The organism is Streptomonospora sp. PA3, assembly GCF_009728995.1.
Classification (GTDB): Bacteria; Actinomycetota; Actinomycetes; order Streptosporangiales; family Streptosporangiaceae; genus Streptomonospora.
This window is the reverse complement of the sequence record NZ_VTZW01000022.1, coordinates 1-57,167: the sequence shown is the minus strand read 5'-3', so window position 1 is coordinate 57,167 and position 57,167 is coordinate 1. Positions and strand designations below refer to the sequence as shown.

The 57,167-nt window shown below is 72.0% G+C and carries 49 protein-coding genes, 3 tRNA genes, 2 rRNA genes and 1 riboswitch (1 of these 55 running past the window's edge); of the genes, 27 read left to right on the top strand and 27 right to left on the bottom strand.

Translation table 11 applies throughout. The annotated features are described in order from the left end of the window. On the top strand, positions 1–418 hold the 3' portion of the coding sequence (locus FZ103_RS23515; RefSeq protein WP_156004313.1) for a hypothetical protein. It extends 119 nt beyond the left edge of the window; only the last 418 of its 537 coding nucleotides appear in the window; its start codon lies off the left edge, out of view; the stop codon is at positions 416–418. A gap of 45 nt (positions 419–463) precedes the next feature. Here the strand turns inward: FZ103_RS23515 and FZ103_RS23510 are convergent, their stop codons facing one another. After that, the gene (locus tag FZ103_RS23510) at positions 464–1,750 is read right to left on the bottom strand and encodes a hypothetical protein (RefSeq protein WP_156004311.1); all 1,287 of its coding nucleotides are present in this window, start codon (positions 1,748–1,750) and stop codon (positions 464–466) included. 125 nt (positions 1,751–1,875) lie between these two features. Between FZ103_RS23510 and FZ103_RS23505 the strand changes: the two genes are divergently transcribed. The 4 genes from FZ103_RS23505 (at position 1,876) to FZ103_RS23490 (ending at position 5,171) form a co-directional block, all read left to right on the top strand. Next, positions 1,876–2,754 carry an NUDIX domain-containing protein gene (locus FZ103_RS23505; RefSeq protein WP_156004309.1) on the top strand — a complete coding sequence of 293 codons (879 nt, stop codon included), beginning with the start codon at positions 1,876–1,878 and terminating at the stop codon, positions 2,752–2,754. 237 nt (positions 2,755–2,991) lie between these two features. Continuing rightward, positions 2,992–3,405 (top strand): hypothetical protein, encoded by a 414-nt coding sequence (locus FZ103_RS23500; protein WP_156004307.1) that lies wholly within the window; start codon positions 2,992–2,994, stop codon positions 3,403–3,405. A gap of 81 nt (positions 3,406–3,486) precedes the next feature. After that, on the top strand, positions 3,487–4,299 hold the full coding sequence (locus tag FZ103_RS23495) for a DUF2786 domain-containing protein (protein ID WP_186356779.1): 813 nt from the start codon (positions 3,487–3,489) through the stop codon (positions 4,297–4,299). A gap of 443 nt (positions 4,300–4,742) precedes the next feature. Then, on the top strand, positions 4,743–5,171 hold the full coding sequence (locus FZ103_RS23490) for a PPOX class F420-dependent oxidoreductase (protein ID WP_156004303.1): 429 nt from the start codon (positions 4,743–4,745) through the stop codon (positions 5,169–5,171). A gap of 42 nt (positions 5,172–5,213) precedes the next feature. Here FZ103_RS23490 and dnaN read toward each other — a convergent pair whose 3' ends face one another. Together dnaN and FZ103_RS23480 are read right to left on the bottom strand one after the other, a co-directional pair. Continuing rightward, entirely contained in the window at positions 5,214–6,356 is a 1,143-nt protein-coding gene (gene dnaN, locus FZ103_RS23485; protein ID WP_186356768.1) for a DNA polymerase III subunit beta, read from the bottom strand. Between the two features lie 271 nt (positions 6,357–6,627). Next, entirely contained in the window at positions 6,628–7,104 is a 477-nt protein-coding gene (locus tag FZ103_RS23480) for a DUF4442 domain-containing protein (RefSeq protein ID WP_186356778.1), read from the bottom strand. Positions 7,105–7,275: 171 nt separating this feature from the next. On the opposite strand from FZ103_RS23480, the gene FZ103_RS23475 reads away from it, so the two are divergent. Together FZ103_RS23475 and FZ103_RS23465 are read left to right on the top strand one after the other, a co-directional pair. Next, positions 7,276–9,261, top strand: a complete 1,986-nt coding sequence (locus FZ103_RS23475) for a cation:proton antiporter (protein WP_156004299.1) — start codon at positions 7,276–7,278, stop codon at positions 9,259–9,261. A gap of 708 nt (positions 9,262–9,969) precedes the next feature. After that, positions 9,970–10,058: transfer RNA gene (locus FZ103_RS23465), tRNA-Ser, on the top strand. 93 nt (positions 10,059–10,151) lie between these two features. On the opposite strand, the gene FZ103_RS26245 is transcribed toward FZ103_RS23465, so the two are convergent. After that, positions 10,152–12,803, bottom strand: a complete 2,652-nt coding sequence (locus FZ103_RS26245) for an AAA family ATPase (protein ID WP_394350137.1) — start codon at positions 12,801–12,803, stop codon at positions 10,152–10,154. A 268-nt stretch (positions 12,804–13,071) separates the two neighbouring features. Between FZ103_RS26245 and FZ103_RS23455 the strand changes: the two genes are divergently transcribed. From FZ103_RS23455 to FZ103_RS23445, 3 genes are all read left to right on the top strand, one after another. Continuing rightward, positions 13,072–14,055 carry an NAD(P)H-quinone oxidoreductase gene (locus tag FZ103_RS23455; protein WP_156004297.1) on the top strand — a complete coding sequence of 328 codons (984 nt, stop codon included), beginning with the start codon at positions 13,072–13,074 and terminating at the stop codon, positions 14,053–14,055. Between the two features lie 36 nt (positions 14,056–14,091). Continuing rightward, positions 14,092–14,631: a bacterial proteasome activator family protein gene (locus tag FZ103_RS23450; protein WP_156004295.1), complete on the top strand. Its 540-nt coding sequence runs from the start codon at positions 14,092–14,094 to the stop codon at positions 14,629–14,631. A 632-nt stretch (positions 14,632–15,263) separates the two neighbouring features. Further along, on the top strand, positions 15,264–16,328 hold the full coding sequence (locus FZ103_RS23445) for a hypothetical protein (protein WP_156004293.1): 1,065 nt from the start codon (positions 15,264–15,266) through the stop codon (positions 16,326–16,328). A gap of 25 nt (positions 16,329–16,353) precedes the next feature. Here the strand turns inward: FZ103_RS23445 and serS are convergent, their stop codons facing one another. Further along, positions 16,354–17,622 (bottom strand): serine--tRNA ligase, encoded by a 1,269-nt coding sequence (serS, locus tag FZ103_RS23440; protein WP_186356767.1) that lies wholly within the window; start codon positions 17,620–17,622, stop codon positions 16,354–16,356. Between the two features lie 182 nt (positions 17,623–17,804). Here serS and FZ103_RS23435 point away from each other — a divergent pair, with 182 nt between their 5' ends. Then, entirely contained in the window at positions 17,805–17,987 is a 183-nt protein-coding gene (locus FZ103_RS23435) for a hypothetical protein (protein WP_156004291.1), read from the top strand. A 24-nt stretch (positions 17,988–18,011) separates the two neighbouring features. Here the strand turns inward: FZ103_RS23435 and pheA are convergent, their stop codons facing one another. The 6 genes from pheA to FZ103_RS23405 form a co-directional block, all read right to left on the bottom strand. After that, a complete protein-coding gene (pheA, locus tag FZ103_RS23430; RefSeq protein WP_156004289.1) occupies positions 18,012–18,953 on the bottom strand; it encodes a prephenate dehydratase in 942 nt (313 codons plus the stop codon). A 183-nt stretch (positions 18,954–19,136) separates the two neighbouring features. Further along, positions 19,137–19,814, bottom strand: coding sequence for a DUF4446 family protein (locus FZ103_RS23425; protein ID WP_343233675.1), 678 nt, complete (start codon positions 19,812–19,814; stop codon positions 19,137–19,139). A gap of 440 nt (positions 19,815–20,254) precedes the next feature. Continuing rightward, entirely contained in the window at positions 20,255–20,611 is a 357-nt protein-coding gene (locus FZ103_RS23420; RefSeq protein ID WP_343233674.1) for an STAS domain-containing protein, read from the bottom strand. 228 nt (positions 20,612–20,839) lie between these two features. Continuing rightward, positions 20,840–21,367: an ATP-binding protein gene (locus FZ103_RS23415; RefSeq protein ID WP_394350136.1), complete on the bottom strand. Its 528-nt coding sequence runs from the start codon at positions 21,365–21,367 to the stop codon at positions 20,840–20,842. A 265-nt stretch (positions 21,368–21,632) separates the two neighbouring features. Further along, the gene (locus tag FZ103_RS23410) at positions 21,633–23,516 is read right to left on the bottom strand and encodes a PAS domain S-box protein (RefSeq protein WP_186356766.1); all 1,884 of its coding nucleotides are present in this window, start codon (positions 23,514–23,516) and stop codon (positions 21,633–21,635) included. A gap of 113 nt (positions 23,517–23,629) precedes the next feature. After that, positions 23,630–23,962, bottom strand: coding sequence for a rhodanese-like domain-containing protein (locus tag FZ103_RS23405; protein ID WP_186356765.1), 333 nt, complete (start codon positions 23,960–23,962; stop codon positions 23,630–23,632). A 164-nt stretch (positions 23,963–24,126) separates the two neighbouring features. Here FZ103_RS23405 and FZ103_RS23400 point away from each other — a divergent pair, with 164 nt between their 5' ends. Continuing rightward, a complete protein-coding gene (locus tag FZ103_RS23400; RefSeq protein WP_156004283.1) occupies positions 24,127–24,651 on the top strand; it encodes an SSI family serine proteinase inhibitor in 525 nt (174 codons plus the stop codon). A 17-nt stretch (positions 24,652–24,668) separates the two neighbouring features. Here the strand turns inward: FZ103_RS23400 and FZ103_RS23395 are convergent, their stop codons facing one another. Both FZ103_RS23395 and FZ103_RS23390 read right to left on the bottom strand, forming a co-directional pair. Continuing rightward, the gene (locus FZ103_RS23395) at positions 24,669–25,280 is read right to left on the bottom strand and encodes a TenA family protein (RefSeq protein WP_186356764.1); all 612 of its coding nucleotides are present in this window, start codon (positions 25,278–25,280) and stop codon (positions 24,669–24,671) included. A gap of 179 nt (positions 25,281–25,459) precedes the next feature. Beyond that, positions 25,460–25,542: transfer RNA gene (locus FZ103_RS23390), tRNA-Leu, on the bottom strand. Positions 25,543–25,927: 385 nt separating this feature from the next. On the opposite strand from FZ103_RS23390, the gene FZ103_RS23385 reads away from it, so the two are divergent. The 8 genes from FZ103_RS23385 to FZ103_RS23350 all read left to right on the top strand — a co-directional run bounded on the left by FZ103_RS23385 (position 25,928) and on the right by FZ103_RS23350 (position 35,603). Further along, positions 25,928–26,683, top strand: a complete 756-nt coding sequence (locus FZ103_RS23385) for an FHA domain-containing protein (protein WP_186356775.1) — start codon at positions 25,928–25,930, stop codon at positions 26,681–26,683. Positions 26,684–26,982: 299 nt separating this feature from the next. Then, positions 26,983–27,471 carry an FHA domain-containing protein gene (locus tag FZ103_RS23380; protein ID WP_156004279.1) on the top strand — a complete coding sequence of 163 codons (489 nt, stop codon included), beginning with the start codon at positions 26,983–26,985 and terminating at the stop codon, positions 27,469–27,471. Further along, a complete protein-coding gene (locus FZ103_RS23375; protein ID WP_156004277.1) occupies positions 27,468–28,898 on the top strand; it encodes a Stp1/IreP family PP2C-type Ser/Thr phosphatase in 1,431 nt (476 codons plus the stop codon). Before FZ103_RS23380 ends, FZ103_RS23375 begins: the two co-directional genes overlap by 4 nt. 61 nt (positions 28,899–28,959) lie before the next feature. Beyond that, positions 28,960–30,336 carry an FtsW/RodA/SpoVE family cell cycle protein gene (locus FZ103_RS23370; protein WP_156004365.1) on the top strand — a complete coding sequence of 459 codons (1,377 nt, stop codon included), beginning with the start codon at positions 28,960–28,962 and terminating at the stop codon, positions 30,334–30,336. Further along, on the top strand, positions 30,333–31,772 hold the full coding sequence (locus tag FZ103_RS23365; protein WP_156004275.1) for a penicillin-binding protein 2: 1,440 nt from the start codon (positions 30,333–30,335) through the stop codon (positions 31,770–31,772). Before FZ103_RS23370 ends, FZ103_RS23365 begins: the two co-directional genes overlap by 4 nt. Continuing rightward, positions 31,769–33,277 carry a serine/threonine-protein kinase gene (locus FZ103_RS23360; RefSeq protein ID WP_186356763.1) on the top strand — a complete coding sequence of 503 codons (1,509 nt, stop codon included), beginning with the start codon at positions 31,769–31,771 and terminating at the stop codon, positions 33,275–33,277. The genes FZ103_RS23365 and FZ103_RS23360 overlap by 4 nt, the downstream gene beginning before the upstream one ends. A gap of 83 nt (positions 33,278–33,360) precedes the next feature. Then, positions 33,361–35,133 carry a Stk1 family PASTA domain-containing Ser/Thr kinase gene (gene pknB / locus FZ103_RS23355; protein ID WP_156004273.1) on the top strand — a complete coding sequence of 591 codons (1,773 nt, stop codon included), beginning with the start codon at positions 33,361–33,363 and terminating at the stop codon, positions 35,131–35,133. A 215-nt stretch (positions 35,134–35,348) separates the two neighbouring features. Then, positions 35,349–35,603, top strand: a complete 255-nt coding sequence (locus FZ103_RS23350) for a cell division protein CrgA (RefSeq protein WP_186356762.1) — start codon at positions 35,349–35,351, stop codon at positions 35,601–35,603. Between the two features lie 242 nt (positions 35,604–35,845). Here the strand turns inward: FZ103_RS23350 and FZ103_RS23345 are convergent, their stop codons facing one another. Together FZ103_RS23345 and FZ103_RS23340 are read right to left on the bottom strand one after the other, a co-directional pair. After that, entirely contained in the window at positions 35,846–36,745 is a 900-nt protein-coding gene (locus FZ103_RS23345) for a rhomboid family intramembrane serine protease (RefSeq protein ID WP_156004271.1), read from the bottom strand. A 15-nt stretch (positions 36,746–36,760) separates the two neighbouring features. Continuing rightward, a complete protein-coding gene (locus FZ103_RS23340) occupies positions 36,761–37,288 on the bottom strand; it encodes a peptidylprolyl isomerase (RefSeq protein WP_186356761.1) in 528 nt (175 codons plus the stop codon). Between the two features lie 350 nt (positions 37,289–37,638). Here FZ103_RS23340 and FZ103_RS23335 point away from each other — a divergent pair, with 350 nt between their 5' ends. Next, positions 37,639–38,238, top strand: a complete 600-nt coding sequence (locus FZ103_RS23335; protein WP_186356760.1) for a YtxH domain-containing protein — start codon at positions 37,639–37,641, stop codon at positions 38,236–38,238. A 153-nt stretch (positions 38,239–38,391) separates the two neighbouring features. Here the strand turns inward: FZ103_RS23335 and FZ103_RS23330 are convergent, their stop codons facing one another. Beyond that, positions 38,392–38,982 carry a DUF1707 and DUF4870 domain-containing protein gene (locus FZ103_RS23330; protein ID WP_186356759.1) on the bottom strand — a complete coding sequence of 197 codons (591 nt, stop codon included), beginning with the start codon at positions 38,980–38,982 and terminating at the stop codon, positions 38,392–38,394. Between the two features lie 376 nt (positions 38,983–39,358). Here FZ103_RS23330 and FZ103_RS23325 point away from each other — a divergent pair, with 376 nt between their 5' ends. After that, on the top strand, positions 39,359–40,033 hold the full coding sequence (locus tag FZ103_RS23325; RefSeq protein WP_186356758.1) for an AraC family transcriptional regulator: 675 nt from the start codon (positions 39,359–39,361) through the stop codon (positions 40,031–40,033). A 187-nt stretch (positions 40,034–40,220) separates the two neighbouring features. Here FZ103_RS23325 and FZ103_RS23320 read toward each other — a convergent pair whose 3' ends face one another. Then, entirely contained in the window at positions 40,221–41,246 is a 1,026-nt protein-coding gene (locus FZ103_RS23320; protein WP_156004267.1) for a zinc-binding dehydrogenase, read from the bottom strand. A gap of 164 nt (positions 41,247–41,410) precedes the next feature. Here FZ103_RS23320 and FZ103_RS23315 point away from each other — a divergent pair, with 164 nt between their 5' ends. Beyond that, a complete protein-coding gene (locus FZ103_RS23315) occupies positions 41,411–41,851 on the top strand; it encodes a MarR family winged helix-turn-helix transcriptional regulator (protein ID WP_156004265.1) in 441 nt (146 codons plus the stop codon). 310 nt (positions 41,852–42,161) lie between these two features. Here the strand turns inward: FZ103_RS23315 and FZ103_RS23310 are convergent, their stop codons facing one another. Then, positions 42,162–43,445, bottom strand: a complete 1,284-nt coding sequence (locus tag FZ103_RS23310) for a PHB depolymerase family esterase (protein ID WP_343233673.1) — start codon at positions 43,443–43,445, stop codon at positions 42,162–42,164. A 661-nt stretch (positions 43,446–44,106) separates the two neighbouring features. Between FZ103_RS23310 and FZ103_RS23305 the strand changes: the two genes are divergently transcribed. Next, on the top strand, positions 44,107–45,087 hold the full coding sequence (locus FZ103_RS23305; protein ID WP_156004263.1) for a hypothetical protein: 981 nt from the start codon (positions 44,107–44,109) through the stop codon (positions 45,085–45,087). Next, positions 45,084–46,979, top strand: coding sequence for a hypothetical protein (locus tag FZ103_RS23300; protein ID WP_156004261.1), 1,896 nt, complete (start codon positions 45,084–45,086; stop codon positions 46,977–46,979). The genes FZ103_RS23305 and FZ103_RS23300 overlap by 4 nt, the downstream gene beginning before the upstream one ends. 83 nt (positions 46,980–47,062) lie before the next feature. Here the strand turns inward: FZ103_RS23300 and FZ103_RS26120 are convergent, their stop codons facing one another. The 6 genes from FZ103_RS26120 to FZ103_RS23275 all read right to left on the bottom strand — a co-directional run bounded on the left by FZ103_RS26120 (position 47,063) and on the right by FZ103_RS23275 (position 52,947). Continuing rightward, the gene (locus FZ103_RS26120) at positions 47,063–48,979 is read right to left on the bottom strand and encodes an ATP-binding protein (protein WP_343233672.1); all 1,917 of its coding nucleotides are present in this window, start codon (positions 48,977–48,979) and stop codon (positions 47,063–47,065) included. A 17-nt stretch (positions 48,980–48,996) separates the two neighbouring features. Then, entirely contained in the window at positions 48,997–50,547 is a 1,551-nt protein-coding gene (locus FZ103_RS23290; protein ID WP_156004257.1) for a hypothetical protein, read from the bottom strand. Between the two features lie 260 nt (positions 50,548–50,807). After that, a tRNA-Ala gene (locus FZ103_RS23285) sits at positions 50,808–50,880 on the bottom strand. Positions 50,881–51,088: 208 nt separating this feature from the next. Beyond that, complete coding sequence (locus tag FZ103_RS25220; protein ID WP_222936842.1) at positions 51,089–51,208, bottom strand: DLW-39 family protein; 120 nt, start codon at positions 51,206–51,208, stop codon at positions 51,089–51,091. Positions 51,209–51,393: 185 nt separating this feature from the next. Further along, positions 51,394–52,158, bottom strand: a complete 765-nt coding sequence (locus FZ103_RS23280) for a helix-turn-helix transcriptional regulator (protein ID WP_255430278.1) — start codon at positions 52,156–52,158, stop codon at positions 51,394–51,396. Between the two features lie 474 nt (positions 52,159–52,632). Beyond that, the gene (locus FZ103_RS23275; RefSeq protein WP_156004253.1) at positions 52,633–52,947 is read right to left on the bottom strand and encodes a multidrug efflux SMR transporter; all 315 of its coding nucleotides are present in this window, start codon (positions 52,945–52,947) and stop codon (positions 52,633–52,635) included. Between the two features lie 11 nt (positions 52,948–52,958). Further along, a riboswitch (guanidine-III (ykkC-III) riboswitch) is annotated at positions 52,959–53,025 on the bottom strand. Positions 53,026–53,175: 150 nt separating this feature from the next. Between FZ103_RS23275 and FZ103_RS23270 the strand changes: the two genes are divergently transcribed. After that, entirely contained in the window at positions 53,176–53,484 is a 309-nt protein-coding gene (locus tag FZ103_RS23270; protein WP_156004251.1) for a hypothetical protein, read from the top strand. A 614-nt stretch (positions 53,485–54,098) separates the two neighbouring features. On the opposite strand, the gene FZ103_RS23265 is transcribed toward FZ103_RS23270, so the two are convergent. Continuing rightward, positions 54,099–55,148, bottom strand: a complete 1,050-nt coding sequence (locus FZ103_RS23265; protein ID WP_186356757.1) for a winged helix DNA-binding domain-containing protein — start codon at positions 55,146–55,148, stop codon at positions 54,099–54,101. A 324-nt stretch (positions 55,149–55,472) separates the two neighbouring features. Here FZ103_RS23265 and FZ103_RS23260 point away from each other — a divergent pair, with 324 nt between their 5' ends. Further along, positions 55,473–56,273: an SDR family oxidoreductase gene (locus tag FZ103_RS23260; protein ID WP_156004247.1), complete on the top strand. Its 801-nt coding sequence runs from the start codon at positions 55,473–55,475 to the stop codon at positions 56,271–56,273. A gap of 102 nt (positions 56,274–56,375) precedes the next feature. On the opposite strand, the gene rrf is transcribed toward FZ103_RS23260, so the two are convergent. Both rrf and FZ103_RS23250 read right to left on the bottom strand, forming a co-directional pair. Further along, positions 56,376–56,493 (bottom strand): 5S ribosomal RNA (rrf, locus tag FZ103_RS23255). Between the two features lie 124 nt (positions 56,494–56,617). Continuing rightward, positions 56,618–57,167, bottom strand: a 23S ribosomal RNA gene (locus FZ103_RS23250); the annotation flags it as partial.

The window sequence follows — 57,167 nt, the reverse complement described above, 5'->3', positions numbered from 1 at the left end:
GGTGGGCAGCAGCTGGGAGCTGCGCGGCACACTGGTCGACGAACTGAACGGCTCCGCGCCGCCGCCTGAAGGCACCCACCTGGTCGACGCCGTGTTCAAGCTGACTCCGGGCGAGGGCGCCTCACGCAAGCGCCTCACCGACTGCAAGTTCCGCGCGGTCGACGACCAAGGGCGCTGGTGGCGGCCCACGACGTCCTACTCGATGCGGCCCGACCTGGAGGGCACCGTCTCGGTCGCCTACGGGTGCACCGACGACAACGGCAAGCCGCTGCCCGCGGGCGAGGACGTCGGCGTGGTGCTCAGTTTCGTGGTCCCCGACGACGCCGTCGACTCCCTGGCCTTCGAGATCGCCGTGCCCACCAAGGCGCCCGCCAAGGGCGATCCCGTCCCCCGATCGCTGCGGTTCGAGCAGGAGTAGCGGCGCAAGCCCCGACGGCCCGCCGCCGGCAGCGGGCCGGGCCGCTCAGGCGTGGGCGCGGCCGGGCGTGCGCGCGCGGCGTCCCGTGCTCGCCGCGCTCAGGCTGCGCAGGGTCACCTCGAAGGTCGCCGCCAGCAGGCACACGCGCACCAGCTCGTGCAGGGCCTCCACCAGGAAGTTGACGGGCGTCAGCCACGGCCACCACCAGCCCAGGAAGTCGTGGGGCCCCACGGCGACGAAGACGCCCCGCTCCAGCCAGGCGAAGGCGACGTCCAGCAGCACGTAGTAGAGGCAGAAGCCCAGGTAGAACACCGGGCTGGCGCGCAGGATGAACCGGAAGGCGTTGATGAAGGGCATCCACCGGTCCTGCGCGCTGCGCCGCATGAGCCTGCCCGCGTTGCGCAGGAGGCTGTTGCTGGGGGAGACCAGCGCGCCCTCGATCCTCGCCGCGCGGGTGCCCTTGCGGAAGAACGCGTCGTGGCGGTCCATCTCGGCGCCGAAGATCACCGCGGCGATGGTCAGCCACAGCAGCGGCTCGAAGAGGCCGTCGCGCAGATGCGTCAGCAGCTGCCCGAGCAGGTCCAGCGCCGCGAGGTAGCCCTGTTCGATGGGCAGCGAGGTGGCGCTGCCCAGGTTGCGCATGAACTCCAGAATGCCGTTCTCGAACACGTACCAGGCCTGGCGCTGGCCCAACCAGGTCTTGATGTTGCCGTAGACCTGCATGATCGAGAAGAGGCCGAAGAACATCCAGTTGGCCTCGAACAGGGCGGTGAGGATTCCGAGGATCTTGCTGTCGGTGCGCGTGTAGAACCGCTCGCACAGCACCCGCACCAGGAACGAGACCAGCGCGATGGCCAGCGGAAGACCGAGGGCGTTGATCTCGTTGACCTCCACGAAGCCTTCGAGTCCCCGCTGGTTGATCAGCTCGATGTTGTACTGGCGGAACTCCTCGGCGAAGCGGCCCCAGGCGTTGTAGAAGATGAGGAAGGGCAGGATCGCCATAGCGACGGCGTCGACCCAGCGCCGCTCGCGCTCGGAGACCCCTGAACCCTTGGCGGCGAGTTCGCGGTCCACCGCCGGCAGGCCGGGCCGGAGCATGTGGAACATCACGATGGTGACGGTGAGCTGGGTGAGCACGACCAGGGTCATGCCGATCAGGCCCACGTTCTGGTCGATCGCCGACAGCCGCACGACGCCGCGCATCATCATGTCGTGCAGGAACGTGCCGATCACATACACGCACAGCAGCGGCGCCCAGTACCGCCTCGCCAGGTCGAGGGTGTAGAGGGGGAGCCGTGTCACCGAGGCCGTGGCCCTTGCCGTCCTGCTCATCGCGCGCAAATCCTAGCGGCCGGGCGGAGCCCGGTGTGGGTCTGCACTGGCCGGAGTCGGCCGCAGTGGGCAAGGTGGAAGGGGTTGAGGCCTCCCCGAGATCCGGGGCAGACAACGGAGGTGGGATGAGCGACGGCGACGGCTGGGTCACGCTTCCCGACGGTTCGCGCCGCTGGGGCCGGTTCGGCAGCGCCGGCCTGCTGCTGCGCGCGCCCGGACCGCGCGGCGGCAGCGGCGGCCGGGTGCTGATGCAGCACCGCGCGGTGTGGAGTCATCAGGGCGGCACCTGGGGCGTGCCCGGCGGAGCGCGCAACAGCGACGAGACCCCGGTGCAGGCGGCGCTGCGGGAGTTCAGCGAGGAGGTGGCCGGCGATCCCGGCAAGATCGAGCTGATCGGCCTGCACCGCCAGGAGCACACGGTCTGGCGCTACGACACCGTGCTGGCGCGCACCGCGGTGGGCGGCAGGCTGGAGGCGGCCAACTGGGAGAGCGACGAGGTGCGCTGGGTCGGTGTCGGCGAGGTCCCCAAGCTGCCGCTGCTGCCGGCGTTTGGCCGGACCTGGCCACTGCTGCGCGAGGCCCTCGGCCGCCGCATCGCGGTGCACGTCGACGCCTCCGCGGTGCTGGCCGAAGACGGCGCGGGACCGCTGGAACGGCTGCGCGACGACCTGGCCGGACTCGCGGCCGGGGGCGTGACCGCCGACGCGCTGCCGACCGGGCTGGGCGACGCCGGCCTGCACCTGTGGTTCCCCCGGATCCGGCTGCTGGTCGCGGCCGACGCCCCGGCGCCCGACCCGGTGCCCGGCGTCGAGGTGGTGCGCGCGCACTCCGGCGCGTTCACCGCGGAGCCGGCCGGCGGGGAGTCCGCGGACGGTGTGCGCACCGAGACCGTGCTCGTCACCGACCGGGTCGGCGCGCCCGGCGCCGACGGCATGCGCGCGGTCCCGCCGTCGTGGCTGGCCGCGGCGTCCTCCCTGCCCGCCGAGGGACCGCCGAACGCATAGGCGCGGGCGGGTGCGGGCGGGGACCCCGGGCACTTCCGCCGGGTACCGCTCGTTCATCCGGGCAGAAGCCGTCCCGGCGGCGCGCAACGCCCGCGGCGCCGGGGTGAGAAGTGCCGGAGTGCCCGGTCAGGGGTAAGTCAGGGGTGTGCCCCTGATGCGGTTCCGCCACCGGGCGGGCATCCTTGGCAGAGACAGGCTGGACGCCAGGCTTCGACCAGCCGGAACAAAGGAGCTGACATGACGCTGGAGCGCGGAAACTCTCTCATGCCCGTGCACGCGGCGACACTGATGTGGCCCACCGGTATCGCGACGGGGGCGGGCGTGGTGGCCGGGGGCCTGTCCTTCCTCACGGCGCTGCCCGCTGTCACCATCGCCGGGCCGGTCGGCACCGCGATCTTCTTCTTCGCGCTGGTCGGCGGCGGCGTCGCGCTGCTCGGCGGCAAGGGCGACCGGCGCGCGCGCCGCTGGGCGGGCCAGTACCCGTGGCGCTTCGCCGCCGGCCCGGCCGCGCTGGCCGGACTGGGCATCGCCGTCACCTCCCTCTTCGCCGGGGGCTTCTTCGGCGCGGTGTTCTCCGGATTGGCCGCTGCCGCGGTGATCTGGGTCATTCTCGGCATCATCGGCATGGTCGCGGGGAACAAGTCGGCCTGATCCGCTTGTTGCACCGGTCCATGGCAGAACACACCACGGGGAACGACCAAGCGCTCTATGTCGACTGAAGCTCGTCAGAAGATGATCGAGCGGGTCCGCGGGCTCCTCCGGATGGCTGAGGATCCCGCGGTCACCGATGCCGAGAGCCAGGCGTTCACCGCCAAGGCCGCCGAGCTGATGACCCGGCACGCCATCGCCGAGGCCGAGGCGCGCGCCGAACGCGGCGAGCTGCCCGAATCGGTCACCCGGCTGGACTTCCCGGTCTCGGGTGTCGGCGGGCACGGCAAGGCGCGGGTCAAGGCGCTGGCCGGGATCGCGGCCGCCTACGGCTGCCAGTCGGCGGTGCGCGGCAACACCTCCGCCAACACCGAGCGCACGCTCATCATCGTCGGCACCGCGAGCGCGCTGGATGCGTTGCGCGTGCTGCTGCCGTCGATCACCATGCAGATGGAGGCCTCGGCGCGGTTCACCGCGCGCGAGCACATCGCGAACCTGCGCGAGCTGCGCAACTACGACCGCTCCACGCTGGCCACCGAGCGCAGCCGCTTCTACCGGTCCTTCGTGCGCGCCTACGGCTACGCCGTGGCCGAGCGGATCAAGGAGTTCCGCGCCAGGCTGAGCGAGGAGCCCGAGAACGGCCGGGAGGAGGCGGGCACGGAGTCCGGCGAGCAGGCCGCGTCCTCCCGCGGGGCCGAGGTCGTGCTGCGCACCGACGTCGACCGGGTGCGCGAGGACTTCCAGCGCCGGTTCCCTCAGCTCAAGCCGACGCGTCCCGAACGCACCCACCACCGCGCCGGTTACCGCGCGGGTTATGCGCGGGGGCGCCGCGCCCAACTCGGCATCGGTACTCCGGTCAGCCAGGGCGGCAACTCGGCTCTGTCCGAAAGGGAGTAAGCGGGCACAGCCGTTCCCATCCACATGCTTCCGCCAATGTCGGCGCCTTGTGGATAACTCTGTGGGTAACTCGGGAAAACCCATCGGGTTTTGCCGAGCGGCCCAAATCGCTTGTGGATAAACCTGGTGGCCGCGGCTTTTTTCTTCTGCTCCCGATTGGCCGGCGGTCAGGTTACCGCGGCTTCCCGTTCACTTGCGGGCCGCACGGCAACCGCGAAAACCGCGTCCCATTCACGTCCGGGGTCCCGCCGATCGGGCGGGAACGGGCGCTGATCCGGTCCGGGCGGACAAGTGCGGCGAGAACCGCGGAATGGGGTTCGGCGGCGGCGCCGTTCGCTTCGCTCCGCGCGCGCAAAGCCGCGGAGCCGCAGGGGGTGACATGGGCCACTCTTTTGGGAAGAGTTGGAGTCGCACGCTCCGCTGTCCGACGGGAGTCGCCTCAGATGACCGCAGCCACGCTTCTCCGGCCTTTCCAGCGCTACAAGACCGCCCTGCTTCTCACCTACCGCGACGACGGCGTCAGTCCGCAGGGCACACCGGTCAGCGTGGTGGTCGAGGACGGCCGCGTCCTGTTCCGCACCTGGGAGGAATCGGGTAAGGCCAAGCGGCTGGCCCGCAACGCGGCCGCCGACCTGCGCCCCTGCACCTTCAGCGGGCGGCCGCGGGGCGGCGCCGTCCGCGGCGAGGTGCGCCCGCTCGAAGGCGACGAGGCCAAGCGCGCATCGCTGCTGCTCGCTCGGCGCCACCCCATGCTGCAGGGGTGGGCCGTGCCGATGAGCCACAAACTGCTGAAGTACCGCACCCGGCACTACGAGTTCGTCCCCCTGGACCTCAACCACGACATCGAGAACATGGAGGGCTGCCCCGACTGAGCGGTTCTCCGGGCACGCGCACGGCCCCGCGCCGAGCGGGGCTCAGGACACCCGCAGCGGCATGACCAGGTAGCGGAACTCCGGCGGGCGGTCGTCGTCGCCGGGGACGTCGGAGATGACGACGGGCTTGGTGGCCAGCGTGAAGTCGATGTGTGCGGTCTCGGTGTGCACCGCGGCGAGGCCGTCGAGGAAGTAGTCGGGTGTGAACGCCACCCGGATGGGCTCGCCGCTGAACTCGACGTCGAGCGCCTCGGCGGCCTGGGCGTCGTCGCCCGAGCCGGCCTCCAGCACGACCTCGCGCTCGCTGAACGACAGGCGCAGCGGGGTGTTGCGGTCGGCCACCAGCGCGACGCGCTTGACGGCCTCCATCAGGGGAGCCGTGGCGACCTTCGCACGCGACGCCGACTCCTCGGGGAACCGCGACCGGTACTTGATGAAGTCGCTGTCGATGAGACGCGTGGTGGTGCGCCGCCCGTTGTTCTCGAACCCGATCATCCCCTCGCCCGAGGCCCCGCCGGCCGCGGCCGGCGACAGCGCGACGTCGACGTTGGTGCCGCCCGCCAGGGAGCGGGCGATGTCGTGCAGCGTGCGGGCGGGCACCAGGGCCGCCGCTTCCAGCTCCGCGGCCTGCGGCTTCCACCACAGCTCGCGCACCGCGATGCGGTAGCGGTCGGTGGCGGCCAGGGTCAGCGAGTCGCCGGAGAAGGCGAGGTTGACCCCGGTGAGCATGGGCAGGGTGTCGTCGCGGCTGGCGGCGGGGCTGACCTGGCGCACCGCGCCGGCGAAGGAGTCGGCGCTGAGCGAGCCGCTGACGTCGGGCATGTCGGGCAGCGCCGGATAGTCCTCGATCGGCAGCGTGAGCAGGGTGAAGCGCGCGCTGCCGCAGGTGACCAGCACCCGGGCGCCGTCGGCGTGGACGTCGACGGGGGCGTCGGGGAGGTTGCGCACGATCTCGGCGAGCAGTCGGCCGGAGACCAGCACGGCCCCGGGATCCTCGACGCCGACCTCGACCTCGGCTCGCGCCGAGACCTCGTAGTCGAAGCTGGACAGCCGCAGCGCGGAGGAACCGGGCAGCGCCTCCAGCCGCATGCCGGCGAGCACCGGCAGGGACGGGCGGGCGGGCAGGGCGCGGGCCGTCCAGGTGACGGCGTCGGCGAACGAATCGCGTTCGGCTCGGAATCTCACGGTGCAGCCACCTCCGTGTACGCGGGCCGGCCGGGCCGCCGGACGCGGGGCAGGCCGCGGGCGGGGATCCGCGCCGCGCGTGCGGGCGGCGCGCTGCCCGCACGGGCGGGCACGGCTGAGGGATCGGGTCCGGCCATGGTGCGCCCCCTGACGGCTCGCGGATCCGCCGACTGGATTGCCGGCGTGGTAACCGTACCCACCGGCTACGACATTCCCGGGCCGCCGGGGACCGACACGGCGGTGTGCTCGCCCGCGCGCTGCCGGCGCGGATTCAGCCGTTTTCCGGATCGTCCGCCTTGCTCGGCTTGAGGGTCCAGGTGACGCTCATGGAGCCGGTGACGGTGCCGTCGTCGGTGCGCAGTTCGACGTCCACGTCGAACTCCGGGCGCCCGCCCGCGTCGAGCTCGGCCAGGATCTCCGCGCGGGACCGCGACAGCCGCGCCTCGGCGGTGAGGTCGCCCATCGCGAGCTTGTGGTAGCGGATGTCGGCCTTGACGGCCAGCGGCACGGACCGGTCGAGCCGGTCGCCGAAGGTGCCGATGATGATCGCGCCCGAGGCCGACTCCCCGAGGGTGAACATCGCTCCGGCGTGCGGCCCGCCGACGTGGTTGTGGTGGTCGGCGCTGTCGGGCAGCCGCATGACGGCGCGGCCGTAGTCGATCTCGAGGAACTGCACGCCCAGCGTCCGGGCGAAGGGGACCGCTCCCAGGAATCCGGATTTCACGAATTCGGCGGTCTCTGCGTCCATGGTTGCCATGGCCCAGATATTACTCGCCGGTAACCCCCGCACGCGACAGAGACCGGCCCTCCCGCTCGGCGCCCGCCCCGCGCCCGTCGGCACTCGCCCCGCGCACGGTCGGCGCTTATTCTGGCCACGCCCGATCGGGCCATGTGAGCAGCGCACGAAGGGACCGCCGCCATGCTGTTGGCCGCCGAGGAGACGCCCGCCTTCCTCACCCCCGTCGTGCTGCTGCTGTGCGCGGCCGCCGTGATCGGCTACCTGAGCGCACGCCTGCGCGTGGTGCCCATCGTCGGGTTCCTCCTGGCCGGCGTGCTGATCGGCCCCCACCAGCTGGGCCTGGTCGGCAACACCTCGACCGTCGAGGCCGCCGCCGAGATCGGCGTCATCCTCCTGCTGTTCACCATCGGCATCGAGTTCTCCCTGGAGCGCCTGGCCGCGATCAAGCGGCACATCCTGCTGGGCGGCGGGCTGCAGGTGCTGCTGACGACCGCGGCGACCGCGGCGCTGGTCGTCGCGTTCGGAGCCGACTGGCAGACCGGCGTGTTCACCGGCTTCCTGGTCGCCCTGTCGTCCACCGCCATCGTGCTGAAGGTGCTGGCCGCGGCCGGGCGCACCACCTCCCCGCTCGGGCAGGCCGGCCTCGCCACGCTGATCTTCCAGGACCTGGCCGTGGTGCTGATGGTGCTGCTGATCCCGCTGCTGGGCGGCTCGGGCGACGGGCCCCTGGGGATCGCCGAGGCGCTCGGCACCGCCGCCGCGATGCTGGCCGCGGTCCTGGTCGTCGCCCGCAAGGTCATGCCGCCGCTGCTGGAGCGCGTGGCGCGGACGTGCTCGCCCGAGGTCTTCCTGCTGACCGTGGTCGCCATCGGGCTGGGAACCGCCTACCTGACCTCGCTGGCAGGCGTCAGCGTCGCGCTGGGCGCGTTCCTCGCCGGGCTGGTGGTCAGCGAGTCGCGGCACAGCGCGCACGCCCTGGGCGAGGTGCTGCCGCTGCAGATCCTCTTCAGCGCGACGTTCTTCGTCTCCATCGGCATGCTGCTGGATCTGAGCGCGCTGCTGGAGGTGTGGTGGCTGGTACTGCTGCTGGCGGCGGCGGTCGTCGTCCTCAAGGCGGCCACCGGCGCCGTCGCGCTGTCCGCGCTCGGTACGGGCGCATCGACGGCGCTGGCGGGCGGCCTGCTGCTGGCCCAGATCGGGGAGTTCTCCTTCGTGCTGCAGCGCTCGGGCGCCGATGCCGGACTCACGCCGGCCGGGCTGGGCGCCGAGGGCGAGCAGATCCTCATCGCGGTGACGGTGCTGCTGATGACCCTGACACCGGCGCTGGCCGCCCTCGGCGACCGCCTCGGCCGGTGGGCGGGCCCCCGGCGGCGCCCCGCCGGGGGCGGGGCGGCCCCGGAGCCGGGCGACGGGTCCGAGCCCGATGCGCCGGTGCTGATCTCGGGCTGGGGGCCGGTGGCGGCCGAGGTCGCAGCCGCGGTGCGGGCCCGCGGGGTCCCCGTCACCGTGACCACGCTGGGCCCCGACCTCGCGGCGGCGGCCGAGTCCGAGGGCAACACCGTGGTCCGCGGCGACCCGCTGCACCGCAACGTCCTGGAGGAGGCGGGACTCTTCACCGCCCGCGCCGTGGTCATCCCGGAGAACACCGGCGAGGACAGCGCGCGCATCGCCTCGGTCATCGGCGGGCTCGCACCCGGCGTGCCGATCGTCGTGCGTCCCGTGGACGCCGCCGAACCCGATGTGCTCGCCCCCTCGGGCGCCCGCCGCATCGTCGACACCTCCCGCGCCGCCGCCGCCCACCTCACCCGTGCGCTGCTGGACGAACTGGGCCTTCCCGTGCCGGCGCCCGGCGACTACCCCGACCCGCACACCCCCGTCGAGTTCGCGGCCGATCCCCAGGCGCCCTGCCCGCACACCTCCGGGATCCGCACGGTCCTGCCCGGCACCGCCGGGTGCGCCGACTGCCTGCAACTGGGCGAACGCGACTGGGTCCACCTGCGCATCTGCCTCGACTGCGGCCACGTCGGCTGCTGCGACTCCTCCCCCCGACGCCACGCCTCGGCCCACGCCGCCGACGCCAGGCACCCCCTCGTCACCGCCGCCGAGGCCGACCAGGACTGGGCCTGGTGCTACCTGGACGACACCCTGATCGCCCCCAAGGAGTGAACGCGCAGCGCGGCTTCCCACTGCTCCCACGCCACCCCCGCCAGGAGGTCGCCGGGGGTGTGCGCCAGGTCGGGCCGGACGGCCAGAAGCCTGCCGGACCGCGAAGAGCCTGGCGGAGACCGTCCAGGCCATCGTCACCAGCGCTGGGCTCGGGCCGTCGGCTTGGCATGTGAGGAGCAGGCCGCACATAGCCCCGAACACGAGCAGCCCGGCGAAGGCGGCGGTAACGGTTTCGTCCGCGCCGAGGCGGCGCGAGCGGTTCTCGGTCGCTTCGAGACAAGGATCGTAGGAGCATGTGCACCCCTTGCGGCTGGGCCGGACGGATGGCCCGGCGGGAGTGATTACTGGAGATCAGGTCCGGAGTTCGGTCCATGTCGTGCACTCTCGGGAACGGAGGCGGACGGACCCCATCGCTGAGGAGAAGGCGGAGACGAGTCCGAGCCCATCGGGCGCGTCATCGTCCGCTGAGATCGCATCGACGCCGGGCGGTTGGCGTCCGCGCTGGTCGGTCACGTCGATGCGGATGGTTTCGCCGCAGGTGCTGCGGGTGAGCATCAGCACCGACGACATGCCGATCCACGCCCTGGAGACGATCTGCGCAGCCAGTCGGCATGCGTTCCCGATCGGGCAGGTGACCGGGTCGGATCAGTTCTGAAACCCGCCCGGATGTCTGCGCTATGCTGTGGGCGGCCTGTGTGGCCGCCTTCTGGAGGGTTCGCATAGTGGCCGAGTGCAGTGCTCTTGAAAAGCACAAGATCCTTAGCGGGATCTCGTGGGTTCAAATCCCACACCCTCCGCATTAGTGAAGCCCCTCCCCGATCCGCTGCGCACGGATCCGGGGAGGGGCTTCGTTCGTCCGCACCGTCCGGGCGGCGCCCCGCCCGGACGGGTCACCGGGGCCAGGCGAACGCTTCGCCCACGGTGGCGGCCAGCTGCAGGTAGGCGTCACGGGTGGCCGGTGCCAGGCGGTCGAGGTCGACCTCGGCGCCCTCCTCCAGGTGGGCGTCCCAGGGCACGCGCACCACAGCGCGGCACCGGCTCGCGAAGTGCTGCTCCAGCCGGTCCAGGTCCACGCTGCTCTTGCCGGTGCGCACCATCGACAGCACCACGACCGCGCCGCGCACCAGCGGGCCGTACTGGTGGGCCTCCAGCCAGTCCAGGGTGGCGCTGGCGCTGCGCGCGCCGTCGACCGACGCCGAGCTGACCAGCACCACCTGGTCGGCCAGGCCGAGGACGCCGCGCATGGCCGAGTGCAGCAGCCCGGTGCCGCAGTCGGTCAGGCAGATGGAGTAATAGTGCTCCAGCAGCCAGGACACCTTGCGGTAGTCGTCCTCGCTGAAAGCCTCCGAGACGGCGGGGTCGCGGTCGGAGGCGAGGATCTCCAGCCGGCTGTTGGCCTGGGAGGTGAAGGCGCGGATGTCGGCGTAGCGGGAGATGGACTCCCGCTCGTTGAGCAGGTCGCGGATGGTGGCCGCGGTCTCCAGCCGCACCTTGTCCGACAGGGTTCCGCGGTCGGGGTTGGCGTCGACCGCCAGCACCCGGTCGCCGCGCAGCGAGGCGAGCATCGAGCCGAGCGCGACCGTGGTGGTGGTCTTGCCCACGCCGCCCTTCAGGCTCAGCACCGCGACCCGGTGGTGGCCGCCGCCGACCTGTGTGCGCGCACGCTCGGTCAGTTCCCGGCGGCGCTGCTCGGCCGCCGACTCCCCCACGTCGACCAGGCCGAACGTGGCCGAGTGCAGCATCTTGCGCCAGCCCTTGCTCGGCCCCGGCCGCTTGTCGCTGACCAGGTTCTCCGCACGCAGGTCCTCGGCGGTCTCGGGGTGGCCGGGCTGGCCCGGCTGCCCGGGGTACTGCTGTCCCGGCTGCACGCCCTCGGCGAAGTGGGCGTGGTACTGGAAGCCCGACTGCGGAGCGCCCGGCGGCCCCGGCGCGGCCCCCGGCCCCGGATGGTAGGCGTTGGGCGCGCCGGAGGGGTCCGGGCCGGGCTGCCGATACGGGTCGTAGGGCTGGTCGTAGGGCCGGCCGTAGCCGGGCGGGTGGCCGCCGGCCGGCTGCGGGCCGGTCCCCGGCCACTGCTGGGCCGGTCCGGGAGCGGCAGGCGGTGCGGCGTTCCAGGGCTGCGGGCCCGACGGCGCCGATTCCGGCCGCCACTCCCCGGGCGGAGGCTGCGCCGGACCGCCGGGGTACTGCGGTCCCCACGCATCGGGCGGCGCGGCGCCCTCCTGCTGCGGCGGCCGGTAACCGCCGGAGCCGGGAGCGCCCGGGTGGCCCTGCGGTGCTCCGGGCGCGGGCGGGGCCTCGGCGGGGCCGGGCGCACCGGCGGAGCCGGCGGCGTTGGGCGGCAGCGGCGGCAGCTGCTCGGGATCGGGGATCTCCTCGCCCCGGGGCGCGCCTTCGGGCGCGCCGGGAGGCGGCGGCTCCCCGCCCGGTCCACTCGGCGCGACGGGCTCGGCAGAGGTCCACTGCGGTCCGGCGGCCGGGTCCGCCTGCTGCGGCGCTTCGGACGCCTGACCGCCCGCGGACGGCGGGTCCGGCTCCTGGTAGGGCCGGAAAACCTCCGTCGCCTCGCCCGGGCGCGGGAGCCCGCCGGGACGCCCGTCCGCGGTGGGGCTCGGCGCCCGCTCGGGCGGAGCCCACTGCGCGAACGCGCCGGTGGCGGGCGCGGGGCCGGTCCCGTTGGTCCAGACCGGTGCGGACGGCTCGCGCGCCGGGGGTCCGGCGGCGCCCGCCTCGCCCGGCGCGGGCGCCTGGGGTGCCGGGCCCTCGCCGGGCTCGGGGGCGCTGTCGGCGTATCCGGCGCCGGGGTGCCCGCCCTCGTAGGGCTCGCCGACGGGGCCGGGGTCTCCGGGGGCTTCCTGCGCGTAGCCGGGGTCGGGTGGGGCCGGCGGGTTCCAGCCGGGCGGAGGCGGGGAATCGGCGCCGGGGCCGTCGGCGGGATAGGCGGGCGCCGGCCCGAGCGGCTGCCCGTTGTAGGCCGCCGGCGGCGCCTGCGGATCGGCGGCGGGCGGCGGCTGGCCGTATCCCTGCGCCGGGTATCCGGGCGGCGAAGGCTGCTGCCCCGCGCCGCCGGGCGCCGGGTACGGCCCGGACGGGTACCCCTGCGGATCCTGCTGGTACGGCGGCTGGGGCGCATGCCCCGCCTGGCCGGGGTAGGGCCCGGACGGGTGGTGCTCGGGAGCGGGCTGCTGGTAGGGGCCGCCCTCCTGCCCGGGCTGCTGCCACCCGGGGGCGCCGGGCGCCGGGCGGTGGGGATCCGGCGCAGGCGGGTGCTGGGGTCCGGGAGGCGGCCCCTGGGGAGCACCGGCTCCTCCTGGCTCGCCGGGAGGCTGCCCGGTGTGCTGCTGAGGCCCTGGGCGGTCGCCCTCGAACGGGCCCGCGCCTCCTATGGCATAGGGCGGCGGCGGGACCGCGCCCTCGTCGATGGCGTAGGGGGGAGGGGGCGGGGAGGGCTCGCCGAACCACTGCTCGTCCGGGCCGCGATCGGCGGGCGCCTCGCCCGGTCCGTCGGCGCCCTGGCCGTGGTCGCCGTCCCACGCACGCATTCCGGCATGGTCGGAACCGTCGTGCTCTCGGTGTGCCAACGCGGTTCTCCTCAAGACGCTTGCTCGGGTGCGCGATGTCCGATCGCTGCCGCCTGGCCGCACCATGGGGATCGGCGGCCCGGACCCGGACTCACGACCATTCTCTCCTCCGCCAACAAAGATACGAACCGCAGCCAAAACCGGACACCCCGCACCCACTCGGCCCGCGGTGTCCACAGCCGGCCGATGCGGGAAGCGCGGACGGCCGCCGCCTGGGTAGCGTTGCGTCATGCACGCGATCCTGATCACCGAACCCGGCCCGGCCGACGTCCTGGCCTGGACAGAGGTCCCCGACCCCACGCCCGCCGAGGGCGAGGTCATCGTCGACGTCGCCGCGACCGCCGTCAACCGCGCCGACGTCAGCCAGCGCCAGGGCAACTACCCCCCGCCCGCCGGCGCCCCGGAATATCCCGGCCTGGAGTGCTCCGGGCGGATCCTGGAGCTGGGCCCGGGCACGCAGGACTCCGGCTGGTCGGTGGGCGACCCCGTCTGCGCCCTGCTCAGCGGCGGCGGCTACGCCGAGCGCGTGGCCGTGCCCGTCAGCCAGCTGCTGCCCGTGCCCGAGGGCCTGGACCTCACCGCGGCGGCCGCCCTGCCCGAGGCGGCGTGCACGGTTTGGTCCAACGTGTTCATGACCGCCGGGCTGCAGCCCGGCGAGACCTTCCTGGTGCACGGCGGCGGCAGCGGCATCGGTACGTTCGCCATCCAGCTGGCGCACGCGCGCGGCGCGCGGGTCCTCACCACCGCCGGCAGCGCGGAGAAGCTCGCCAAGTGCCGCGAGCTGGGCGCCGACGTCGGCATCAACTACCGCGAGGAGCACTTCCCGGACCGGGTGAAGGAGGAGACCGGCGGCGCAGGGGCCGACGTCATCCTCGACATCATGGGCGGCTCCTACCTGGCCGACAACGTTCGCTCGCTGAACGTCGGCGGGCGGCTTGCGATCATCGGGCTGATGGGCGGGCGCTCCGCCGAGCTCGACCTCGGCCGCATGCTCGTCAAGCGGCTGTCCGTGCAGGCCACGACGCTGCGTTCGCGCCCGCTGACCGAGAAGGCGGCGATCGTTTCGGGCGTGGCCGAGTACGTGTGGCCGCTGGTGGCCGACGGCTCGATCCGGGCCGTCGTCGACCAGACCCTGCCCCTGGCGCGCGCCGCCGAGGCACACAGCATCATGGAATCGAGTGCGCACGTCGGCAAGATCGTGCTCACCCGTTGACGACCACCTGACGGACCTCCGCTGGATGAGGGATTCATGAGCGACCGATACGACGAGGACAAGCAGCCGCACGTACTGGTCATGGGCGCCGCCGGAGCAGGCGGCGACTCGGTCACGGCCGACGACGGCGAAGAGCAGTCCGAGCAGCGACCGCTGAGCGAGATGGTCGAGCAGCCGGCCAAGGTGATGCGGATCGGCAGCATGATCCGCCAGCTGCTCGACGAGGTGAAGGCCGCCCCGCTGGACGAGGCGAGCCGGGCGCGGCTGCGCGAGATCCACACCAACTCGATAAAGGAGCTGGAGGACGGCCTCGCCCCGGAGCTGGTGGAGGAGCTGGAGCGGCTGACGCTGCCCTTCACGGAGGGCGACGCCCCCAGCGAGGCCGAGCTGCGCATCGCCCAGGCCCAGCTCGTCGGCTGGCTGGAAGGGCTGTTCCACGGCATCCAGACGACCCTGTTCGCCCAGCAGATGGCGGCCCGTGCCCAGCTGGAGAACATGCGCAAGGCACTGCCCGCCGGCATGTCCGCTCAGGCCGAGGGCGAGCGGGGCGGCTCCCGCTCGGGCCCCTACCTGTAGGCGGCCGCGCGCCTGCGGCCGGCAGACCCGCACGCGGCTGCATCCTGGTTGAGAATCCGGGCACCACAGGCACAGAGGTTGCGGCAATGGGGGGTGATGCGCGAATCCCACCCGTCACCCGCCACCGCCCCTAATGGAGGCGCAGACGCGCCACGTACGTATTCGGGGCCGGCTTGCCGCCGAGCGGAGGTGCACCGTTGCCTCAAAGGCCCGCCACCGGTGGCACGGCTCCGCCCGATGAGTTCAGCGTGCGCTCGGCAGCAGGCAAGCAGGTGACGCGCAGCGTCTCCGTTGGGGTGGTGGCGGGCTGACGGGCGGGCGGATCGCGCTACGCGAACCGCGCCCATTGCCGCAACCCCGATGGCGGCCGCCCCAGGTGGTACCCGGTGGGTTCCTGGAAAGCGGCGGGCGGCGGGGTCCGCCGGGCCCGGCGCGGCCCCGCTCGCTCGACCGAGCCCCGCCTTCCGGCGCCGCTGCGCGTCCGGCCCGACGGAGGCGCAGCCCGCACGGCCGGGGAGGCCGGCTTCCTGCTCTGCCCGACTCCCACCGCCGCCCCGGCTTTCCGGACGATACCGACCGACCGCTAAGCTGTGGCGCTTCGCCGGTGTCGAGACGGGTGGTGTTAAGGCGGCGTGGGCTGGAACGACGTGAACGTGTGGGCCAGGCGTGCCGTGGCGGCCGCGGCCGCGGCGGCACTGCTTGGAGGCGGCTACGGGGGCTACGCCTGGATCAAGGAGCAGACGCCCGGCGACCGGCTGGCCGAGGCCTGCAACGGGATGCTTCCGGTGGACGCTGTGCTGGCGCTGACCGGCACGACCGCAGGCGGGTTCGGCGGCGGCGATCTCGAACTCACCAGCAACGCCTACGACGTCTCGGCGGGCGTGAGCGAACCGGACGGCCTGCCGGTGGCCTGCCGGGCGAACGATCTGCAGATGCGGATCGAGACGGCGAGCGGCAGCGGTTCGGCGTTCGACGCCTACACGTTCCACCGGCACGGCACGCGGCTGCCGATCCCGCTGACCGGGGGCTGGTCGGGCTTCCTGGTCGCCGCGGACGAGCAGGAGCTCGGCGCCACCGTCCTGCTCGACTGCCCGAACTGGGACCGCCGCACGGGCGCCGGCGTCCTGGTGACCGTCGAACGCGGTGACACCGACAGCGGCGACGCATCCGTGCGGCGCGGGGTCGCCCGCCTCGCCGCCGCCATCGCGGAACGGGCCGCCCGGCACACCGGATGCGCCGGCGATCCCGGGGGAAGCATCGGCCAACTCGCATCCCCTGGCGCCGCCGACCCCGTGGACGCCGAGCGCGCCGACGGCACCTGCAAGGGCGTGGCGTCGCATCCGACGGTGCGCGAGACCCCGGCCCGCACCGCGCCGGTGGAGTTCTGCGCGCTCGGAGACTCCTTGCAGCTGCGGGCCTACTACGGCCCCTTCGTGCGCGGCGAAGGCGACGAGCGCTACGGAGACTGGGAGCGGCCCTCCGGCACGAGCGCCTACGCGGTGTGGGGCTCGGCCGCCTGCGGCGGCGCCCTGGGCGACGCGGTCTTTGCCGCGCGGCCCGCCGAGGACAGCGGGCGCGACCTGCGGTCGGCACCGCTCACCCCGAGCGAGTACGCGGACCTGCGGCACTTCGCCGAAGCCTCCGCCCAGCGGCACGACTGCTCGGCGCCGGAGCTGCCCGCCGCGCCGCGCGACTGAGGCTCGGCGGCGGTGCCGCCGCGCTTCAGCGCTTGAGGGGTTCGAGCACCTCGCGGCCGCCGACGAACGGGCGCAGCGCCTCCGGCACGACCACGGAGCCGTCGGCGCGCTGGTGGTTCTCCAGGATCGCCACGATCCAGCGGGTGGTGGCCAGCGTGCCGTTCAGCGTGGCGGCGTGGCGCGGTTTGCCGGTGTCGTCGCGGAAGCGGATGTTCAGCCGCCGCGCCTGGAAGTCGGTGCAGTTGGAGGTCGAGGTCAGCTCCCGGTAGCGGCCCTGGGTGGGCAGCCAGGCCTCGCAGTCGAACTTGCGCGCGGCGCTGCTGCCGAGGTCGCCGCCTGCGATGTCGACCACCCGGTAGGGCACCTCCAGCTTGTCGAGCATCTCGCGCTCCCAGGCCAGCAGCCGCTCGTGCTCCCGGCGGGCCTCGTCGGGATGGGTGTAGACGAACATCTCGACCTTGTTGAACTGGTGCACCCGGATGATGCCGCGGGTGTCCTTGCCGTAGGAGCCGGCCTCCCTGCGGAAGCACGACGACCACCCCACGTAGCGCGTGGGCAGGGCGTCGACGGCGAGGATCTCGTCGGCGTGGAACCCGGCCAGCGGCACCTCCGAGGTGCCGACCAGGTAGAGGTCGTCGGCCTCCAGGCGGTAGACCTCGTCGGCGTGGGCGCCGAGGAACCCGGTGCCCTCCATGGTCTCGGGCCGGACCAGCACCGGCGGAACCATCGGGGTGAACCCGTTGGCCACCGCCTGCTGCATGGCCATGTTCAGCAGCCCCAGCTCCAGCAGGGCGCCGACACCGGTGAGGAAGTAGAAGCGCGCACCCGAGACCTTGGCCCCGCGCTCGGTGTCGACGGCGCCGAGCAGCTCGCCCAGTTCCAGGTGGTCGCGCGGGGTGAAGTCGAACTCGGCCGGGGTGCCGACGTGCTCCAGCACCCGGAAGTCGTCGACACCTCCCTGCGGGGTGTCGTCGTCGACGATGTTGGGGATCTCGCGCAGCAGCCGGTCGACCTCGGCGCCGAGCTCGCCGGCCTCGGCGTCGGCCTGCTTGACGTCGGCCGCCAGCTCCTTGGCCCTGGCCAGCAGCGACTCCCGCTCCTCGGGCGCCGCCGAGGAGACCGCCTTGCCCGCGTTCTTCTGCTCGGCGCGCAGCCCCTCGAAGCGGGTGAGCGCGGCGCGGCGCCGCGAGTCGAGGTCGAGCAGGCGGTCGACGACGGTTTCGTCCTCGCCGCGGGCCCGCTGCGAGGCGCGCAGGCGGTCGGGGGATTCTCTGAGAGCGCGAAGGTCGATCACGTCTGCAGGCTACCGGCGATCGCACCGGCCCACACACCGGTTTCCACAGGGGCCGACCCCGCCCGCCTGCTCCGTGGCCTGCGGATCGGCGGCGAAAAGCGGCGTCATAACCGCCGCCCTCGGCCGTGTACCGGATGCGGCGCGCGGGGGGCGCGCCGCGTGAAGCGGGAAGGAGCGGGAGCATGCCCCAGCCGTGGCCGATGAAGGCACTGGGCGCCATGACGGCGGCGGAGGTGCTGGCAGCCCTGGACCAGCTGCCTTATCTCTGCCCGGAGGACGCGGCCCTGGAGATGGCGCTGCGCGGGCAGCTCGCCAGAGTGCTGGACCGGCAGCCCCCGTCGGCAGCCCCGGAGCCGACGGGCTGAGCGGCGCCCCGGCCGCGGCCGGGGTCAGTCGATGCGGCCCGCGCGGATGCGGGCCAGCCACTCCTGGGCCTCGTAGAAGTCGGCGCTGGTGGTGCCGCGCGTCGGCATGAACGGGGTCAGTTCGGTGTCGGCCTCGGCCCGCGGGTAGCTGCCGAGGAACCGGACCTCCTTGCACAGCCGGCGCAGCCCCATCAGCGCCTCGCCGACAGCGGGGTCGGCGACGTGGCCGTCGGCGTCGAGGCAGAAGCAGTACCGGCCCAGGCCGTCGCCCGTGGGCCGCGACTCCAGCCGGGTGAGGTTGACGCCCCGCACCGCGAACTGGTTGAGCAGCTCGACCAGCGCGCCCGGGTGGTCGTCGGAGAGGAAGGCCACCAGCGATGTGCGGTCGGTGCCGGTGGGCTCGGGCAGCGGCTGCGGCCGGACCAGGTGGACGAAGCGCGTGGCGGCGTCGGCGCGGTCGCCCACGCCTTCGGCCAGCGCGTGCAGCCCGTTGCGCTCCCCGGCGATACGCGCGCAGATGGCGGCGTCGTAGGCGCTGCCGGGGTCGGCGACGCCCTGGGCCGCGGCGGCGGTGGAGGAGACCGTGAACACCTCGGCGTCGGGCAGATGGCGCGCCAGCCAGCCGCGACACTGCGCCAGCGCGTGCGGGTGGGTGGCGATCCGCTTGACGTCGGCGATCGTCGCGCCCTCGCGTCCGAACAGGGTGAACTCAACGGGCAGGGCGGCCTCGGCGGCGATCAGCAGCGGATCGCCGTTGATCAGCTCGGCGATCGTGGCGGTGACCCCGCCTTCGACGGAGTTCTCCAGCGGCACCGTGCCGCCGTCGACGTCGCCGCGGCGGATGGCGGCGAACACGGCGTCGACCCCGATGTAGGGGACGCGGGCCGCCTCCGGCGCCTCGGGCTTGAGCGCGCGGAGCGCGGCCTCGGTGAAGGTCCCTTCGGGGCCGAGGTAGGCGTAACGCATATTCTGCAGGTTATACCCGTGAGTGCTGCGCATGGCGTGGCCCGGCCGGCGCAGCCGCCGACCGGGCCGCATGCCCCGCTGCCAGGGCGAAGCGCGCTGCGTCCCAGGGCGCGATCCCGGTCGAACGGCCTGCCGGCCGGCCGGGGCGCACCGCGCCTGCCGGCCGCGGTGCGCCCCGGCCGGTCAGTCGGCGGCGCCCGACGTGCCGCTGGCGGGGGCCCCGGACGGGGCGGCTCCCAGCGAGCGGACGGCCGGCGTATCAGGGTCCGGACCGGTCGCCGCGGGGGCCCGCTCCTTGCCCGCCCTGCCGGATTCGGCCGGGGCGTCGGGCGCCGCACCGGCATCCCGCTCCGGCGCCGGGTCCTTCCGCGGCGGCGCGGCGTGGTCGCGCCTGCGGCGGGACCCGCCCTCGTCGGCGCGCGGTGCCGCCCTGGCGGCGGGGTCGCCGCCGGGGACGCTGCCCGGGCCCCGGCCGAGGCGCGCGGCCCTGACGGCCCGGTACTCCTCGGGGGACAGCGCCTCCTCGGCACGGCCCTGCTCGATCTCCTTGGCGTAGGTGCGGGACTCGGTGCGCCCGTTGATCGAGGTCACCACGACGCCGTCGCCCGCGGCGTTGAGCAGGGCCAGCGAGAACGAGCGCGCCCCGGACATCTCCTCCAAGGCGTCGTAGCGCACGACGGCGACATCGCGCACGGCCCGCGTGTCCAGCCCGCTTCCCTCAGGCAGCAGCCGTTCGACCAGCTCCCGGCAGTCGTCCGCGGCGGAGCGCACGCGCATCAGGGCGTAGACGCCCAGGGCGAGGCCGCCGAGGCCTGCGAGCACCGCGAGTACGACCAGATACGTAGTCAAGGTAGTCACCACAGTGCGAGAGTAACCGCTACCGTCGGTGAACAGAACGGCACTCTCCGCGTTTCGCGCACCCGGTTCGGAATGCGGGTGCAGACGGCCAGACGGCTCTCGGAGACTCCGCCGGGCAGGTGCGCGGCCGCCCGTCAGCCCGCCACCACCCCATCGGAGACGCTTCGCGTCACGTGCCTGCCTGCCGCCGAGCGCACGCGGTACCCGCCAGATGGGGCCGCACCATCAGTGGCGGGCCTCCGGCGCAAAAGGGTGCCGTGCGCTCAGCGGCATTGAATCGAGCCCGTGACGCGCAGCGTCTCGTCCGGGTGGCGGTGGGCTGACGGGTGGGCGCGCGGCGCTGCGCGCAACCCAGCCCCATTGCCGCAACCTCGATGGTGGCCACCCCAGGTGGTACCCGGAGGGTTCCTGAAAGCCGCACCCCCGCCGTTCTTGAACACGGCTTAACCCATCGGGCTCGATTCGGCAGTTCTGGGCAGCGCGTCGGTGGAGTCCTCGATGGTGAAGACCGCGTCGAGCCCGGTGACCTCCAGGACCTTGCGGACCCCGGGCTTGGGCGCCACGAGCGCGAGGTCGCCCTCCTTGGTGCGGGCGCGCTTCATGGCCGACAGCAGGACGCTCATCCCCGTCGAGTCGCAGAACTCCACCTGCGACATGTCGACCATCAGGCGCCGCGCACCGTCCTCCAGCGCGTTGACGAGCCCGCTCTGCAGCTGCGGTGCCGTATAGAGGTCAATCTCTCCGCGCACAGCGACAACGGCGCAATCGCCCTGAGACTGACTCGAGATCTTCAACTCCACAGTCGAGACTGTAGCGCCCACGGGGAGTGGTGGCCACATCGGCGACCGCGTTTCGGAACTTCCCTTTGCTGCGGCCACGAATGTCCGAAATCCGGACCGCAGGCCCCGCGCGGTCGCGTCTCCGACCGGCGCAGGCCGCCGCGCTCAGCCCCAGCGAGAATCTACATCAGGCACCGCGCGGATCACCGCGTGTTCCGCGAACCGCCCGCTCGGCGGCGGGCGGGCGGTTCAGGTCCGGGCCGCCTGCTGCGGCGGCGCCACCGGGATCCGCCCGCCGGACGCCTGGTCGTAAGACCGGTGCGACGCCGGCACACCGCGCTCCGGCGGCTCCGCAACGGCGGTCTCCAGGACCGCCCACACCGTGGTCACCCGGTCGTCGACCTCGGTTCCCCACTTGGCCGCGATGTGCTCCACGATGCCCAGGCCGCGCCCGCCCAGGGCCGACAGCGACGGGCGCGCCAGTCTCGGCAGGGTCTGGGCTCCGCCGTCGCGCACCGCGACCTCCAGCCATCCGTCCCGGCCGCCGGCCGCCGAGGGGTTCTCGACCTCCCAGGCGACCTGCACGCATCCGGGCGGGAAGGGCTCGGGCAGCGGAGCGGCGTGGCGCAGCGCGTTGCTCAGCAGTTCGCTCAGGACGATGGCGGCGTCGTCGACCTTGGCGGGGCCAACACCGCAGGCACGCAGATCAGAGCAGAGCCGCCGGCGCGCGCTCGTCACACTCGACGCTGCGTGCGGCAGCAGTACAACTCGTGACACGTACTTCTCCCGTTCCTCGGCGCGCTCCATCCCGCGCGTCCGGCTTTGCTCAGCAACCGGCGGGAGCACGAGCCTGCCGCCCACGCCCCGACCTCGTTATTCGTCCGTATTCACTTGGTCGGTTCGCGGCAAAGCCTCGGCAATGCGACTCTGCCAGGGCCGAAATGCCCCGTTCGTCCACCCCGGAAACACCTCATCGGCACCCGTCTCCCCCGCAGCGCAGCCAAGCGGACGTGCGGGCCGGCTTCGTCGGCGGCGGAATCGGCTACTGGTCCGGGATCTCGGGCTTGCCCGGCTCGGGTGCCGGCGCGGAATGTAACGTGAATCTCATCCGGGTCCCCGTGGACTCCCGCGGGTGGGCCGTGACCTCGCCGCCCTGCGCGCGGGCCAGCCGTCGGGCGATGTACAGGCCCAGCCCGATTCCGCCGAACCGGCGGCGGTCGCCCGCCTCGCCCTGCACGAACCGCCCGAAGATGCGCTCCTCGTCGCCCGGTTGGATGCCGATCCCCTCGTCCTCGACGCACACCGCCACGTACGGCCCTTCGGCGGCGGCACGCACGACGATGCGCCCGCCCTCCGGGGAGTACTTGAACGCGTTCTCCAGTAGCTGGCCGATGACGACGTCGGTGGCGGTGGGATCGCCCAGGGCGAAGGGCAGGTGCGCCGGGACCTCCAGCTCCAGCGTGTGCCGGTCGGAGAACGGCTGGAACGCCGTCGCGCTGTCGTGCAGCAGCCGCTCCAGGTCGAAGGGGTGGTTGCCCGTCTTCAGTTCGGCCTCGCGGGCGTCGGATCCCAGCAGCAGATTCTCGACAAGCTGGGCGAGCGTGCCCGAGCGCTCGGCGATGGTGTCGACGGCGCTGCGGCGCGCGTCGTCGTCGAGCTGCTCCCAGCGCCGCACCAGCGTGCTGGCGAAGCCCTGCACGACCGTGATCGGGGTGCGCAGCTCGTGGCCGGCCGTGGCCAGGAAGAGGTCCTTCTCCTCCTCCAGCGCCTTGGCCTCGGTGATGTCGCGGAAGTCCACCACCCGCTCGCCGGTCTCGGGGATGTCGGTGATGAGGATCTCCAGCCAGCGGCCGTTGTCCAGGCGGTGCCTGATGTTCTCGCCCTGGCGGGCCGGCAGCGGGAACGGCGGATGCCGGCCCACGGCGTCGGCCATGGCGTAACCGGTCAGCTCCGCGGCCGAGCGGTTCCACTTGCGCACCAGGCCGCTGGCCCCCAGCACCGCGATGCCGTCGGCGCTGGAGTCGACGACGGCGTGCTCGTGGGCACGCTGGCGCACGATCTCGCGGTAGGCCATGGCGTTGCCGAGCGCGACCCCCGCGTGGGCCGCCAGCAGCTCCAGCAGCTCCAGCTCGACGTGGCCCACCTTGCGTCTGCTGTAGAGCGCGTAGAGCGCCCCGTAGGGCCTGCCCTGGACGTTGGACACGCCCAGCGCGATGGTGTGCAGGCCGTCGAGGTCGGCCCAGATGAGATCGTCCAGGCTGCGGGTGTCGTCGGTGGCCAGCAGCACCGTCTTGCCGCTGCGCAGCAGCTCGCCGAACAGGCTGGACTCCAGCGGCGCCTGGTAGCCGCGCAGGTGGTCCGACAGCTGGGTCAGACTCACCAGCCGCAGCTGGTCGTCCTCGATCAGGGCGAAACCGCCGGCGTCGGCCCCGGTGAGCTCCGTCAGGCTGTGGGCGATGCGGTCCAGCACGGCGTCGAGGTCGAGGTCGGCGTTGATGTCGGCGACCACGTCGGTGAGCCGGCGCACCAGCCGCGCCCGCTCGGTCATATGGCTCTGGACCGCACCGATCTCCTCGTAGGTGTGGAAGACGCCGAGCCAGCCGGTGAGCCGGCCCTGCTCGTCCCACAGGGAGCTGGTGTCGATGCGGACGTCGACGACGGTGCCGTCGCGGCGCAGCCGGCGGCTGACAATGGAGAGCGGCCCGCCCGCACGCACGCGCTCCAGGATGGCGTGGTGCTCGGCCATCAGCTCGTCGGGCACGATCGGCAGGGGGCGGCCGGCGACCTCGGCGAAGGTCCAGCCGAACATGCGCTCGGCGGCCGGGTTCCACAGCACGACCCGCAGATCGGTGTCCACGGCCACGATCGCGTCGGCGGCGTACGCCAGGACGGCGTCGGCGCTGGGGGCGAAGTGATCGGGGGCCACCTCGACATAGTGCCACCCGCAAGCGCCCGCGCGGCTCGCCTTTCCCCAAAAGCAGACATCCGGCCATCGGGCAAGGCCGGGCCCGCCCGCCCGCGCGGAGGCGGCCGTCCAGGTCAGGCCACGCGCGGCTCGTCTTCGGTCTCGCTGACCAGTTCGCGCCCCGACAGCGCCCAAGCCTGCATCCCGCCTGCGACGTTGGCGGCCTGCCAGCCGGCGTCGTTGAGCGCCTGCACCGCCTGCGCGGAGCGCCCGCCGACCCGGCAGACCACGTAGACCTGCTGGTCGCGGGGGATCTCCCCGGCCCGCTCGGCCAGCCGGCTCAGCGGGATGTGCACTGCCTCGGGCGCGTGGCCCGCCGCCCACTCGTCGTCCTCGCGGACGTCGAGCAGGTAGCCGTCGGGAGGCACCGACCCGACCTCGACCACGGGCACACTCTCAGCGAACACCGGATGCTCCTCGATTCTCCTCGTGCGGCGCCGCGGGGTCCTCTGCCTCCCCGCAAACCCGCTTATTCGGACCGGCACGGGGTGCACGCCCCGCGGGCGGCGACTGTGCGTGATGCGGGCGTCGCCGAGGGAACCGCCGCGCGCCCCACCACGTCGAACAGGGTATGCGCACGCCGATCACAGCGGCCGCGCCGGTGGCCGCCGCCCTGTTCGCCCTCGCCACGGCCGCGGCGGGCTGCGGCCAAGACGAGGTCCGCACGCCGCCGGAGCCCTCTCCGGACGGCACGGCCGCCTCGGCCTCCTCCGGCACCGGCGCCCGGCCCGCCGAGACCGAACTCACCATCCGCGTCTCCACCACCGGATCCGGCGAGCCCAGCGGCGCCGCCGATCCCTCCCCCGTGCCCAGCCCCTCCCCGACCGAACCGCGGCACTGGCGGCTCACCTGCGACCCCGCGGGCGGAGACCATCCCGCGCCCGAAGCCGCGTGCGCCGACCTCGCCGAGGCCGGCGGCGCCGAGGCGTTCGAGCCGGTGCCCGCCGACACCCCGTGCACGTTCATCTACGGCGGCCCGCAGGTCGCCCGCGTGACGGGCCATGTCGGCGACACCGAGATCGACGCCGAGCTCACCCGGGCCGACGGCTGCGAACTGAAGCGCTACGAGGACCTGGGAGCCGTGCTGGCCCCCTGATCCGGTCGGACGCGTGCCTACCCGGGCACCGTCCAGAAGTCGACCTCGTAGCGCATGCCCCGGAGGAAGAGGTCCAGCGCCCGGTCGGGGTCGACCGGGGTCTCGTCCAGCATCCGCGCCACGTGCCGCGTCAGGTCGGCGAACCCGGGGTCGGAGTAGGTCTCGATCCAGCGCCGGAAGCGCGGATCGGCCGGCTGCGGTCCGCGGGCGAGTTCGGCGCCGAGCGAGGAGTAGCCCCACATGCAGGGGTAGACGGCCGCGAGGCCCTCGCCGTAGTCCGCCGCGGCCTCCAGCAGCCACGACGTGTACGCCTCGCATACCGGGCCCTTGACCGCCCCGTCCAGGTCGGCGCCGAACTCCGCCGAGAGGGACCGGTGCAGCCGGAGCTCCTCGTGCAGCGTGGAGTGGGCGAGGTCGACCAGCGACTCCAGGTGCGCGGACGGGGCCTGCCAGGCCAACCGGGCGAAGACGCGGACGTAGTCGCGCAGGTAGAGGTAGTCCTGTTCCAGCCAGGACGCGAAGACGCGCTCGTCCAGGTCCCCGGACGCGATGCCCGCGACCGTGGGGTGGGCGAGCTGTTCCTCGACCAGCGGCCGTCCGGCGGTGTGCAGTCGCTCACTCAGGCTCACGCGGGCAGTCTCGCACGAAGGCCGCGGCGCCGGCGCGGGCGGGGCGGCTGCCGACCGGCCGGCCCGAGGCGGAGCTGCCGGCCCGGCCCGCAACAACGAAACGGGCCCCGCCGCAAGCGGCGGGGCCCGTCGTCGATCCGCTGGGAAACCGGGAGGCGCCTCCCGAGGTATCCCCTGTGTGGGCGAGGAGGGATTTGAACCCTCACATCCTTTCGGACACACGGACCTGAACCGTGCGCGTCTACCGTTCCGCCACCCGCCCGAGTGACACGTATATGATTGCACACATATACGGTTGATTTGCCGGGGCCGGCTCCGACCTGGGGGGTTCGGTGCGCCTCCGCCCGGCGACAGACACCAGATTAGCACGGACATCGGGTGGTCCGTGCACGCTTATCTCCTCCACCGCGGGGCTCCACTCCGGAAGGCGGCGGCACCCCGCCCGGCTGGATCGGCGCCGGAGCCTGAGCGGGTGTGCGGGGCGCGGCGCCGTCTGGACCGACAAGCGAGGGAGCGGGCCGGAGGGAAGACGGCGCGTCGAAGCACCCCGCGGGCTCGCGGAGAAACACGCGTGAGTCGAAGGGGGCGATTACCCGGTTACGATCGTCAGTACATCCGGAGTGGAGTAAGGGAGGTACCTCGTGGGAGTGCTCCAACGCTTCGAGCGCAGGCTTGGAGGCATGATCGAAGGCACCTTCGCTCGGGCCTTCAAGTCGAAACTCGAACCGGTCGAGATCGCCAGCGCCGTCCAGCGGGAGATGGACGAGCGCGCCGCCATCGTCGCCCAGGGCCGCACCCTGGTGCCGAACGACTTCGTCGTGGAGCTCTCCGGCGAGGACGCCGAACAGATGGACGCCCTGGCCGACACCATCGGCCAGGAACTGGCCAAGCTCGCGCGCGATTACGCGACGGAGCAGGGATACTCCTTCGTCGGTCCCGTGCGCGTCCATTTCAAGGCCGAGGCCGACCTGCAGATCGGCCGGTTCCGCATCCGCTCCGGGGTGATCCGCGGCTCCACTGTCGAAAGCGGCGAGATCCGGCAGCCCGTCAGCGATCAGCCCCGCAACGCCGCCGACGCCCAGGGGTACCCGCGCCTGCTGATCTCGCCGGGAGGAGCCACCGCCGAGGGCTCGGCCGCGAGCCAGGGCATGCAGCAGTCCTTCGTACTGAACACGCAGGTGACCCTGCTGGGCCGGGGCACCGACTGCCACCTGCGGCTGGTGGACAACGGCGTATCGCGCCACCATGCCGAGATCAGGGTGGAGGACGACGAGGCGGTCCTCGTCGACCTCGGCTCGACCAACGGCACCTTCGTCAACGGCCAGCAGGTCAAGCGCGCGCGCCTGGTGGACGGCAGCCGGATCAGCCTGGGCCGCACCACCATGACCTTCCGCCGCGACTAAAGACCCGGCGCTTCGGGCTCCCCCCGGCGCGAACCTCCCGCAACCAAACGCGCTCTCGCCGCGTCACAGCAGACGGGGAAGAGCCTCCACCCACCACCCACCCATAAGGTGCCGCAGCCGCAGGGCCGGCAGCGGCCGAATGACCGGCGACGCCTCCTAGGCTCCCTCCATGGTTCCCTCCATTGAGTTCGTTCGGCTTTTCCGCCACGATCGCCTAGGGTCCGACGCCGAGTAGACGCGGTGGCGGCTCCGATGATCGCCACCTCGCCGGAGCACGACAGGGGCTGAAGAGCAGTTCAATGTCCGACTTGACCCTCATGCTGATCAGGATCGCGTTCCTCTGCGTGCTGTGGCTGTTCGTGATCATGGCGGTCGGCGTGATCCGCACCGACCTTCTCGGCCCCGCCAAGAGCAAGTCCAAGCGCAGCAAGCGCAGCGAGGAGCGCCGGACCTCCGCGCCCGCGCGGCCCGCGCGCGCTCCCCGCGGGCGCCGCAACGAGCCGCGCTCCCTGGTCGTCACCAAGGGGCCGCTCGCCGGCACCTCGCTGAACCTGACCTCGCAGCCGATCGTCATCGGCCGGGCCAACGACGCCACACTCGTCATCAACGACGACTACGCATCCGGTCGGCACGCCCGCATCTTCTCCGACGAGGGGCGCTGGGTCGTCGAGGACCTCGGATCGACGAACGGCACCTACCTCGGTCAGCAGCGGCTGACCCGCCCCCAGCCCATTTCGGTCGGACAACCCATCCGCATCGGCAAAACCGTCCTGGAACTGCGCAAATGACAATCGCTCTCCGATACGCGGCGTACTCCGACGTAGGATGCCTCCGCGAAGGCAACGAAGACTCCGCCTACGCCGGCCCGTACCTCCTCGCGGTCGCCGACGGAATGGGCGGTCATGCCGGCGGCGAGATCGCCAGCGCCATCGCCGTCTCGACTCTCAGTGCGCTGGACGAGGACGTGCCCACGACCGAGGAGATGGTCAGCTCCCTGCAGCAGGCCGTCGAGAACGCGAACTCGATGCTCGCCCAGCGGGTGAAGGACGAACCCCGCCTGGAGAACATGGGCACCACCCTAACGGCCATGCTCTGGTCGGGGGCGCGAGTCGCCATGATCCACGTCGGTGATTCCCGCGCCTACCTGCTGCGGGGCGAGGAGTTCGGGCAGATCACCCACGACCACACGCTCGTGCAGACCCTCGTCGACGAAGGCAAGATCACCGAGGAGGAGGTCGCCACCCACCCCCAGCGGTCCCTGCTGCTGCGCGCGCTCGACGGCCGCAGCCAGGTCGACCCCGACGTCTCGGTCAGCGAGGCGCGGGTGGGCGATCGCTACCTGCTGTGCTCGGACGGGCTTTCCGGGGTGGTCAGCCCCGACACCATCCGCCAGACCCTGGAGGCCGAGCCGCACCCCGACGCCGCCGCGCGCCGGCTCATCGACCTCGCCAACCGCAGCGGCGGCCCCGACAACATCACGGCCGTCGTCGCCGACGTCATCGACACCGCGACCGACCCCGAAGGCCCCACCCAGCAGCCCGCGATCGTCGGCGCCGCCGACCAGCGCCGCGAGCCGGTGATGACCCCCGACACCCCCGCCGGCCGCGCCCAGGGACTGAGCCGCTCCTCCGGCGACACCGCCGAGATGGACCGCATCCCCGCCTTCGACGACGTGCGCGCGGCCGCCGAACCCGAACCCGAGGACCCGCCCCGCACCCGCCGCTGGTGGCCGATGGTGGTCACCTTCCTGGTGATCGCCGCAGCTGTGGCCGCGGCGGGCTTCTACTTCGGCTCGCAGTACCTGAGCAACCAGTACTTCATCGGCCCTTCCGAAGACGGCTCCACGGTCGCCCTCTACCAGGGCCTCGACACCGACATCGCCGGCTACGACCTGGCCGAGCAGATCCAGAACACCGACATCCCCCTCGACGGCCTGCCGCAGACCCAGCGCAACGCCGTCAACTCCACCATCCCCCTCGACAGCCGCGGCGACGCCGAGGGCCGGCTCGCCGACCTGCGCGAGACGGCCGACGCCTGCGCCGCCGACCCCGAGTCCTGCGGACTCGGCGCCGACCAGACCGGTCAGTCCGACCAGTCGGGCCAGCAGGAGCAGGGGCAGAGCGGCCAGGAGTCCCAGCGGAGCCGGGACCAGGACGGCGGGGCGGCGCAGAACACGGTCGGCGGCGCCCTCGCCAATCCGACGGAGGGGGAGTGAGGTGACGACAGAGGCACCCACGCAGCTGCCGCCGGTCAAGCGGCGCAACGCCGAACTCGTCATGACGGTGTTCGCGGTCGCGCTCACGCTGTTCGCCATGGTCGAGGCCGGTCTCACGCGCAACGGCGAGATGCCGGCCAGCCTGTTCGTCTACGGCGTGCTCTTCGGCGGGCTGGCGCTGCTGGCGCACTTGTTCATCCGGTTCTTCGCACCGTGGTCGGATCCGCTGCTGCTGCCGCTGGCCACCCTGCTCAACGGCCTGGGCATCGCCATGCTGTGGCGGCTGTTCGAGGCAACCGGCGACACCTCCCGGGGCAGCGCGCTGGACCAGCTGATCCTCACCGCGGCCAGCATGGCCGTGTTCGCCGCCGTCGTCTACTTCCTCAAGGAGCCCCGCACGCTGCAGCGCTACCCCTACATCATGGCGCTGAGCGCGGTGGTGCTGCTGCTCCTGCCCGCGATCCCGGGCCTGGGCATGACGGTCAACGGCGCGCGGCAGTGGATCAACCTGGGCGTCACCACGTTGCAGCCCTCGGAGTTCGCCAAGATCGCCCTGGTGATCTTCCTGGCGGGCTACATGGTCAGCAAGCGCGACGTGATGGCGCTGGCCTCGCGGCAGATCAAGGTGGGCCCCGTGAAGGTGCTCGACCTGCCCCGGGCGCGCGACACCGCGCCAATGGCGGTCATGTGGGGCTTCTGCATCATCGTGCTGGTCATCCTGATGAACGACCTCGGCACCTCGCTGATGCTGTTCGGCACCTTCCTGGCGATGATCTACGTCGCCACGCACCGCGCCAACTGGCTGGTCATCGGCCTCACCGCGTTCTTCGGCGCCTGCGCGGCGATCTACCCGTTCGTCCCGCACTTCCGGGTGCGCATGGTCACCTGGCTTGAGGCCTTCCGCCCCGACGTGTACTGCACCGACGAGGCGATGGCCAACCCCGACTCGTTCTGCAACACCCTCGGTAACAGCCAGCAGCTCGTCCAGGGCCTGTTCGCGCTGGCCGAGGGCGGCATGACGGGAACCGGCCTGGGCGGCGGCAAGCCCGGCTACGTGCCGGAGGTGCAGAACGACTTCATCTTCGCGGCCTTCGGTGAGGAGCTGGGGCTGGCCGGGATCATGGTCATGCTGCTGTCGATGGCCCTGCTGGTCGAGCGCGGCATGCGCATCGCGCTGGCCTCCAAGGAGCTCTTCATCAAGATGTTCGCATCGGGGATCTCGTTCCTGATCGCGTTCCAGACGTTCGTCGTCATCGGCGGGGTCACCCGGGTGATCCCGATGACCGGTGCGACCATCCCCTTCGTCGCCAAGGGCGGTTCGGCGCTGCTGTCGAGCTGGATCATGCTCGCCCTGCTGATGCGGATGAGCAACAACGCACGCAAGCCCGCCCCCCAGGCCATTCAGGACGAAGGCGCGACCCAGGTGATTTCACGATGAACAAGCCCATCCGACGCCTCGCGCTGTTCACCATGGCGCTCTTCGGGGTGCTGCTGCTCAACGTGTCCTGGATCCAGACGTTCCAGGCCGAGACGCTGCGCGAGCACCCCTACAACCGCCGCCAGTTCATCGAGAGCCTCACCCAGCACCGCGGCTCGATCCTGGTGGGCAGCGAGGAGGTCGCCTACTCCGAGCCCGTGGGCGGCGACAGCGAGCAGTTCCAGCGCCACTACGAGAACGGCTCCATGTACGCGCCGGTGGTGGGCGCGTTCCGCGCGGGCTCGGCCACCGGAATCGAGCGGGCCGAGAACTCGTTCCTGGACGGCTCCAACGAGCTGCTGGCGGTGAACAACTTCCGCGACATGCTCACCGGCGAGGAACCCAAGGGGGCCGACGTCTACCTGACGCTGGACTCGGGCGCGCAGCAGGCCGCCATGGACGGGTTCCAGTCGCTGGGCAAGAACGGCGCGGCCGTGGCCCTCGACCCCGAGACCGGCGCCGTGCTGGCCTCCTACTCCCACCCCACCTACGACCCCAACAGCGTCGCCAGCGTCACCGAGACCGACGCCGCGGCCAAGAACTGGACCGAACTGGAGGCCAGCGAGCAGCAGCCGCTGCTCAACCGCGGCCTGCAGCAGGTCTACCCGCCCGGGTCGACGTTCAAGGTCGTCACCGCCGCCGCCGCGCTGGAGAACGGCGCCACGCCGGAGTCCACGCAGGAGGCCCCGGCGACTCTGGACCTGGGCGCGCCGCTGCCCAACGCCTGGGGCGGGCCGTGCAACAACGGGGCCCCCGACTCGCTGGCGCACTCGATCGAGATCTCCTGCAACACCTCGATGGCCAACTGGGCGATCGAACTCGGCGGCCAGAAGATGCACGAGCAGGCCGAGGCGTTCGGCTTCAACCAGGGCCCGATGGAGATCCCGCTACCGGTCGTGGAAAGTTCGTCTCCCCTGGAGACCGATCCCAATATCCTGGGCCGGAGCGGAATCGGCCAGGCCAATGTCGAGGCGACGCCCCTGCAGATGGCCATGGTCGCCGCCGGCGTGGCCAACGACGGCGACGTCATGAAGCCCTACCTGGTCGACTCGGTGCAGAACTCGAACCTGGAGGAGGTCAAGGCCGCCCAGCCCGAGGTCTATTCCAACGCGATCAGTTCCAGCACCGCTGAGGATCTGACCCAGATGATGATCGGCGTCACCGAGGGCGATGAGGCCTCGGGCCCCGCCGGCGCCATCCCCGGTATCCACGTCGCCGGCAAGACCGGCACCGCCGAGACCGCGAGCGGTCCCACACACAACTGGTTCATCTCCTTCGCACCGGCCGAGGACCCGCAGGTCGCCGTCGCGGTGGTCGTCGAACACGGCGGCCAGAGCGGCGGCACCCTCGCCGCTCCGATCGCGAAGGAGATGATGGAGGCTGTGATCAACGAGTGAGCGAGAACGACGCGGGCTCCCCCGGCCCAGGTTCCCTGGCGGGCACGGTGCTCAGCGGGCGCTACCGGCTCCAGGAGCAGATCGGCTCCGGCGGCATGGGCACCGTCTGGCGCGCCGAGGACACCCTGCTCAACCGCGAGGTCGCGGTCAAGCTGCTGCATCCCGCGCAGATGGCCGAGCCCACCTCGCGCGAGCGGTTCCGCACGGAGGGCCGCATCACCGCGGGCCTGTCGCACCCGGGTATCGCCCAGGTCTACGACTACGGCGAGCAGGACGGCCACGCGTTCCTGATCATGGAGCTCGTGCCGGGCGAGCCGCTGTCGTCGATCCTGCGGCGCAACGACGGCCTGGAGTCCAGCGTCACGCTGGACATCGTCGGCCAGGCCGCGGCCGCGCTGGCGGCGGCCCACGCGCGCGGCGTCGTCCACCGCGACATCAAGCCGGGCAACCTGCTGGTCACCGAGAACGGCACGGTGAAGCTGACCGACTTCGGCATCGCGCGCGGAAACGAGTCGGTGACCCTCACCCAGACCGGCATGGTGATGGGCACCGCCCAGTACATCTCTCCGGAGCAGGCGTCGGGCCGCCCGGCCACCCACGCCTCCGACATCTACGCGCTGGGCGTGGTGGCCTACGAATGCCTGGCCGGCCAGCCGCCCTTCACCTCCGACACCCCGCTGGCGCTGGCGCTGGCCCACACCCGGGAGCCACCGCCGCCGCTGCCCGATTCCGTACCGCCGCAGGCCGCCGCGCTCGTCATGCGGCTGCTGGAGAAGTCGCCCGATGCCCGCCCGCAGTCGGCCGGCGAGGTGGCTGCGGCGACCCAGGCGCTGCGCAGCGACCTGGGAGCCGGCGCGACCACGGCAATGGACCTGCCCGACCCGGCCCACACGATGGTCGCCGGCGCCGCCGCCTCCCACACCCCCGACCAGTTCACCCCGGTGGCCGGGGGCGCGATGCCTCCGGCGGACGGTGCGCGCGGCTCCGATAGTGTTGACTCCGCTTCCCCCCGGCGCCGCGTGAGCGTCCCCCTGGTGCTGGCCGCGGTCGCGGCCACGGCGCTCCTGGTGCTCGGGGTCGTCTGGGCCGGACGCCTGTGGAGCATGGGCGGCGAGCCCGGCTCGGAGGGGAACAAGGTAGGCAACCTGGAGCCGAACCAATCGCAGAGCAGTTCGCCCGAACCGCAGCCGACGGTGACGGAGCAGGAGACCTATGAGGAGGACTCCGGCACCGAGGACTACACGCCGCCCGACGAGGAGACCGACTACCAGCCGCAGCCGACCCAGCCGGCCACGTCGGCCCCGCCGCCGGGCGGCGGCGGCGACGGCGGTTCGACCACCGAGCCCACCGGCGGCACGGGAGGGTCCGAGACCGAGGCGCCCGACGGCGGCGAGACACCGCCCGGGGGAGGGGACGACGACGGCGGCTCCGAAACCGGGGGCGGGGGCACCGACACCGGTGGTACCGCAGGCGGCGGCTCCACGGCAGGCGCGGGGGAAGGCTGACCGGCAACACGCGATGACCCGACACTCGCCAGGCGACGCGGAGCCCTTGCGCGCCGCGTAGATTACGAGGAACAGTTCACGACATGTCTCAGCCACGGCTACTCGGCGGCCGCTACGAGCTCGACCAAGTCATCGGGCGGGGCGGCATGGCAGAGGTCTACCGCGCCCGTGATCTGCGGCTGGACCGGATGGTGGCCGTCAAGACGCTTCGCCACGATCTGGCCCGCGACCACACGTTCCAGACCCGGTTCCGGCGCGAGGCGCAGTCGGCGGCGTCACTGAACCACCCCTCGATCATCGCCGTCTACGACACCGGCGAGGACATGGTCGACGGGCTGGCGATCCCGTTCATCATCATGGAGTACGTCGACGGGCGCACTCTCAAGGAGCTGCTCGACGACGACCGGCGGCTGCTCCCCGAGCGCTGCGCCGAGGTCACCGACGGCATCCTGCGCGCGCTGGAGTACAGCCACCAGAACGGCATCGTGCACCGCGACATCAAGCCGGCCAACGTCATGCTGACGCGCCAGGCCGAGGTCAAGGTGATGGACTTCGGCATCGCCCGCGCGATGAACGACAACCAGGCGACGATGACCCAGACCTCCCAGGTCATCGGCACCGCCCAGTACCTCTCGCCGGAGCAGGCGCGCGGCGAGCGCGTCGACGCCCGCAGCGACATCTACTCCACCGGGTGCGTGCTCTACGAGCTGCTCACCGGTCGGCCGCCGTTCACGGGCGACTCCCCGGTCTCCATCGCCTACCAGCATGTGCGCGAGGAGCCGGTGCCGCCCTCTCAGGTCGACCCGGAGGTCCCGGCCTGGGTCGAGCAGGTGACGCTGCGCGCCATGACCAAGGACCGCGACCAGCGGTACCAGAGCGCCGAGGAGATGCGCCAGGACATCCAGCGCGGGCTCCAGGGCATGCCCACCGAGGCGAGCACGATGGCGATGGCGCCGGCGGGGGCGACGACGTCGCTGCCTCCGGTGGAGGAGCGCCGCGACGACGACTACGACGACTACTACGACGACGACCGCCGGGGCAGCGGGCGGCGCACGGCGCTGTGGATCCTGCTCGCGGTCGCGGTGGTGGCGGCGCTGGGCTTCGCCGTGTGGCTGTTCAACCAGCCCCCAGCGGAGAGCCTGACGATCCCCGAAGTCCAGGGGATGTCCCAGGAGGAGGCCGAGCAGGAACTGGAGCAGCGGGGGTTCACCAACGTCAGCGTCGATGAGGAGAACAGCGACGACGTACCGGAGGGCGACGCGATCGGCACCGAGCCGCCGGCCGGCCAGGAGCGCAGTCCCGGCAGCGAGATCACGCTGCTGATCTCCAGCGGTCCGGGGTCGCAGGAGATCCCCAACGTCGTCGGGCAGGACCGCGACACGGCGGCGCAGATGCTCCAGGACGCCGGGTTCGAGGTCGGCGACACCAGTGAGGAGGCGTCGTCGTCCTATCCCGAAGGGCAGGTGATCCGCACCAGTCCGCCCGGCGGCCAGTCCGCCGATCCCGGCAGCCGGATCGACCTGGTCATCTCCTCGGGGCCCGAGCAGGTGGCGGTTCCCGACCTGTCCAACATGACCCAGCAGGAGGCGGAGAGCGCGCTGAGCGACGCCGGGCTGAGCGCCGGCGTCCAGCAGGAGCCCAGCGACGAGGTGGAGCCGGGCCGGGTGATCCGCCAGGATCCCGAGGCCGGCACCGAGGTGGATCCGGGCAGCACCGTCACGGTGGTGGTGGCCGCCGAGCCCGCACCGCAGCCCACGACTCCGACCACCCAGCCGACGACTCCTCCGCCCGGAGGCGGCACCCAGCCGCCGGAGGGCTGGCCCACCGAGCTGCCGTGGCCGCCCGGAGGCGAGTGACCTCGGCGGGGGCGCCGCGGCGCAGCGGCGCAGGCCCCGGTCGGGGCGGGCGGCATTAACGCGGCTCATCCCGACCGGGGGCGGGGTTTCCGCAGGCCACCGGCGCATCGCCCGGTGCAGCGGCCGCCGCGGGCGTCCCGCAACCGCTCGATTGGGCGTAGACTGAAAGTGCCAGTCTCGTAGTTTCCGGCCGATTCGTATTTGGAGCAGCGACCGTGCCCAAGTCCCGCAGCGATCGCAAGAAGAAGGCCGTTTACACGCCTCCGCCGTCGGCGGCCAAGCCCAAGGTCAGCCCGCGGTGGGTGCTGCCGACGCTGGTCACTCTGATGGTGCTCGGCGTGCTGTGGATCGCGGTGTACTACATCGCCGGAACGATGATCCCCTACATGAGCGACCTGGGGAACTGGAACCTGGCCATCGGCTTCGGCGGGATCATCCTCGCGCTCGTCCTGGGGACGCGCTGGCACTGAGGCGCGGTGCGCCCCGGTCCCCGGCTCCGCGCCGCTGACCCGCCGCCATTCATCCGACCGCCGCTTATCACCGCTACAACCGGGCAGTCGGCTGTCCACAGGGTTATCCACAGGCTGTGGGCAGCGGTTTTTCGCATGTCGCGACAACCCTGTGCCGATTCGCCGGCGCGGGGCCCTGCTATGCCGTCCCGCGCGCGAGGCGCGCCGCACCGCGGCGGGCGGGCGCGCCTCGCGCGCGGCCGCTACGGTCCAAGCAGGAGGATTCCCTGCCGCAGCAGCGCGGCGCCCGCGATCCCCGCTCCCACCAGCAGCACGGCCACTCCCGCGGTGGCCAGCCAGTGGGCCGGCGCCTGCCCGCGCCGCCCGGCCGCGCCCGTGCGACTGCCCAGCGGCAGGTAGGCGTATCCGGCCGCCAGTAGCGCTCCGGTGATCAGGCCCCCGATGTGCCCGGTCCAGGAGATGTTGGGCACCAGGAACGTGATCAGCAGGTTCACCACCAGCAGGCCGACGATGAACCGGATGTCCAGCCGCAGCCGGCGGCCGATCACGAAGACCGCGCCGAACAGCCCGAAGATGGCGCCCGAGGCCCCCACCGACCATTCCTGCGGCGCCAGCAGCAGGCTCAGCACCGACCCGCCGGCGGCGCTGAGGACCCACAGCGCGATGTAACGCGCGTGCCCCAGCACCGCCTCGACCTGCCGGCCGAGGATGTACAGCGCCAGGGCGTTGAACAGCAGATGGGTCACCCCGCCGTGCAGGAACGCCGAGGTGAGCAGCCGGTACCACTCCCCGCTGCCCGCGACGGCGGGGCCGTACATCGCGAACAGGACGGTCATCCGCTGGCCCGGATCGGCGAGCTGGGCCAGGAACCCCGCTCCCATCAGGCCGAGCAGCGTCCAGGTCACGACGGGCCGCGAGATCACCCGGCCGCCGAAGACGGTGCGCGACTGCCGCACGCTGCGGTTGCCTTCGGCGACGCACTCGGGGCAATGCTGGCCCACCGGCGCCTCGCGGATGCAGTCGGGGCAGATGGGGCGGTCGCACCGGGAGCACCGCAGATAGGTCTCGCGGCCGCGGTGCCGGTAGCAGGTGGGTACGTGCGCGGCGCCCGGCCCGGAGCCGTCAGCGGGGGAGGATTCCATGGCTGCAGCCGCCGCCTAGGACCGCTCGATCTCGACGGAGGTGATGGCGACGTCCTCCAGCGGACGGTCCTGGGCGTTCGTGGCGACCTTGGAGATCTTGTCGACGATCTCGGTGCCCGAGACGACCTCGCCGAAGATGGTGTGCTTGCGGTTCAGCCAGTCGGGGGTGCCCACCGTGATGAAGAACTGCGAGCCGTTGGTGTTGGGACCGGCGTTGGCCATGGCCAGCAGGTAAGGGCGGTCGAACTTCAGCGAGGGGTCGAACTCGTCCTTGAACTTGTAGCCGGGGCCGCCGCGGCCGTTGCCCAGCGGGTCGCCGCCCTGGATCATGAAGCCGTCGATGACCCGGTGGAAGATCGTGCCGTTGTACAGCGGCGCGGTGCTGGGCTTGCCCGTGGTGGGGTCGATCCACTGCTTCGTCCCCTCCGCCAGGCCGATGAAGTTCTCAACCGTCTCGGGGGCCTGCTCCGCGAAGAGCTTGACGACGATCGTCCCCTGGGTGGTGTTCAGCCGCGCGCGGGGCTGACCGTTGACCTCGGACACCTGGGTGCGCCTTTCCGTAGTTGTCGCTTGCGCGCCCCACGTTACCCGCAGCCGCCCCGCTCCCGTTCCCGCACAGCGGCACGCGCGGGACGGTCCGCGGACGGGGACGAAAGCCGCGTGTCCCGAGGGTCTCCGCGGCCGACTCCGGCCGACTCGGACCTTCGCGTGTCGGATCGGCGGCGTTTCGGCGAATGCACAGTATGTTGGTGATAACGCGTGGATAACGCCCGAAAAGCCCGCGTGGCAGCCCTGCGGCGGCCCGGTCGGCGACCGGTGTAACCGGGACCACGCGCATAGGTCGCCTGCTACCGGGCAGGGGCACATCGAGACTGAAGGAAAAGGAGGTCACCGTGCCCAGAACACTGAAGCGCCACAAGGGCGGCTTCGAGACTGAGGCGGCATTGGCCCGTTTGCAGCAGCTCACCCGCGAACAGTCCGAGCGCTTCGGCCCCTATGCCGACCAGGCTCGGCAGCTTGCCGCCGAGCGCCTCTACCAGGCACGCGGATGGACCGCCCCCCGCCTCGAAACCGCCGCGCACCGCGTCGAGGACACCGTCGCGCCCCGCGTGGCAGACCTCCTCAACACCGCGGCTACCAGGGTGGAACCGCCCAAGCCCAAGCGCGGCATGCGCCTGGGTCGCCGCGGCCGCCGCGGGGTTCCGCGCAGCCTCGTCTTCGCCGGAGCGGCCGTGGCGGGCGCCGCCGCGCTCTACGGCGTGGTGCGGCTGCGCCAGGCCGCTCAGGACGCCCGGTGGCAGGAGAACCTCGACCAGGCGCGCGACCAGGTCCGCGAGACCCGCGACCAGCTCGCCGCCAAGGCCAGGAACGCCAAAGAGAAGGTGACGGGAACCGGCGCCGAGCTCAAGGGCGACGCCAAGGAGGCCAAGGACACCGCCTCCTCCGGTGCCAAGCAGGCCGCCAGCGACCTCAATGGCCGCGTCACGCAGTGACCGGCCGGGTCGCCCCCGAGCCGTATGCACCACGGCCCCGCCGGCAGCGCCGGCGGGGCCTTCTGCCGTCCGGGGCCCGTGGAGCCGCCCACCGGGCGCGGCGGCGCACGGACGGGCGCCTCAGCGCCGCAACGGGGCCGCGCAGCGCACGGCCTAGCCCTCGCGGGGCGGATCGTCGCGGACGGGGCGCCACGTGAAGGGGTAGCGCATCTCTCCGCCGACCAGGGCCAAGAAACCCGCCACCGCGGGCAGGAACATCCAGCCCACCAGCATCAGGGCCCACAGGAACGGGGGAACGAGGAGCCAGAAGAGCCCCATGGCGACGATGCCGCCGACGGCGATGGTGAGCTGGTAGTTCAGCGCCTCGGTCACGTGCCGGCGCACGAACGGGCTGGTCTCCCGGCTCACCAGCAGCATCAGCAGCGGGCCGACGAAGGAGAAGTACCCGGAGAAGTGTCCGGCCGCGGCCAGCAGGCGGTCGGCGGCGGAAAGCGGTCCGTCGTCGGCCGCGGGGGCCTTGGCACTCCGGCCGGGCACCCCCTGCCGCGAGGACACCAGGTCGGCCAGCAGGGGTTCCAGATCGGAGGGGAACTTGGCGTTGATGGCCAGTCCGAGTCGCTCTTCGAGCTCGTTCTCGTCCAGCTGTCCGGAGGCGTAGGCCTCACGCAGGGTCTCGACCGCCGTGTCGCGGTCGGCGTGGGTCAGGCGCAGCTCCTTGCCGCCGCTTCGGCGGCGTTCGGGCACTGGGTCCCACCTTCCGCCCGCGGGCGGTCGGGACGGCGGTTCGTGCACAGCCACCCTCAACTCCTCGACGCTCTACCGCCGGAGGCGGCGTTCGCGGGTGCTTCCCATCTCCATGATGCGCCGTTCGCGGCGCTTCGGGTATGGGGGAAGCCCCTGACGCTTCCCTGGTTCGGGGTCTGGGGGAGGACGCCCGTCGGTTTTCCAGACTATGCGGTGACCGGCGGTCGCGCCCGGGACCGCGGCGGCCTGCTTCGGCCCGGCTCGGCGCGCGGCGGCGCCCCGCGCCGGGGCGGTACGGGCGGCGGGACGCGCGGATGTGCGCCGGTTGGCCGCCGGACCGTGTCCTTCCGGGCGGTTTGCCCGGTGAGGGAGGAGAGTGGCCGAGAGTGGTCAGTCCGTCGCGGCCGCGGGGGAGCGGCGCGGCGGTGAGGCGAAGCAGAAGCGGGGGGAGTCGATGACCAGTGAACCCGGGTACGAGGCCAGATACGAGGTGCGCGCCGAGCAGCCCTATGTCGCGATCCCGGCGAAGGTGACCACGCGCGAATGGGAGAAGGCGGCCGCGCTCGTCACCGAGGTCCGGCACTGGCTGAGCGGCAAGGGGATCGCCGCCGCGGGGCCGCCGTTCTTCCGGTACTGGGTGATCGGAGGCGGCGACCGCGAGCACATCCTGGAGGTGGGCGTCCCGGTCGACGACACGGTCCGCGGGGACGGCCGCGTGATCGCCGGGTGCATCCCCGCGGGCGACTACGTGGCGCTGGTCCACGACGGCGCCCCCGAGCGCATCGACGGCGCGCACGCCCGACTGCAGGAGTGGGCGGCCGAGCGCGGACTCGCGTGGGTGAACCGCGGCGAGGGCAGGAGCGAGGTGTGGGGCGGCAGGTTCGAGTTCTACCTGACCGATCCGGTGCGCGCCCGCAGGGACGCCTGCTCCATCGAGATCGCCTACCTGGTCCGCGGCGCCGGGAGGCCCCCGGAGACCGCGGACCGGGCGGTCGCCGAGTCCCGGCCCGACGGCCTGCGCTCCCCCGTCGGCGGCTTCGGGGTCCAGTAGGCCGGCATGGGGCGCCCGCCCCGTGCGGGCGCCCTGCTCACGGTCCGCCGAACCCGCCGCGCGCGCGAGGGCCGCGGCGGCCGGCTCACTCCGCCGCCGAGAACGGCACACACACGTGCCGGAGCGGCCGCGGTCGCGGCCTGCAGGCACGGCGGCGGCCGAGCGGAGCGCCGGACGTGTCAGGGCGTCACGGCAGCAGCAGTGTCTTGCCCACGACCGCGCGCTGCTCGACGGCCCTGTGCGCCTCGGACGCCTGGCCGAGCGGGAAGGTCTGCCCGATCGTCGGCCTGAGGCGGTCGGCGGCGGCCTCGGCCAGTGCGGCCCCGGTCAGGCGCGTGTGGTCGCCCGGCGCCATCGGCAGCTGCATCAGCCCCACCGCGGCGACGTCCCGCGTCCGGGCCTGCTGCGGATCGATCCGCGTGAACCCGCCTGCGGGCGCGCCGAACGCGAAGAAGCGGCCGCCGCGCGCGGTAAGGCCGAAGGAGGAGGCGCCGATCTCGCCGCCCACCCCGTCGAGCACGAGGTCCACGCCGCTGCCGCCGACCGCCTCGCGGACATGTTCGGTCCAGCCCTCCTCGGAGTAGTCGACGGCGTGGGCGGCGCCGAGCCCGCGAGCGAGGTCGAGCTTGCGCCGGCCGCGGGCCGCCGCGATCACGGTGGCGCCCGCCGCCGCGGCGCTCTGCACGAGCAGGCTGCCGAGGCCGCCCCCGGCCGGCGTCACCAGCACCGTCTCGCCGCCGCCGATCCCGGCCGCCTGGATGATCCGCATTGCCGTCATACCGTCGTTGACCAGCGCCGCCGCATCACGGAGTCCGACGCCGTCGGGCACCTCCAGGAGAAGATCGATGCGAGCGGCGGTCAGCTCGGCGTAACCGCCAGTCGGCGCCGTCCCCTCGGCCGCCTCGGCCACACTGCCGAAGTCGGCGCTGACGACCGCGCTCCCCGGCTTGGCCGCGACCCGGCGGCCGATCCATCCGGGGTCAGCGCCCGGTCCTACCGAAACGACGCGGCCGGCGACACCGGTACCCGGCACGAAAGGCGGCTGCACGGCCCACGGGCCCGGCGCCCCGCGACGCACCAGGACGTCGAGCATGAGCACGTCGGCGGCCGCGACGTCGATCACGACCTCTCCCTCGCCGGCGACGGGATCCGGCGCCCGGCCGAACTCCAGCACCTCGGGGCCGCCGAACCGGGCGGCCTGGACCCTCTGCATGGCTTCCTCACTTCTTCGATGCGTCGGCCGGGTGGCGAACGGCTCCGAAGCCCTGCGGAACGCCGCTGGGACGGAGCGCCGATCGAGATACTCAGTGTTTCTGATTATCAGCAATCCTCGCAATCCCCGTCCTGCCATCTCCCGCCCCTGCTAGATTCGCCGGCATGGCCAGTGGGTCCGCGTATCCTCCGTCGCTGCTGAACAGGTTCAGCTTCCTGCTCGGCAAGCTGTACTTCCGCGCCCTCGACGCCGAGGCCGACGAGTTGTCATCGCTGCACGTCAGCGTGAAACAGCAGGCAGCGCTCACCGTGCTCGCCGATGAAGGCCCCATGACCCAGCACGAACTCGGGCGGCGGCTGGGCATCGACCGCACGACCGTCGTCGGCGTCGTCGACGGCCTCGACGGCGACGGCCTGGTCGAACGGCGCCGGAGTCCCACCGACCGGAGGGCCTACCTGCTCACCCTCACGCCCGCCGGCCGCGACACCCAGGAGCAGGGCCGGCAGCGGGTCGCCGAAGCCGAGCACCGGTTCCTCGGCGCGCTCGGCGAATCCGACCGGGCGCGGCTGCGCGAACTGCTGGCGCGCGCGCTCGGGGACGGTTGACCGGGCTTTCCACCTGCTCGCCGGCCGCGGTGCGACCGAGTACGCGTACTCAGGTTTTTGTCGGTGGCGGCGGCGAGAATCTGACCATGACGATCGCACCGCACCACCGCTGCCCGTGCCGGATGTGCTCGCGCACCGCCCTGCGCCCCCGCCCGCGTCCGCACGCGGGTGTCCCCCACTCGCGCCCCTACACACCCGCGCCCGCGCCCGCACCGGAGCGCGCCCCGCAGCCCGCGTAGTTCCGCGAGCGAACACCGCTTCTCACGCGACGGCGCCGCCCCGGTCCGCGACCGGGGCGGCGCCGCGTGCATCAGCCGGCTGTGCAGACGGCTCCGTTGAACCGGAAGGAGTCGGGGGAGTCGGTGTTGCCGGTGTGAGTGGCCTGGAAGCCGATGTCGATCGAGGCCCCGGGAGCGATCATGGAGTTGTAGGGCATCGCCTCGGCCGTCACCGCACCGCTCTGCGGGGAGTAGGTGGCGTTCCACCCGGAGGTGATGGCCTGCCCCTGGGGCAGGGTGAACTCCAGCGACCAGTCCTCGACGGGGGCGGTGCCGGTGTTGGCGATGGTGACGGAGCCGGTCAAGCCGGTGTTCCAGGCGTTGACGCGGTAGTCCCCCCGGCATTCGGCGGACGGCTCGGGCTCAGGCTCGGGCGGTTCGGTTCCCGGGTCCTCGGCGTCGAGGCCGAAGAACTCCACCGCCATCGCCGCCATGCCGCTCAGTGGCAGAGTGTGCCCGACGCCCTGCACGCTGATCGCCTCCACCGGTGCCGTGGTGCCGGCGCCGCCGTAGCGGGTGCGGGTCCAGCCGGATCGCGGGTTGTCGGTGAACACCGGAGTCGGGCTCACTGCGTGCACGTCGGTCCACTGCTTGATCTCTTCGGTGAAGTTGGCGTAGTCCAGCGTGGAGTCCTGGGTGCCGTGCCAAAGCTGCATGCGCGGGTAGGGGCCGGAGTATCCGGGATACGCACCGCGGACGAGGTCGCCCCAGGCCTCGGGGGACTTGGTGATCCGCCCGTCGGCGCAGTCGCCGTTCCACTCGCTCGGGGGCGTCGTGGCGAAGCAGCCGAACGGAACGCCCATGAAGGCGGCGCCCGCGGCGAACACGTCGGGGTAGTCGGCGAGCAGGACGTTGGTCATCATGCCGCCGGAGGAGGCTCCGGTCGCATAGACCCGGTCCGGATCGCCGTCGTACTCCCGCAGCGTCCAGTCGACCATGGACTTGATGGAGACCGGGTCGCTCCCGCCGCCGCGGGTCAAGGCTTCCTCGGTGTAGACGTCGAAGCACCCGCCGCTTCGGGTGGCGGTGGGGTAGACGACGATGAAACCCATCCGGTCGGCCAGGTCGGCGAACTCGGTGTTGTTGTAGAAGGCCGGCCCGTCGCCCGTGCAGTAGTGCACGGCGACCACGATCGCGGGCCGGGGGTCGACGTCGTCCGGAACGTAGACGTGCATGCGCAGGCCACTCGGGTTCGGCCCGAAGTCGGTGACCTCCTGCAGCGTCGCCGCCGACGCCGGCGCAGCGAGCCCGGCCAGGGCGGCCGCCGTAAGCACGGCGCTCATCAGGCAATGCGCTATCAGCTTCAGGGCTTTCACAAGCCCTCCTTCGCTTGTTGGGGGATGTCCCCGTTCTCATTTCCGGAATTTTTCCGTTACAACCCTCGCCGGACACCGGTCGATCGCGACCAGGCTTTTCGCGCGGGCGCGGACGCCGGACAGTTCCGCACCGCCGGACCGGCCGGCGCTTCGACCGCCGACCGGAACCGCTCGGCCGCCGAACGGTCCACCGCACCGCGACCGCCCGGTCGGCAGGACACCCGGGGGCTGGCCGGCGCAGCCCGGGACTCCGCTTTCAGCGCCTCGCGTCTCCGCGTTCTCACGTGTCCGCGAATGAATCCCGTCGAGTACTCGCTATGGGCCGGCGAGCGACGATGAACCGCCATCCCCCGGAACGCGAATCATCGACTCGAACATTCGCAAATCCGCGAATGTCATACGGCCACCCCATCCTGAGGAAGGCGAACCGTGTTGGTGCAATCCCCGCAACAGGAGATCTACCCTTGCCCACCTCGATAAATATGCGTTACCGCAGCACAGGGTCCCGACAATTGCACACCGGGCGCGGCGGCTCCCGGAGGCGCCTCTCGGCGCCCGGAACCGAAGCTCCAAACGCGGGTGCGCGCGGACCGCGCCGACAGGAATTCGACCGGATGGGCGGCGGCGTTTTCCCGTCCGCGGGCGGTGCTATTCTCCCGCGATGAAAATCACCGATATCGAACAGGCGTTGCGTGAGCGCCCCGGCGATCGGCAATTGTGGCTGGACTACGCCGCCCTGCTGGAGGAGCGCGGCGACGCTCGCGGGACGCTGATCCGCCTCGAACAGCGCCGCGACCGGCTCCGCCCCGTCGACCGCGTCGGCGTGCAGCAGGAGATCGACGAACTGGCGAGCGCCCACCGGCAGGCCTGGGACGCGGCACTTCCCGATGGGGCGACGGTTCTCGCCCGACGCCACGGCTTCGCCACGAAGGTCGCCGTCGAGTGGTCCGACGAGGACGACGCACCCATGCTGGTCGACCGGGTCCTGCGGGAACCGTTCGTGACCGCGCTGCGGATCTCGCCGACCGAGGACATCGAGCAGGCCGAAGTCGAGGCGGCAGGTGAGCAGGCCTGGGAAGCGTTCGATGACGGGGCCGACGCCGGGCAGGAAACCGATGCGCCGGAACCGTCCATCGACCCGGGCGCCCTCGCGACCCTCGACTTCAGCCGGCTCAGCGAACTCGGGTTCCCCTACCTGGGTCTCGGCGCGCTCGGCGCCAAGGCTCTGGCCGCCTCGGCCTTCTTCCGCATCGGGGCCTCCGGTACCGGTCCGACCGCCGGGGACACGACCGGGCTCCTCGACTCCCTCGACCTGCGCTACAGCCGTATCGGTAACGACGGCTTGTCGGCGCTCGCCGCCTCGCCGGGCTTTCGCGGAGTCCGCCGCCTGCACCTGCAGCACAACCGGCTCACCGCGAAGGCCGCGCGCGACCTGCACCGGTTCACGAATCTCACCGAGCTCGACCTGCGCTACAACACGATCGGCGAAGAAGGCGCCCAGGCCCTGCTGGCCGCGCCGTTCATCGGCTCGCTCCGGCGGCTCCTGCTCCACCGCGCCGACATCTCCGACGCCGGCGCGAAGCTGCTCGCCGACTCCCCGCGACTCCCGCCCGCCATTCGCAGCTACTGGAGGAACGCATGAGCACCGAACTCCGCGACCGCTTCTTCGCCCTCTCCAACAGCGGGGCATCTTCCGACGAAGTCGCCGAGTACCGGGCCGAGGTCGATGCGACCGACGCCGACCCCGCAGCGACGCTCGACGGACTGGCGCTGCACTGGCATCCGACCGCGCGGTTCAAAGCGGTGCGCTTCGTCGACGCCGAGGACCTCGGCGCCGACGTGCGCGACCTCTTCGCCCGGCCCAGCCGCGAGGCCCCGCACCTGGCCGCGGTGTTCGCCGACCCGCACGAGCTGTCGTTCCGCGACTTCGAGAACATCCTGCCGCTGGACCGGGTGTTCGCCCGGTCGGAGAGCGGGGGCGGGTTCGACCTGGAACTCGCCGATCCCCGCGAGTTCGCCCCGGGCGCCTATACCTTCGCCCTGCGCCTGCCCGGCACCGACCGCGAGCGCCTCCGACGCCTTGACGCGATGGATCTCTACGTCACCCCGCTGAACTCCGCCTCCCGCGGGGGCGAGCGCTTCATCTTCCACTCGCAGCTGCTGGCCGACGCGCTCACCCGGGCGGTGACCGAAGGGGTGCCGGAACCCCTGTTGGAGGGCTTCTCCCACGTCAACCCGGTCTTCCGCTGCAACCGTTTCGAACCGGGCGACGCGAACTTCCACCTCCACCGCGACACCCCCTACTACGACGCCTCCCGCGAGCACATCTCCCGCTACACAGTCCTGATCTACCTCACCGGCGGCACGGCAGAGCCCGTCCTCGACCTCGCCGGCGGCGGGGCGCTGAGGCGGATCGACCCGTTCACCTGCGTGGTCTTCGACCAGCGCTATCAGCACGAGGGAGCGCCCTACCTCGACGAGCGCAAGGTCTTCCTGCGCACCGAACTCGTGTTCACCGAAACCGGTCTGGCCCACGATCCGGAGATCGGCGCCCTGTTCAGCAAGGCCTGCTACCTCACCGGCGAGAGCGTCTTCGCGCCCGAGCTCGCCCGCCACGCCGACACCTACTACGACCGGGTCGCCGCGGCGCACTGGGAGGGCCTCGGCACCGGAGCAGACCGGGAGCCGTTCCTCCACAAGGACTTCCGCGGCACCCACTTCGTCGCCAACGGCTACGACTTCTGGTTCGCCAAGCGCGGCGGCATCTCCCCGGCCGTGTGCGCCGCGATCACACTGCTGGACTACTTCAACTGCAAGATCGGGGAGGACTCGTTCCGCTCCCTGTGTGAGACGGAGGCGATCGAGGCCCAGGGGACCGGGTGGATCCCCGCCTTCCTCCAGGACAGGGGCGGCGGAACGGCGGTGGCGCCGTTCGACAAGTCCATGCTGTTTCCCGAACCCGAGGAACCGAACACCGAGGACATGCCCGACTGCGCGTGCGGCATCTGCGGGGAAATCCATCCCCGGTTCGACACCACCCGCAGCGCCGGTGTCATCAAGCACTACACGGACGCGCAGGACGCGGCCAAGGCCGAGGTCGTGCCCGCGCCGATCGTGATGATGGGCGAGGACGTACTGCTGGACCCGGACCGGTTCGTCGTCGAGGGCGACCGCATCCACGTACTGGGCAAGGAGTCGCCGTCACCGGTGAACTTCGCCGCCTGCCAGGGCGGCCCCCCCGTAACCCCGCCCGAGGACTTCATCACCACCGCGGTCACCGTCGACGCGGCACACTTCCTGGTCCCGCCGATCCTCTTCACCGAGTCCGACGACTGCTACCACCTGCGGTTCGACTTCTTCGGCAACACCTGGACCCTCAAGCACGAGCAGGCCACCGCCGCGGTTCCGGCGATCCGCCCGTTCACGATGGAAGACATCGACCAAGACTGGGACATCAACTACCCAGACTGGGACGACGAAGACGAGGACTTGGAGGACGAGGAAGAGGAAGAGGAGGAGAACGCCACGGCCTAGGCATCGGCCCCAGAGGCGTCCGCGGGCCGCCATTCGCCTGGGCGGCCCGCGGCCCCGGGCGAGGCGCGGGCCGGGCCCGACCGCTAACCCTGCGGCCCCGCCGCGACGAGCTCACCCATGCGGGCCAACGCGGTCAGCCAGAAGTTCTGCCGCGGGGCGGTCTGCCCGACCAGGTAGGTGGCGCGCAGCTTGGCCGGAACATACGGCAGCAGCCGCGCGACCACGTCGAGATGCCGCTCCAGCTGCGAGACCTCGGCGTTCGAGAACACCTGATGGACCAGGTCGGTGTCGTTGGTTCCCTCCTCCGACGTTTCGGACGCGGCTGACAGCCGGGCCTCCCACGCAGAGAGGTTCTCGGCGAGCTCGGCCAACCCGATCACCCGGCGCTCCGCAAGCCGGGCCTCGAGTGCGGAGAGGGGGACGGGGGCGTACTCACCGTCGCCCAGGTACATCAGCGCCGGCTGCAGCGGCATGCCCACCTGATGCAGCTTGATCAGCCGCTCCAGGGTCCGCTTGGTGACCCAGTCGCGGCCCTCGTCGCCGATGTCGTTCTTCCACCACTCCAGGACGGTTTCGGCGGTCTCGCCGTAGGTGGAGATCAGCCACTCGTTGGCCGGGATGTCCTCGGGATGCACCTCGTAGCTGACCGTGAAGCGGCTGGCCTGGGCCACGTTGTTGGCGGCGACCTGCAGCTTGCGGCCCAAGTGGTAAGGCGGGTTCTGCAACGCGACCTGCGCCCGCAGGCCGGGGATCTGCCGCCCGGCGAGCGTCCACTCCTGGGTGATCTCCATCAGCTTGGCGAACGTCGACTTGTCCTTCGGACGGTTGTACTCGTCCCACACCAGCACCTTGGGTTCGGGCGCGAGCAGCGGCTCGGCCAGCATCGCGTCGAGCGCCCCCTCCGCGGTGGGCACCGGCACGCACAGATCCTCCACACTGGTCACCGGCAGGGAGAAGTAGACCGGCTCGCGACCGGTCTCCTCGCGGGCGACCTGCTTGGTGATCTCCGTCTTGCCGCACCCGGGCGGGCCCTGCAGCAGCACCGCCCAGCGATGCTTCATCGCGGCCCGCAGGATGCGGCGGACCGGATCGGCCACGGTGGCCGGGTTCCGCGCGCCGACCTCCGCGGCGATGCCGTCCAGCACCTCGTCCGTGCGGTCCCGGGCGGGCCTGCCGTCCGCCTCCTGCTCGACCAGCGCCATCCGGCTGCCGTTGAGCAGCGGAAGGCCCCAGGCCAGCGGGAGCCCCGCACGGGCGCAGTCGAGAACGTGCTGGAGCGTACGCGGCGAAAGCAGGTAGCGCAGGTGCGGACCGAAGGACGCCCACAACCGGAACAGGCCCTGCAGGTCCCAATCGGGGTAGCGGTCGGCGAGTGCCTGGCGCCACGCCGTGTCGTTCACGCCGAGCCGGATGGTCACCATCCGGTCCAGAACCGCCGGGTCGGACCGGCGCACGCCCGTCTCGGCCAGGGACTCGTTGTCGGTGAGGAACACTCCCACGCATCCCAGCTCGCGCAGATCGTACCCGCCCAGGGCCCAGTTGCAGGCGATCTGCATGAGCTGCGACTGCACAGTGCTTCCGGCCTGCAGCGAGTCGTCGATGAGCAGCACGAACGGCCTACCCGGAACCAGTTGCCGCATGATGAGCTGGCGGAGCATCAGCTCGCCGCTGTGCTCATCCCGCACCGGTGCGTTGACCAGCAGGTCGTCCGGGGCGAGGTTCGCCGCGGGCAGCACGACCACCCTGGTGCCGGGGAACCGCTCGGGCACATACGACATGAACGTCGACGTCTTGCCGATCCCGTGCTCACCGAAGACCTGCCCGGTCTGGCCGGTCTCGATCATCGCGTCGATGAACGCCTCCAGCTTCGCGGTGGGGCCCTCCGCCGGCGGTCCCGGGTAGGTGGCGTTCGGTTTCCACCGCCTCCCACCGGCGGCCCCGGACCGGGGCGGGTCGGTGGCATCGTCAGTAGCGGCTTCGGAGGGGTCGGCAGGGGGCACTGGTGTCCTCTCTTCGGTCATCGTCCGGACATGACCCGGTGGCAGGCCATAGGGGGGCGGTGCCGTTCGGGCCAGTCGTCGCCGTCGTCGGTGATCAGCCAGATCCACCGGTCGGGGTCGTCGGGGGTGACAGCGGGCGCGTGCCCGTCGGTGACCACGACCACCGCGTCCGGTTCGGCTTCGAACCGCCGGCCGTTCACCTCCAGTCGGCCTTCGGCGTAGTCGACGACGTTCTGGAAGTCGGTCCCGCCGCCGCCGACCACCCGCTCGCCCGGCACGAACGGCGCCACGGCACCGTCGAAGGCGAGCCAGTGGGCCTCAACCCCGTCGGTGCGACCCACCAGCGTGGTCATCCAGTCGACCACGGAGTCGGGCATCGAGCCGGAGGTGTCGAACGCGATCAGGACCACCTTCGTGCGTTCCGGGCCGCGGCGGGACAGCATCGGGTCGTGGCCCAGCGCCAGCATGATCGCGCCGTGCTTCTTCGGGTAGACCAGCCGTTCGCTCTCCTCCAGTTTCGAGCCGAGCACGTCGGTCAGCCAGCGCTGCCACCAGTCGACGCGGCGGGTCTTCGGGGTGGTTCCCCGCAGGCGGTCCAGGCCGAGTCGGCCCCACAGCCGGGTGAGCCCTTCGCCGCCGTCGGCGGTGCGGTCGGCCAGCTCCAGCAGCTCGCTGCGGGCTACCCGGTTGCCGCGGAGGGCGGCCTGCATCGTCTGGTGCAGCACCTCGCCGCCCAGCCGCTCGACGGTTTCGGAGTCCAGCGGAACCCCGCCGCCGCCGCTTCCGGAGTCCGGGTCGCCGTCCAGGTGCACGCAGTAGGCCGGCACCGCTTCGCCGGGAGGCTCCGCCATCCGGCGCAGCTCGGAGTAGATCCTGAGGTCTGTCTCGCTGAAATCGGGATAGGGCAGCGGCTCAAGTCCTTGACCTGCCAGATCCTTCCGGTAGGCCTCGTACACCTGCGCCGGGTCGACACCGACCGGTTCTGGCAGCGCGGCGCCGCTTCCCGTGCCCGCCGGACCGGGTGCCGGCTCCGACCGGCGCGGATGAACGGGGACCGTGGGCAGCCCGGAGCGGCTCAACCTGCGCAGGGCGACGTGGTTGATGGCGACCTCGGCGGCCAGCGCGAACACCGGGTCGGAGCGCAGCTCCTCCTCCACATGGAGATGCCGGTGCATCAGGTGCCGGGCCTCGTGGAAGAGCACGAACCTGACGCCGTCGGCGTCCAGATCGACGAAGAAGTACGGGTTGTACAGCAAGGCGCAGGAACCGTCGCCGGTGGCCACCACAGCGGCGGTGGGCACCGCGGTGGTCGGGATGTGGTGGTGGCACTTGGCGTACAGCCAGGAAACGACCGCGCTCTGGGTGACCCCGAAGTCCTTCAGCGCGGCCTCCTTGCGCCCCCGGGCCTCCTCGACCACCTGCGGGTCGGCGGGCTCCTCGGCACGCAGACGACGCAGGTCCGACAGGCCGGGCCTGCTGCGGCGCGGCTGTTCCGCGCTCGGGCGCCACCCGCCGGGCGCATGGTGGCCCCCGGCGGCACCGGGGCTCGCGGCGCGGCCACCACTCATCGAAGCCCCCGCTCGGCGGCCGGGATCCGGGCAGCACGCGGCGGCCGCGCGGCCACGTCGCCCAGGCCACCGACGAACGCATAGGTCATGGCTTCCCCTAGTCCATGATGCGTGTCCACGGGTTCCTCATCCCGTGCGTTCCACGCGCACGCTACCGCCGACCTGAGACAATCCGCCGCCGATCCTGCAGACACACGACGGCCGCCCAGGGCCGGGCCCTGGGCGGCCGTTGGTGTTCGCGTGTGCTGCGAAGACAACCGTGGAGCCAAGGGGAGTCGAACCCCTGACCTCCGGTATGCAAAACCGGCGCTCTGCCAGCTGAGCTATGGCCCCGGTTTGATCTGTGCCGATCATACCGTGTGGCGGGCAGTGCCGGTCGCTCTTCTCCGGCGCAGCGCTCGGGCTGGAGGAGGCACCACTCGCGGGTCGGGCCCAGAAGCGTGGGGGCCGCAGGGGACGACGTCCGCCCACGTCTCCCGGTACGCCGAAAGCAGCCAGCGACACGTGCGGACGTGTCGTGGCTGGCGGGAGCCGGTTCCGGCTAGTTGTCGCCGGCCGTGGCCTCGGTCCACAGGTCGAGTTCGGCACGGTCCGCCTGGATCTTGCGGTAGACGGCGAACGCGCCGAGTGCCACCAGCACCAGAACGATGAGCTTCTTCATGGTGTGCACCCCTTCCTCGGTCTCGGAAACGGATATCGGACGTGCGCGCTACCGCCGGTCGGGATCCGGACGGGATGCCGGTTCCCCGCCCGCTGCGCGGAAGGCGCCACTAGAGAACTTTATGGGGTTGTCTCCCCAGCAGACTAGCAATCCGTCGGCGCGTTCCCGCCCGACATGGCCGGGCTTCACGTCAGCAGGGCGAGCCGGTTGAGGGTGGTCGCGGTGGCCTCGGGGCCGCTGGAGGCCTCGACCAGTCGGCGCCACACGTCCTGGCAGGTCGCGACCGCGTCCTCGGACTCGACGATCCCGCCGCCGTGGGTGGCCGCCACGAAGGCCAGGGACGTCTCGCCCTCGTCGAACTCCAGGACGGTGAACGGGCCGGCGCTGCCGGCGTGCAGGCCGGCCGAGGTGGGCAGCAACCGGATGACGACCCGGTCGTGGCGGCGCCCGAGGTCGATGAGCCGCCGCAGCTGGGCGTGCAGGAGAGCGGGGTCGCCGCTGATCCGGCGGAGGGCGTCCTCGTCCACGACTGCGTGATAGCGCTCCAGGCTGTCGCGTTCGAGGGCCTCCTGCCGCTTGAGGAACGCCGCCACCATGCGCTCGGTGCCGAGTTCGCCGTGCCCCTGGGCGCGGGCCAGCGCGGCGGTGTACTCGGGAACCTGCAGCAGGTCGGGGACAAGCATGCCCGCGTAGGTGTCGATGGCGACGGCCCCCGCCTCGTTGCCGACGTAGGCGGAGGAGATGACGTCCTCGTACTCCGTCCACCAGGGGCGCAGCCGCGACTCGCGGACCATGGTGAGGATGGCCTCGCGCTGCCCGCCGGTGACTCCGTAAAGCTTCAGAAGTGCGGAAACCTCCATTACGGACGGCCATTTACGGATACCGGTCTCTATATGTCCGAGCTTGGCCGGGGACCATTCGAGTACATCGGCGACGTCGCTGAGGGTCATTCCCGCTTCGACCCGCCGGCGGCGCAATTCCGCGGAGAGCCTGCGGCGGCGAACAGTGGGGCTGGTCATGGCGCCTGTCCCGTACACGCTGAGTACTGGCTTCGTGGCTCCAGAGAAGCACTCGGCCTAGCCTCTAGCAATGCGTTTCTACAAATCGGTGCCGGACCGCCTTTTTCCGGGGTCGTTCGCCGGCGCGAAGCCGCGCGCGGGCGAGTCGGAAGTGACGGGGGGCGACCAGCGGGAATTCGGGACATGCGGCCGCGGCGAACTCCGCTGCCAGGGGCGATGCCGGATATCCGCAGGTGGGAATTGGGTGGCGCCCGGATTGCGCCCGCAGGCACGGCCGAATGCGGTCAACCGGTCCCCGCCGCATCGTCCCCCGGCGAGCGGATCATGGCGGCCCCCGGTCGCCGACCGTCCGCCGCTCGCGGGCGGCGGCGACCGGGGCGCACCGCCGGGTCCGGCGCCGGGAAGTCAGTGCAGCAGTTTCAGCCCGACGATTCCGCTGATGATCAGCAGCAGGCAGACGATCCGCGCGGCGCTCGCCGCCTCGCCGAACCAGAGCATTCCGGCGACCGCCGTGCCCACCGCTCCGATACCGACCCAGACGGCGTATCCGGTACCCACGGGGATGGTTCGCAGCGCGAGTGCGAGCCCGGACATGCTCAGCGCCAGAGCCACCGCGAAGACCAGCGACGGCCACAGCCGGGTGAACCCGTTGGACGCGGCGAGCGCGGTCGCCCAGACACTCTCCAGCAGCCCCGACAGCACCAGAAGCAGCCAGGACATGGCACCTCCCGAACGCGCCGTCTTGTCGCTGACCGGGTACGGTGCACCTCGTCCGGGGGTGGCCGGAACGGCCTCTCCCGTGTGGGCAAACCCGCACTGCCCGCCTTCCTATTCCCGTGGCCGATTCGTCACGGTGGGCCACCATCCCCCGTCGAAACGTCGCCGGGACCGCATACGATGCAGAGGGACCGACGGGAGCATGCACCCGTGCACAGCTGAAGGAACCCAATGAGCCATCCGATCGACGACACCGAGCAGCTCATCGCGAACGCCGAGGAGGAGCTCCCTCCGCCCACACGCTCGCGCCTGATCGCCAAGCTGCGGAAGGGTGTCCACATCGACGACGCGGCGCGCGACCTCGGTGTCAGTCCCCAGCGCGTGTTCTCCGCGGCGCGCATCCTCACCACCTTCGGCGAGCAGCTCGACGCCACGCTCACGGCCGAGCGCGACCCCGACCTCCCCCACGGGACCCTGACCGGCTACAACAAGCGGTGCCGCTGCCCCCAATGCCGCGGGGCGGTGAACCGCCGACGGTGACGCCGCCGGACTTCGGCACGATGTGCCCACCCGTCTGAGCGCGCCGATCCCCGCGCTGCGGCCTGGGCGCCGGATGGTCCTGCCGCACGCCTTTACTCCCGGCACAACGGACTCCCGAACCTTTTACCGGGAATTAGCCTAGGGAAGACCTGTTTCAGGCTTATTGATCTTGAATACGGGGAATCCGGCCACCATGAACGAGCGTGTGGACTGGGCCGCGATGAGCGACGAAGAGTTCATGGCGCTGGTGCGCCAGCTGATGGAGACCCCCACGGGGAGCGAAACCGAAGAGGACTGACCACCCTCCTCCCGTTCCGGACCGAGCGCGGGTGCGCCACTTTCGGCCCCGCGCGCAGTGGGGGTGCGTGTCGAACCCGGCGGCGGTCGAACCCGGCGTCGTTAGCCCCGCGGACCGCAGAGCTGTTGCGCACGCCCGCACGTCCGTGTCGCGGCGGGTGCCCGACATCCCGCTGCGGAATGCCGGGGGCGCGTGTGTCGAAACCCCTCCTGTGACGCGGGCCCGCCGCCCGCTCAGCCACCCTCCTCGGGACCGCGCAGGTCCAGCCGCAGGGACCGCAGCCCCGCGAACCGCCCGATGTCGGCGACCTCGGCCCTCAAGGGTTCCACCGGGCGTCGGGCAAGGGCTCGAACGGCTCGACGACGACGGTCTCCCGGCCGCGACCCCAGCGCCATCGCGCGGCGGCGCAACCTTCGACGAGCACCGCCGGATGGATGATCCCGCCCCCGGGCGCGATACGGCGCGCATACCGCGGCGGAACCGCCGAGTCGCGCCCCTGGTAGCCCAGCAGGTAGGCGTCGAACGAGCCGACCATCTGCACCGCCGGGTTCGGCGCGGCAGTGGGCAGGGATTCGGCGAACTCCTTGGGCGCCCATGTCGGCCCGCGGCTCGTGGACACCTCGGCCAGCTCGGCCGAGACCAGCTCCCAGGCTCGGCGCACCATCGGCGCGGGCAGCCCCGACCAGGCCCGGAAATCCTCCGGCGCCGCCGGGCCGTGGCCCCACAGGTACCGCCGCGCCAGCCTGGCCAGCGCCGATTCGGTGTCCCGGGCCTCCCACGCACCCACCCAGTCGCGCATCAGGACGCAGGTCGGTTCCCCGTCCCCGCCCGCTGCGTCGGGTCCCCGGCACACGACGCCGCGCAGGGCGGCGTAGAGGACCAGGTGGGCGGGGGCCTGCCCGGCCGCGGGGACGGGGACACCGACTCGGTTCAACTCCTCGACGAGCCGACCGCGGGTCAGGCCCGCGCCATCGGAGAGGACCTCCCGTATCGCGTGCTCGGCACGCTCGCACAGGGCGTCGTCCAGGCCCAGATCGAGGCGGCGCTTGCGGAACCTGCGCAGGAACACGGGCCCCACCAGGCCGACGATCCACCCGGCGTCGGCCGCGGGCACCGCGTGCAGCGTGCCGCGCATCGCCCAGGTCCGCACCACCGACCGGTCCTCGGCCACCGCCCGCCGGACATCGCCGGCCACCAGGCCGGCGGTCCTGGCGCGCACCGCCAACCCCAGCGCCTGCGCGTCCTGCGCCTGCAGCGCCGCCGCGCCCCGTACTGCGCCCGCCGCCCCCGCCGCGGGCGGCCCCGCCAGAAGCTGTGCGTTCATCCGTGCGAAGCGGAGCCGGTCGTCGTCCACGGCGATCGGCATCGATGTATCCCTTCCCGGATTTGTCGACCTGACGACAAGAGTGCCAGGGGGCCGACCGGACATGCGTCTTTTCACCGCCGAGGACACACATCTGTGCCCAAGCGGGTAGGCACACCGACGGGCGTGCCGTCGGCTCACCGCCCGCATCGGTCGGCCGGCCGCGAGCGAGTGCCGGTGCGCGGCCTCAAGGCCGAACAGGCTGCGGCCCGGAACACGGCCCGGCGCCGCCGACCGGTGGGCTCCGCGGCCCGCCACCGGGGGAGCGCCGGCGGGAAGGCGCGGCGCCGGTGCACAAGCACGCGACCTCGAAGGAGAATCAGGGCCATGGCGAAGAACCCCACACCGATACTGGTGACAGGCGGCACAGGGACGCTGGGAAGCCGTATCGTCCGGCGCCTGGCCGACGACGACGGCGAGACGGAGGTGCGCGTCCTCAGCCGCGGACCCGCGCCCGCGCAGGGGGACGGGCAGCGATGGTTCACCGGCGACCTGGTCGCCGGCAGCGGGCTCGCGGACGCCCTGACGGGTGTCGACACGGTGGTGCACTGCGCCCACGTCCCCGGCTCACCACTGGACGAGGTTTCGGCAGGCGCGAATCTTCTGACGGAGGCGGCGAAGGCCGGCGTCCGACACTTCATCTACATATCGATCGTCGGAATCGACTACGTGCCGTTCCGGTACTACAAGGGGAAACTGGCGGTCGAGGAGCTGATCGGGGAGTCAGGACTGCCGTCCACCATCCTGCGCACGACCCAGTTCCACGAACTGCTCGACTGGGTCTTCGGCCAGGCGGAGTCGTTCCCGTTCATCCCGGTGCCCTCGGGATTCTGGTTCCAGCCCGTGGCCGCCGACGAGGTGGCGGAACACCTGGTCGAGCTGGCCAGGCAGGAGCCCGCAGGCCGGGCTGTCGACATGGGCGGACCGCAGGTCCGCGCCGTCGAGGGCCTGGCGGAGTCCTACGAGCGGATCCGCGGCCGCCGGCAGCGGCCGGTCCGGAGGATCCCGCTGCCGGGAAAGACCGCGGCCGCCTTCCGCAGCGGCGCCAACCTGGCGCCCGGCCACCCGGACGGAAAGCAGACGTGGGAGGACTATCTGCAGCGATCAGCGGGGGAGAGGAAGGATTAGAACCGCCTTTCCCAGGCGGAGGCAGAAACGGGCTGTTTTCGGGCATAAAAAAAAGGGGTGGGAGCCCCGCCAAAAAACGGAACCCCCACCCCACGAAGAAAATTGCGGCGGCAACCTACTCTCCCACCCCCACCATGGAGGCAGTACCATCGGCGCAAAGAGACTTAACGACCGGGTTCGGAATGGGACCGGGTGTCACCCTCCCGCTATCACCACCGCAAACTCACACCGCCCACCAAACCCCGAAAGGCCCCGCAGGCGGAAAAACCTGTGGACACAACCAGCCACCCAGGAAAAACCCGGGCAACCGGTCGACACATGTGCGCGAACACCCAGCATCCGTGGCGGACAAGCCCTCGGCCTATTAGTACCGGTCAGCTCCACCCCTCACAAGGCTTCCACACCCGGCCTATCAACCCAGTCATCACCTGGCAGCCTTACCCCCACCACAGGGCAGGAGACCTCATCTCGAAGCAAGCTTCCCACTTAGATGCTTTCAGCGGTTATCTCTCCCGAACGTAGCCAACCAGCCATGCCCCTGGCGGAACAACTGGCACACCAGCGGTTCGTCCGTCCCGGTCCTCTCGTACTAGGGACAGCCCTCCACAAGTCTCCAACGCGCGCAGCGGATAGGGACCGAACTGTCTCACGACGTTCTAAACCCAGCTCGCGTGCCGCTTTAATGGGCGAACAGCCCAACCCTTGGGACCAACTCCAGCCCCAGGATGCGACGAGCCGACATCGAGGTGCCAAACCATCCCGTCGATACGGACTCTTGGGGAAGATCAGCCTGTTATCCCCGGGGTACCTTTTAGCCGTTGAGCGACGCCGCTTCCACACGCCGGCGCCGGATCACTAGTCCCTGCTTTCGCACCTGCTCGACACGTCCGTCTC

Bases quoted from the DNA above. Each gene is read 5' to 3' on its own strand.
- FZ103_RS23510 (WP_156004311.1), bottom strand. From the start codon at position 1,750: ATGAGCAGGACGGCAAGGGCCACGGCCTCGGTGACACGGCTCCCCCTC.
- FZ103_RS23505 (WP_156004309.1), top strand. From the start codon at position 1,876: ATGAGCGACGGCGACGGCTGGGTCACGCTTCCCGACGGTTCGCGCCGC.
- FZ103_RS23500 (WP_156004307.1), top strand. From the start codon at position 2,992: ATGACGCTGGAGCGCGGAAACTCTCTCATGCCCGTGCACGCGGCGACA.
- FZ103_RS23495 (WP_186356779.1), top strand. From the start codon at position 3,487: ATGATCGAGCGGGTCCGCGGGCTCCTCCGGATGGCTGAGGATCCCGCG.
- FZ103_RS23490 (WP_156004303.1), top strand. From the start codon at position 4,743: ATGACCGCAGCCACGCTTCTCCGGCCTTTCCAGCGCTACAAGACCGCC.
- FZ103_RS23480 (WP_186356778.1), bottom strand. From the start codon at position 7,104: ATGGACGCAGAGACCGCCGAATTCGTGAAATCCGGATTCCTGGGAGCG.
- FZ103_RS23475 (WP_156004299.1), top strand. From the start codon at position 7,276: ATGCTGTTGGCCGCCGAGGAGACGCCCGCCTTCCTCACCCCCGTCGTG.
- FZ103_RS26245 (WP_394350137.1), bottom strand. From the start codon at position 12,803: ATGCGTGCGTGGGACGGCGACCACGGCCAGGGCGCCGACGGACCGGGC.
- FZ103_RS23455 (WP_156004297.1), top strand. From the start codon at position 13,072: ATGCACGCGATCCTGATCACCGAACCCGGCCCGGCCGACGTCCTGGCC.
- FZ103_RS23450 (WP_156004295.1), top strand. From the start codon at position 14,092: ATGAGCGACCGATACGACGAGGACAAGCAGCCGCACGTACTGGTCATG.
- FZ103_RS23435 (WP_156004291.1), top strand. From the start codon at position 17,805: ATGCCCCAGCCGTGGCCGATGAAGGCACTGGGCGCCATGACGGCGGCG.
- pheA (WP_156004289.1), bottom strand. From the start codon at position 18,953: ATGCGTTACGCCTACCTCGGCCCCGAAGGGACCTTCACCGAGGCCGCG.
- FZ103_RS23400 (WP_156004283.1), top strand. From the start codon at position 24,127: ATGCGCACGCCGATCACAGCGGCCGCGCCGGTGGCCGCCGCCCTGTTC.
- FZ103_RS23380 (WP_156004279.1), top strand. From the start codon at position 26,983: ATGTCCGACTTGACCCTCATGCTGATCAGGATCGCGTTCCTCTGCGTG.
- FZ103_RS23375 (WP_156004277.1), top strand. From the start codon at position 27,468: ATGACAATCGCTCTCCGATACGCGGCGTACTCCGACGTAGGATGCCTC.
- FZ103_RS23370 (WP_156004365.1), top strand. From the start codon at position 28,960: ATGACGGTGTTCGCGGTCGCGCTCACGCTGTTCGCCATGGTCGAGGCC.
- FZ103_RS23365 (WP_156004275.1), top strand. From the start codon at position 30,333: ATGAACAAGCCCATCCGACGCCTCGCGCTGTTCACCATGGCGCTCTTC.
- pknB (WP_156004273.1), top strand. From the start codon at position 33,361: ATGTCTCAGCCACGGCTACTCGGCGGCCGCTACGAGCTCGACCAAGTC.
- FZ103_RS23345 (WP_156004271.1), bottom strand. From the start codon at position 36,745: ATGGAATCCTCCCCCGCTGACGGCTCCGGGCCGGGCGCCGCGCACGTA.
- FZ103_RS23320 (WP_156004267.1), bottom strand. From the start codon at position 41,246: ATGCAGAGGGTCCAGGCCGCCCGGTTCGGCGGCCCCGAGGTGCTGGAG.
- FZ103_RS23315 (WP_156004265.1), top strand. From the start codon at position 41,411: ATGGCCAGTGGGTCCGCGTATCCTCCGTCGCTGCTGAACAGGTTCAGC.
- FZ103_RS23305 (WP_156004263.1), top strand. From the start codon at position 44,107: ATGAAAATCACCGATATCGAACAGGCGTTGCGTGAGCGCCCCGGCGAT.
- FZ103_RS23300 (WP_156004261.1), top strand. From the start codon at position 45,084: ATGAGCACCGAACTCCGCGACCGCTTCTTCGCCCTCTCCAACAGCGGG.
- FZ103_RS23290 (WP_156004257.1), bottom strand. From the start codon at position 50,547: ATGAGTGGTGGCCGCGCCGCGAGCCCCGGTGCCGCCGGGGGCCACCAT.
- FZ103_RS25220 (WP_222936842.1), bottom strand. From the start codon at position 51,208: ATGAAGAAGCTCATCGTTCTGGTGCTGGTGGCACTCGGCGCGTTCGCC.
- FZ103_RS23280 (WP_255430278.1), bottom strand. From the start codon at position 52,158: ATGACCCTCAGCGACGTCGCCGATGTACTCGAATGGTCCCCGGCCAAG.
- FZ103_RS23275 (WP_156004253.1), bottom strand. From the start codon at position 52,947: ATGTCCTGGCTGCTTCTGGTGCTGTCGGGGCTGCTGGAGAGTGTCTGG.
- FZ103_RS23270 (WP_156004251.1), top strand. From the start codon at position 53,176: ATGAGCCATCCGATCGACGACACCGAGCAGCTCATCGCGAACGCCGAG.
- FZ103_RS23265 (WP_186356757.1), bottom strand. From the start codon at position 55,148: ATGCCGATCGCCGTGGACGACGACCGGCTCCGCTTCGCACGGATGAAC.
- FZ103_RS23260 (WP_156004247.1), top strand. From the start codon at position 55,473: ATGGCGAAGAACCCCACACCGATACTGGTGACAGGCGGCACAGGGACG.